The sequence below is a fragment of the Amycolatopsis sp. lyj-90 genome, assembly GCF_046549035.1.
GTDB lineage: Bacteria > Actinomycetota > Actinomycetes > Mycobacteriales > Pseudonocardiaceae > Amycolatopsis.
In genome coordinates, this window is the sequence record NZ_JAJPWP010000005.1 from 729,304 (window position 1) to 784,505 (window position 55,202).

Consider the following 55,202-nt stretch of genomic DNA (forward strand, 5'->3'; position numbering starts at 1 on the left):
TAGTTGGGGGCTACCTTCAGGTCATCGACTTCGGACTCCAGGAGGCAGAAATGACCGCCAACCCGCACAAGCTGGTCCTCGAACCGGCCGCCCAGGCCTTCGTCGAAGCCACCGCCACCCCGCCCTTCCTCTTCCAGCTGCCGCCCGCGGAAGGGCGCAAGGCCGTCGACGAGGTCCAGGGTGGCGAGGTCGAACTGCCCGCCGCGGACGTCGAGACCACGCACGTCGACGGCGTCGAGGTCCGCATCGTCCGCCCGCCGGGCGCCACCGGCCCGCTGCCGGTGATCGTCTACATCCACGGCGCCGGCTGGGTCTTCGGGAACTTCCACACCCACGAGCGTCTGGTCCGTGAACTCGCGGTCGGCACCGGCGCGGCCGTCGTCTTCCCCGAGTACGACCGCTCGCCGGAGGCGCGCTACCCGGTCGCCATCGAGCAGAACTACGCCGTGGCGAAGTGGGTCGCCGAGCACGGCGCCGAGAACGGGCTCGACAGCACGAAAATCGCCATCGCGGGTGACTCCGTCGGGGGGAACATGACCGCCGCCCTCACCCTGCTCGCGAAACAGCGCGGTGACGTCACCTTCCGCCAGCAGGTCCTCTTCTACCCGGTAACCGACGCGAACTTCGACACCGAGTCCTACCAGAAGTTCGCCGAGGGATACTTCCTCGCCCTCGACGGCATGAAGTGGTTCTGGGACCAGTACACGACCGACCCGGCACAGCGCGCGGAGATCACCGCGTCGCCGTTGCGGGCGAGCCTTGACGAGTTGTCGGGCCTGCCGCCCGCCCTGGTCATCACCGGGGAAGCCGACGTCCTGCGCGACGAAGGCGAGGCGTACGCCGCCAAGCTGCGTCAGGCCGGAGTGCCGGTGACGGCCGTGCGCTACCAGGGCATCGTCCACGACTTCGTCATGCTCAACACACTGCGTGAAACGCACGCCGCTGAGGCCGCGATCAAGCAGGCGATCGAGGTGTTGCGCACCGCTCTCGCGGGCTGAGTAGCCCAGGACACAGTTTGTCCAGGGTGACACGCGTCACCCTGGACAACACTTCCCGGTGGTCGCACGTCTCTTGATCCAGATGTGGGAAGTGCGGTGCGGGGGCGTGCCGCGGCCGGAGAGGGACACGATCGCCATGGGACTGGGACTGAGTGCCATCCGGCTCGATTCCACGCTGAACCTCGTCATCGTCGTGGTGCTGACGCTGCTCGCGATCATCGCCGTGCCGTTCCTCTGGGAACGCTGGCGCCGCAAGGTGCTCGGCCGCAGCACCACGATCCTCGTCGCGGTGGTGCTGATCGTGGTCAGCACCGGGATGGGCGGGAACATGATCGGCAAGTTCTTCCCGACGGTCGGCGCGCTGTTCGGCACCGGCGTCTACTCGGGGGAGAACACCGACGCCGTCGCCGGTGAGAACGGTTCGGACCTCGACAAGCTGCGCGACGCCGGGGCGATGCGGGCCAAGGAGGGCAAGGGCTCCGTCGTGCACATGACGGTGACCGGCAAGCGCACCGGGCTCACGCGCGACGTCTCGGTCTACTTCCCGCCCCAGTACTACGATCCCGCGTACCGGGCGCTCAAGTTCCCGGTCATCGAATGGATCCCGAACTACCCGTCCGGGCCGGAAGTGGTCACCGGGCCATACGAACTGCCCGCCAAGCTCGACGCGGCCATCGCGAAGCACGTGCTCCCGCCGACCCTCGTGGTCATCCCGGATCCGACCGGGAAGCCGAAGGTCGGCCACGACACCGAATGCATCGACCAGGTGAACGGGACCGCCAACGACACCTACCTGAGCGCCGACATCCGCGACTGGGCGATCGAGAAACTCGGCGCCAACCCGCAGCGGAAGGCCTGGACGATGGCGGGCTGGTCCTCGGGCGGATATTGCGCGATGAACCTGGTGACCCGGCACCCGCAGTGGTACGGCCAGGCGGCGAGCGTCAGCGGGTACTACAAGGCTTCGGTGGACGCGGAGACGGAGAACCTGTTCAAGGGCAGGCAGGACATCGTCGACGCGAACACGATCACGGTGAACATGCAGAAGCATCCGTCGCCGGTCGACATCCTCGCGATCGCCGGGGACAAGGAAAGCTTCGAGAGTTTCTCGATCGACCAGCTCCAGGCCGCCGTACGCGCGCCCGCGACGCTCTCGTCGTGGCGGATCCCGGACGCCGGGCACAACATGAACACCTTCAAGGCGCAGGTCCCCGACGTGCTGGCGTGGATCGGCGCGCGGACCGTGCCGCCGAGCGCGCCGCAGGACAAGAAGATCATCTCCAACGGTGGCGTCACCCCGTGGTCGCTGCCCAACACCGGTGCGAAGGGCGCGCTGGTCGACGTCGTCGAGTAGCTAGCCGCGCTTGGCGCGGTACGCCTTGGGGTACAAGCGAAGGCGGTCGGGAACCCGGTTCCCGGTCGCCCTGGTGACCGCTCCCAGCCTTTGGAGACGGCGCTCGTCTTCGTCTGTCCACTTGAGACTCAACCGGTCACGCAGGACCGGGGGCAGCAGGCCGGTCGCGCAGAGCGTCAGTACGTTCCCGCCCGCCGGCCGGACGGGGCGCCACAAGGCTTCCGGCAAGAACCACCACGGCGGCGCGGGAGTGTCGCGCATGGTGATCGAAGTGAGCAGTTCTCGCACCGTGTGGTTGTCTTCGAGCCGGTTCGCGACGACGTCGTCGAAGTACGCCTCGAAGCCTTCGAGGTCGGCGGGCATGTGGTGCTCGCGGAGGCCGAGCAGTAGGCCGAGGCACCGCCATTCCGCGTAGAGACGCTGTTTTTCCCTGCGGGACAAGGGACGCACGAAGACTTCCTGCATGCGGACGGTCGTCCAGAAGGTCGAGCCGTGCACCCACCAATAGGCCTCGGGGTTGAGCGCGTGATAGCGCTCGCCGTGGTGATCGACGCCTTTGATCGCCTTGTGCATCTCGCGGAGCCGCTCGGCCTCCGTGATCGCTTCCCGGCCGCCGAAAACCTGGCGCAGCAACGAATCGATGGTCCGGTCGAGGCGTCCCCACGGATCTTCGACGTAGTTCGAATGGTCGTGGACGCCCGCGCCGATCACCGGATGCGCGACCTGCAGCAGCAACGCCGTCCCCGCGCCGAGTAGCAGTCTCCGGTCACCGACCACTTGCCAGGCAACGGAATCCGGGCCGAGCGGGGTCACGGCGGGCAAGCGGGCTCCGGTGCTCATGACGACCTCCCGGGAGAGCGGCGTGCGGCCACTGTCCCACCTTGTTTACAGGTCGTCAATAGCGGGTAGGAGTGCCTTCACCACGTCGGTCACCCGTTTGCCGCCACTGGCATAGGTGGTCGACGTCGGTTGGGAGGTCAGCACGACGACGATGTAGCGGTCGTTTTTCCCGACCACGCCGGAACTGTGCAGGATCCGGGAGCCGCGGCAGCACGCCCAGCCCTGCTTGACGGACCAGGGAAGGGAGCCGACGGCGTCCGGAATGCCGAAGTACTGCCGAACCCCGTCGGAACCGCTCTCCGTCGCGCCGCTCAACGCCCGCATGATCGTCGTCCGTGTTCCCGCGCTCGCCCGCTCCAGGAGGTAGCGGTAGATCTTCGTGATGTCCGCCGCGGTGATCCGGGTGTCACCCCAGCGGCCCGGATCCTCGGGCGGATGGGTGTCGCCGAGACCGATCTCGGCCGCCCAGCGGGTGACGATGGCGGGGCCGCGGTGGGCGGTCCACAGTCGGCTCGCGATGTCGTCATCGCTGGACGAGAGCATCCGCTGCACGGTGCCCGGCGGTGTGCCCACACGAAGTGCTTCGAGCGCGATGAGGAGCTTCACGAGCGACGCCGAGGTGTAGGAACGTTCTGTCTTAAGGGAAACCGTGCTCTTCTTGGTGGTGCGGTCGTAGACGGCCACGCTCACCTGGCCACCGTCGACGAGTCCCGCGAGGGCCTTCGTGTCGATGTCGTCCACCGGCGGCGTGCCGGGCACGGACGGCTTCGGTGGCGCCGAGGATGGCTCCACTTCGGCTTCGACGGTCATCGCCGTGACCGGCGCCGCCGCGACCGCGACCGCCGACGGGCCGGAACGCGACGGGGGAACCAGCAGCATCGCGACGACGGCTCCCACGCACAGCCCCACCAAGAGGAAGACACCGCTCACCTTGCCCACACGACTTGTTGGCCGAATCACTCGTTCGTGTTCGCAACTAGGCCATTCGGGTGATTCGGATCTCGGCTGACCACGAGTTCTGTGACGTCGTGAACGCGGGGTGTTGCCGGGGAGCGTCTTTCCGGTTTGTCCGGGAGGCCGCCGGGGTATCAGACCCCCAGCGTGAATTTAGGTGGCCAACTCTGGAAGGCGGAGCAATGGCACGTGTACAACGCGCTCGTATCCGGACGGCGGGCATCCAGCCCGCGCAGGTCCTGGCCGGACTGGCGAGCCTGGCATTCCTGGTGTTCGGGATCGTGGGCTTCACCAGGACCGGGTTCGCCGATTTCATCGGCCGGAGCGACGAGACCGTTCTCGGGTTCTCAGTGAACCCGCTCTACAACCTCGGGTTCGTCCTGCTGGGCGCGATCGGTCTACTGCTGACCTTCGGTTCGGGCCGGTCCCGGGTCTTCGGTCTTCTGACGTTCGCGGCCTTCGGGGCGCTGTTCGTCTGGGGTCTGATGATCACGGGGACCGTTTCGACGAACCCGGTCTCACAGGCGGGCAACCCGTTCAACCTCAACGGGCCGGACAACTGGCTGCACCTCGGCCTCGCCGCGCTCGGGCTGGTGATCGCGTTCCTGCCCGCGCGGCACAAGGTGCTGCTGCCGGAGGACGAAGAGGAAACCGTGGTGACGGATCGGGCCGACAGTGCCACGGTCGTCGAACCCGTCGCGGACGGTTCGGGACGGCCGAAGCATGAGAAAAGCCCGGCCATCGCTCGCGAAGAGCGTCCGCCGGGCCTCGCCCACTAGGTCTACTGAAGCTCAGTAGCCGTACTCCGAACCACCGGACCCGGCGGGAGCGCCTTCCTCCTTCTTGGGGGCGGCGTTCCCGCTCTGGGCCGCCTTGTTCTTCACCGGCGCGGTGCTCTTGCACCCGGCGGGCTCGATGACGAACCAGGTTCCGCCGACGCCGTGCCCGTTCGCTTCACCGGCTTTGGCGTCCTTGGCGTAGCGGTAGACGGCCCAGCCGCCGACGGTGACCTGAGTGGTGCCGTCCGCGCGCTTCACCGTGCCGAGCAGCTTCGAGTCGATGCCTTCGAGCTGGACGTCGCCCTCGGCGAGCATCGGCGGCCAGGTCTTCGCGCAGTCACCGTTGCAGGTCGGCTGCTTGTTCTTCTTGTCCTTGGTGAACATGTAGAGGGTGAAGCCCTCCTGGTCCACAATGGCCGGTCCGATGCCGTCGACCTCGGTCGCGACCAGCTTCGTCGCGCCGTCCGCCTTCTCCGCGGCCGGAGCCTCCTTGGCTTCCTTGGCCGCCTGGCCCGCTTTGCCGCCCTTGGCGTTCGCGGCGTACCAAGTGCTGCCGACGCCCTGGCCCTTCACCTCGCCGGCTTTGGCGTCCTTGGCGTAGCGGTAGAGCGCCCACCCGCCGACGGTGACCTGCTTGCGGCCGTCGGCGCGGGTCAGTTCACCGACCAGGGCCTGGTCCACGCCCTCGATCTGCACTTCGCCGTCCGCGAGCACCGGCGGCCAGGCCTTCGCGCAGTCACCGTCGCAATTGGACTTCGGCGGCTTCGCGCTGTCCTTGTCGAAGCGGTACAAGGTGAACCCGTCCTTGTCGACGAGCACCTGACCGAGCTCCCCGGCTTCGGCCACGGCCACCTTGGTTTCACCCTTGGCCGCGGGGGCGTTCCCGCCCGCTCCGGCGACCGCCGCGGCGGGTGCGACGGCGGGTGCGGCGGCCTCGGTGCCACCGGAGCAGGCCGACAGCACCACCAGGCCCGCGGCCGCGGACGCCGCTGCGACGACGAAACGCTTGCGAAGCATGGGATTTCTCCTTGTTCGTAGGGGTTCCGCGGCTTGGCGCGGTGAGCTTGTACCCCCTACACGGGCCCTGTGCGGGACCGGTTCAAGGAGTTCCCGGATTTTCTTCCCGGGTCTCCAGCGCGGCGTCGGTGAGCACCCCGGCCGAGCCGGTGTAGTTCGCGGGATCCAGCAGGTCGGCGAGGGATTCGGCGGGGAGGACTCCGGTTACCTCTGGCAGGTCGGAAAGAACCTCCCCGAGAGCCCGGCCCTGCTCCAGAGCGAGTCCGGACGCGCGCCCGAGGATCTCCTTGGCCCGCGCCTTGCCCAGCAGCGGGGCGAGCACGGTCGAGAGCCGCTCGGAGACGATCTGGCCATGCGTGAGGCCGAGGTTCTCGCGCAGGCGCTCGTCGTTGACGACCAGGCCGCGCGCGAGCTCCGCAGCGGTGTGCGCGGCGCCGCCGGTCAGGCGCAGGCATTCGCGCAACAGCTGCCACTCGGCGTGCCACGCGCCCGCGGACCGCTCGTCCTCGGACATCAGGGCCTGGGTGACGCCCGTGGCCAGCACCGGGACCTGCAGGGCGGCGGAACGGATCAGCGTCGCCAGCACCGGATTGCGCTTGTGCGGCATCGCCGAAGAACCGCCACGACCCGCGCCCGCGGGTTCGGTGACCTCACCGACCTCGGTGCGCGTCAGGAACTGGACGTCGATCGCGATCTTGCCGAGTGCGGCGGCGGTGAACGCGAGGGCGGCCGAGAGGTCCGCCGTCGGGGTGCGGAGGGTGTGCCAGGGGAGCGTGGTCTCGGCGAGACCGGTCTCTTCGGCGAAAGCCGTCTGAAGCCGCTGTGGATACCCGTCGGGCAGCCCGGCGAGGCGCGCGTACTCGGCGTACGCGGCTCGCGTCCCGGCCGCGCCACCGAGCGAGACCGGCAGGACGACGCGATTCAGCCTGTCGAGCGCGTCGAGCGTCAGCTGACGCCAGCCCGCCGCCTTGAGCCCAAACGTCGTCGGGACTGCGTGGGCGGTGAGGGTGCGCCCGGCCATGGTCGTGTCGCGATGCGCGCAGGCGAGGCCCGCCAGCGCGTCCGCCGTCGCCTCGAGGTCGGCAGTGAGGAGGACCCTCGTCCGCGCGGCGACCAGCATCATCGCGGTGTCGAAGATGTCCTGGCTGGTGGAGCCGCGATGGACGTACTCCGTCCCGGCCGCCTCGGTCAGCTCCTTGATCAGCCCCACGACCGGGTTCGCCGTCTCACGCGCCGCCCTCGCCAGCGCGACCACGTCGATCTCGGCCGACGCGGCCGCCTCGGTGATCGCGTCGGCCGCCGCCCGCGGGATCAGCCCGGTACTGGCCTGCGCCCTGGCGAGCGCGGCCTCCGTGTCGAGCAAGGCCCGCAGCCAGGCGAGATCACCCGTCGCCGCCTCGGCGGGCGTGCCGGCGCGGACCGGGGAGAGGAGGCCGGAATCGGGATCGGCGTTCATCGGCCCAGCATCGCACTGTCTTGTGTCAGTGGCCGGTCCTCCCGTCGATGCGCTCGCGCAGCAGATCGGCGTGGCCATCGTGGCGCGCGTACTCGGCGATGTGGTGGGTCAGCAGCCACCGCAGCGAGAACGGCTCACCGCTGCCATGAGTCCTGCCCGTGTCGTCGAGCGTCGCCTTCGCGACGATCGCCCGCGAGCGCTCACACTCCTCATGCCACGCCGCCCAAGCCGCCTCGACGTCGCCGTCGGTGTCCTCGAAGTCCTGCTCCGGCCGCTCGTCGGAGTAATAGAGCATCGGGACGTCCTCGCCCGCGAACTGGATGCGGAACCACCAGCGCTCGACCCCCGTGAGGTGCCTGAGCAGCCCGTGCAGCGACATCGTCGACGGCTCCACCGGCCGCATGGCCATCTGCTCCGGCGTCAGACCCTGGCACTTCAGCTCGAAGGTGCGACGATGCCAATCGAGCGTGGACGTCAAGATCTCGCGCTCGTCCGCCAGCCGCGGCGCCTCCGGCCGGTCGCCGGACCACTTGGGGGAGTAGTTCTCCTCGGGGATCGTGTCCATGGCCCCGACCATGGCAGACACCCCCGACAATTCCGTGGCGCTCCGGCGGCGGCCCCGCCATCCTGGTGGTCGGCGGCGATCTACTAGACTCGTCGGCACGGGCCGTTAGCTCAATTGGTAGAGCTGCGGACTTTTAATCCGTAGGTTCTGGGTTCGAGCCCCAGGCGGCCCACCACCTCGACATCCCCGCTGATCAGCGGGGATGTTCTTGTCTGTGAACCATGCGGTCGACGACGTGGGTGTCCGGCCGAACGTGGGGTAAACCGATCGACTCCGCGGTACGGAACTCGCCAGGGCCAGGGCACCGGCTTGGTCTTCGTGAAAGGGGCTTTGATGCGGCAACCCTCCAAGGGACGTATGCAGGCATTGGCCGCTGTCGACCAGGGCCTCGTTGACCGACGAGAGCCGCGCTATCCATGTGCGGACACGCCAGGGGCTAGCGGACACGACCGGCTCTGACCCAGAACAACCTCTCCGCCAGCGGAGCGTCTTTTGATCATGGACCTGAAGCGCGTATCCCGCCGAGTCGTCGCCCTGTCGGCGGCGTTCAGTGCCGCACTGGTGGTCGTGGCCGCTCCGGCGTCCGCGGCCGACGAGCGGGTGGTGACCGTGGTGAGCGAGGCTGACCGGGCGGCCGCACTGGCTCATTGGACGCCCGAGCGGATGCGTCAGTGGGTGGGCGAGGAGTGGCTGCCGCCCGCCGAGAAGATCGGCCGCGTGTGGGAGGGGCCGGTGCCGCCGGGGGTCGGGCGGCTGTTCTTCACCGCCGAGCCCGGTGTCGACGGATCCTGCACGGCGACGGTGGTTCCCAGTTCCAGCAAGGATGTGGCGTTCACCGCCGGGCATTGCGTGAACGGCGGGCTGGACCGGTACGACAACCCGATCAAGATCGTCAACGTCGTGTTCGTGCCGGGTTACGACCGCGGCGCGGCGCCGCACGGGGTGTTCGCGGCCCGGGCGTTCGCCTGGTCGGGCACTTACCCGGGGCCGATGAGCGGGACGGACGACGACGCGGTGATCGCGCTGGATCCGGTCGGCGGTCACCACGTCGCCGATGTCGCGGGCACTCAGGACATCTCGTTCGGGGAGCTACCGTCCACTGTGGACACGACCATGCTCGGCTACCCCGTCTCCCAAGCCGCTGCCGGTGAGGCGTTGTTCTCCTGCGTGCGCCCCGCCGAGCGCGAGGTCGACTCGGTCAACACGACGTGGAACACGGATTGCGATCTGGCGGGCGGTTCCAGCGGCGGCCCGTGGCTGCGGAATTTCGATCCCGCCACCGGCAAGGGGACGATCTTCAGCGTCACCAGCCGGGGGACGATGATCGAGGACGGTACGACCACGGACTTGAGCGGTGCCGCGTTGACCGAGCCCGTGCGGAACTTGTACGAGCGGGCAGGCGAACTCTGAGTTCGAGGAAAACTGTTCGCGCGATCGTGTTACGCGAGGACCTCGCTTTATCCGTCTCGCGGTGGTCAATTCGGGTGTATCCGCATTATGCGTATTGACCGGGGAATCGCGCTGACCGGATTAGAATAACCGCAGGTCAGGGCTCGAAGACAGGAAGTTTGTTTCGTCGGGGACGCTTTTTTCGGCCAGGGTGCGAGCTGCCCGTCGAAGGGCGTGGTTATGGTCTGTTCACTTGATCACGGCACTGAATCGCAGATGCCGACCGTGACCCGGACTCGACGAGTAATCGGAGCAAATCGCTGTGACGGACGTGGGAAGCCAGACGATCGACGCCGTGCGCGCCGGTCGTTTCGTGACTCGCACGCTCGCCGTACTCGGCGGCGTCGTCGCGGCCTGGCTCGCCGGCGAGGCCACCGCGAGTGCCGATACCGCCGCCATCGATGTGCCGACGGAACTCCAGACGGCCGTCGGCGAAATCGACCAGGCGCGGTCATGGATCGAAGAGCAGGCTTCCCCCGTCACGCAGGAAACCACGGACAGCGTCAACGCCGTTGTCGACCGCGTCGCCGGTCCGTCGGACTATCTCGTCGAAACACTGAAGCCCGCGATGGGCGTCGTAACGGCGACAACCGAACAAGTGACGGGAACGCCGTTCGACATCGTCATCCTGCGGCAGCCGTCCGAGATCGTGCGGGGAAACGTCGCGGCTTCACCGCTCGACAGCGGTGTGCCCGTGTCGGTTCCCGCCTTCGCCGACACTCCTGAGCCGTCCGGCCCGCCGTGCCGGTACGAGACCGCCGTCGATCATCCGGCCCCGGTGACGTACCCGCCGCCTTCCGGACACGACGCGGCGACACCGAATCCGCTGTGGCCGACGATGTCGACGTGTGGAACGGCGACGAGTGTCGCCACCGCGTCCGGCAGCGACCACAAGGGTGGCGCCGTCCTATCCGGCCGCATAGCCCGGGATTTCCCGCTTTTGCCGGGGTACAGCGATTTCAGGCACCAGGCTGTCCGAGCCGTGTCGATCCGGCCCGCCGTCACACCTGGCTGACCGCGCCGTTTTTCGCTCACCGCTTTTTCGCCGCGTTCGCGGCATTCCCTCGCTGCACCCTTTTCCGTGGTGGATCCGCCTTCGCCGGATTCCGGCCACGAACCACTTTCTCTCATGCTCAAAGGAGTTTTTGTCATGCAGAACTGGGTCAAGTACATCCTTCAGGCCACCCTCGCCAGCGGCGGTCTGCTGATGCTGGGTACGAGCATTGCCTCGGCGGCCGAGAACGTCGACCCCGATCTGTCGGCCTCCCTGCTGGACCAGCACGCCACCGCTCCCGTGACGAGTGGGCTGGCCGAAGCCTTGCGGCAGCTGGAGGCGGCTTCGCAGGACTCGGTGCGGCCCGCCGTGGACACGATGGTCACCGACGTCCCGGCCGCGGTGCCTCCCACGACGACCCCGGCCGGACCGGTCTACCCGGTGCCCGCGGACCTGCTGGACCTCCTGCCGCCGAAGGTCACCGATGTCGCCGAGGACCTGCCGGAGCCGGACCTCTACAAGCCCCTCGGCGCCGAGCTGAGCGCGACCCAGCTGCCTGTGCTGCCGGTCCTTCCTCGCGTGGAGCACGTCGAGGACGCGCTCGCGGGGGACGAGCCGGCCATCCCCGTCCAAAGTGAACTGGCGGTTCCGCTCGTTCCGTTGAGCGGCACCGTCGCCTCGGACCCGCTCAACGCCGACTCCGGCACCCGGGTGACCGCCCTGCACGCCGAGGCGCCGGAGGTCGCGAACACGAACGAGGCTCCTCGCCCGACACCCATGCCCGCGATGTCCACCGTGCCGGGCCACCCTCAGCGAGCCGACCGGGCCGCCTCCGACCTTCCGCTGGTCGGCGGGCTCTTGGCGGGTGGCGGTTCGACACTCCCCATCGGCGGCGACCTGCCCGTGCTCGGCGCGCTGTCCCAAGGCGGCTTGACGCAGCAACTGACCGGCTCGGCGGAGGGTCTGCTTCGTAAGTAGCGCTCGCCAGGATCCGATGCGGACCGAAAGGCCCGGGTACACCCGTACCCGGGCCTTTCGCTGTCCACGTGCATTTGTGGGGATGTCGAGACGTCCGGAGTGGCTCCGACCCATGGATGAGAGCGCCGGACGGCGGCGCCACCGAAGCGAAGGAGGCCTTGCGATGAGCAAGGTGGTGCTGGACGTGTCGATGTCGCTGGACGGCTTCACCGCCGGGCCGAACGTCCGGGCCGAGGAGCCCATGGGCGACGGCGGCGAGCGGTTGCACGACTGGATGGAGACCGACGCCCGCGTCTTCGAAGAGGTGAACGCGAGGGTCGGGGCCACCGTCATCGGACGCCGCACCTTCGACCTCGGGCTGCGTCCGTGGGGCGGGACACCGTGGCCCGGTGTCCCGAGCTTCGTGGTCACGCACCGGACCCGGGAAGACCTCCTCGGCGACAACGGCGGCACGTTCGCCTTCGGCGGGCTGGAGGCAGCTGTCCGGCGTGCCAAGGCCGCCGCGGGTGACAAGGACGTCCTGGTGATGGGCGCGGACGTCGTAGGGCAGGTGCTCGCCGCGGGGCTGCTCGACGAAGTCCACCTCCACCTCGCTCCCGTGGTGCTGGGGCAGGGGACCGGCCTGTTCGGCGGACGCCTCGGCGAGCTGATCCCGCAGGGTGAACCCGTCGAGGGGGCCGCTACTCACCTGCGCTTTCGCGTCCGGCACGCAGCCGGGCGCGGTGAGTGAGCTCACCGACGACGCGCTGCCACGCCGGTGACGCTTCGGAGATCCGGGAGACGACCAACTCGAGGTAGCCCGGCCGCCCGCCGTCGCCCTCGTGATCGATCTCCCAGGCGTCCAGATCGTCGATCAGCCGGTCGAGACGCGGATCGCGCGGATCCCAGCCGATCGCCTGGTCGCAGGCGAGGTAGACGCGCAGCGTCTCGGGGTCGTCGAAGGCGGCGTTCTTCTCCCGTAGCCGCTCCGGCACGACGTGCGGGTCCAGCGCCCGCATCAGGATCCACGCGTCGCGTTCGAGCAGGACCCGCTGTTCGCTGACCCCCAGATCGCGCATCCGGTCCAGGAGGGCGACCACGCCGGGAGGCAGGACGAGCCGTTCGCCGACGGCCAGTTCGGCGATCCGGAGGCGGTTCTCGGTGAGCTGGTCGATCTTGCGCCGCAACTCGGCGTCGATGTCGGCGATGGCGGCGGCGAACTCGGCGGGCCGGGCGTGCAGCAGCGCGTCGATCCGGGCCAGCGGCACCCCGGCGTCGGCGAGGGTCCTGATCCGGATGAGGTCCACCGCCGCCTGCGCGCTGTACCGGCGGTAGCCGGAGGCGTCGCGTCCGGGCTCGGGAAGCAGACCGACGTGGTGGTAGTGGCGGACGGCACGCACGGTCACCCCGGCGGTCGCCGCGAGCTGGCCGATCGTGAGCACCCGTTCTCCCTGTCGCCGGTGACCGCCGCCGAGTCTAGGAGCGGTCGACGACATCGCGGATCGCCTGGACCACGGCATCGGGACGGTCGAAGCAGAGCCGGTGGTGCAGGGTGTCGGTGAGGACGCGCTGCTCGCCGTGGGAGACCTTGCTCACCAGGGCCGCGTCCATTTTCGTCTTGCCGGAGTGCAGCTCCCGGGACAACTGTTCCGGCTGGGCGGGGTCGGTGCCCACGACGGTGAGCGCGATCACCGGGACGTCGGGCAGGTCCGGCCCGGCACGGAGCTCGGCGGCGAGTTCGACCAGGCCGGTGCGTTCGGTGACGCCGGCGCGGAGCCAGTCGTCGCTCACCTTGGCCTCGACCAGGGCTTCTCGCACGTGTTCCGGATAGCCGGTGCGCAACTCGGCGTACGTCTCGCGGAGGACCGGGCGCAGCCGGCCGAGCCGGTCGAGATCAGGCGCCGTCCGCTCGGCCTCGGCCAGGCTCGCCGTGGGCGGCATGAAGTCGTCCCAGGCGGGATGGAGGGCGTCCAGCCAGACCAGGCCCGCCACCTCCCGCGGGCGAAGCTGCGCGAATCCGTGCGCGTAGAGGCCGCCGAGGGAGTGCGCCGCCAGGACGTACGGGCCGGGGATGTCCAGGGCGAGCAGCAGCTCGTGGAGCTCCGTGGCCACCTCGGCGGCGGTGCGCGGCAGCGGGAGGGGATCGCTGTAGCCCGTGCCGCCGCGGTCGTAGACCACGGCGGTGGTGAACCGCGCGACCTCCTGCTGGACCCCGAGGTAGTCCAGGCCGACCGCACTGGCGCCCGGAAGGAACACGACGGCCGGTCCGCCGTCACCCGATCGGTGCAAGAAGAGGCGGCGGCCGTCGAGCTCCTGGAAGCCCCCGATCGGCGGCGCGAACCGGGCCGGGGAAACGCTGTCGTTCGTCATGCGGGAAGCCTCTGACCCTGACGCTGGGTCAAGGTCAAGGCTTCGGTCGAGATCTTTGGCCTGACCTGCGGAAAGATGACCCGCCACCAAACTTTTCCGGGACACGACGTGTGCGGCTCGGGAAGACCTGCGAGAATGGCTACTGAGATCGGGGCATCGAATGGGCTCAGACTCGCTATGAAGAGCAGGTAAAAAGTATGGCTCAGGGCAGCGTTAAGTGGTTCAACGGCGAAAAGGGCTTCGGCTTCATCGCTCAGGACGACGGTGGACCGGACGTTTTCGTGCACTACTCGGAGATCCAGGGCAACGGCTTCAAGTCCCTGGACGAGGGGCAGCGCGTCGAATTCGAGATCGGCCAAGGTCAGAAGGGCCCCCAGGCCCAGCGCGTCGTCGCCATCTGACGTTTTTTCACACCGAAGGCCCCTACCCTCTCCGGGTGGGGGCCTTCGGGCGTTTCAGGTGGTCAACGGGCGCTCGCGGAAAAGTGTGTCCAGGGTCATCCGCGGGCCGGATGACGGTCTCTGGAGCTCGTGTTCCGGCTACCGATATCGTCAAGGGATGCTTGTGATCGTTCGTGAGCACGCGTGCGGCCGGACTCGGTGAGCCGCTCCGCCACGGAGCCGGAACAGGTCGGCCGGAAGGTGCGGTTGCGCGAGGTCGGCCTCCGTGACCGCCGGGTCCTGATGGGCTTCGACCGCGACATGGCCCGTGAGGCGACGCCGCTGATCGGTGGCGGGCACCGCCATTGGGCCTCGCACCGTTCGGGTTCGGCGGGTGACGACATTCACTTCGGCATCGAGACGGTGCGCGGGCGAATGCTGGTCGGCTCGGTCTGCACCATCGGCGCGGACCCGGTGACCGGCCTGTTCGGCTACGGCATCGGGATCGCCCCTCGCCACCAGCGCTGCGGCTACGCCACGGACGCCATCACCGTTCTCCTGGCGCACATGTTCGAGCAACGCGGCTTCCGTAAATGCGAGGTCAGCGTGTACGGCGGCAACCTGGCGTCCCTTTCGCTGCACGGCGGTCTGGGCTTCCGCGAGGAAGGCAGGCTGCGCGACACCGAAGTGGTGCGCGGCGAGATCAAGTACCTGGTGCGGATGGGGATCACGGCCGAGGAATTCGCCGCGCGCCCCTCCGAGGGCCCGGACGACCTCGGACGGCGCGGGCAGCACCGGCGGCCCCGCCGCGGCAAGCACTGGCGCGCGCCCGCCACGGTCAGCGGCTGATCATCCCGGACTCGTAGGCGAAGACGACCGCCTGGACGCGGTCGCGGAGGCCGAGTTTCGTGAGGATGCGGCCGACGTGGGTCTTCACCGTCCCCTGCGAGAGGTACAGCAGCCCGGCGATCTCGGCGTTGGACAGACCGCGGGCCAGCTGCTCCAGCACCTCGTGTTCGCGGCCGGTGAGCAGAGCGAGCCGGGCGTCCGGCGACGGCGCGGGCAGGCCGGTGACCACGCGGTCGAGCAGCCGCCGGGTGACGGTGGGCGCGAGCGTGGCTTCTCCGGCGGCGACGACGCGGACGCCGGAGATCAGGTCCGGTGCGAGCGCGTCCTTGAGCAGGAAACCGCTGGCCCCCGCCTGGAGCGCGGCGTAGACGTACTCGTCCAGGTCGAAGGTGGTCAGCACCAGGACGCGGGCACGGTGGGCCGCGGCGATCGCGGTGGTGGCCTCGACGCCGTCCATCTCGGGCATCCGGATGTCCATGAGCACGACGTCGGGATCGAGGTCCGCCACCATCCGGACGGCCTCCGCGCCGTCGCCCGCCTCGCCGACGACGTCGATGTCGTCGGCGTTGTCCAGGATCATCCGCAGGCCGGTGCGCACGAGCGTCTGGTCGTCGGCGATGACCACCCGGATCGTCATGACGGCAGGCTCGCGCGGACGGCGAAGCCGTGGTCCGGACGCGGTCCCGCGTCGAAGGTGCCGCCCAGTACGTTCACTCGTTCCCGCATTCCTTCGAGGCCGTGCCCGGTGCCGGACGGTGGTTCCGCCGCGACGCCGTCATCGGTCACCTCGATGTCCAGCGCGCCGGGTCCGTAGCGCATCACGATAGTCACCGACGCGTCCGGACCGGCGTGTTTCAGCACGTTCGTCAGTGCCTCCTGGGCGATCCGGTAGGCCGCCAGGTCCACAGTGGACGGAAGTGGCCGGGGTTCCCCTTCGACCAGGAACTCGACCGGCGTACCCGCGGCGCGGATGTCGGCGGCCAGCCGCGGCAGGCGTTCCGCGCCCGGCTGGGGCTCCCAGTCCGGCGTGTCCTCGCCGAGCGCGCCGAGCAGCCGCCGGATCTCGCTCAACGCGGTCCGCCCGGTGCCGACGATGGCGTCCAGTGCCTCCCGCGCTCGCTCGGGCCGCCGCTCCAGCTCCGCCTGGGCGCCTTGGGCCTGCAGCACCACCACCGAAAGCGCGTGCGCGACGACGTCGTGCAGTTCGCGGCTGATCCGCCCGCGTTCGGCGGCGACGGCCAGCGCGGCCTGGGTGTCGCGCTCGCGTTCGAGATCGGCGGCCCGCTGTTCCAGGACCGAGAGCCGGATCCGGCGCTGACGCGTGTTCAACCCGGCCAGCCAAGCCACCGCGAGCGAGAGGCCGATTCCTGCGAACCCGCCCCATTCCTGAACCTGGCGACGGTCGTCGTCGAGGTCGGTGGGCGGTGCCAGCCGATCGATGACGATGATCCGCGGCGGTTCCGGATCCGATGTCCGCGAGTTCGTTTCGGCGGCATGGAGCGACCACGCTCCGCCGACGAGCAGGCCCGCCGCCAGCAGGGCGAGGGAAAGGCGTCGCGACCCCCACGCCGCGACGGAGAAGAGGCCGATCAACGCCACGACGTCGACCGGGCGGAGATCGTTGCCCATGGCCAGATGCAGGAGGGAGACCGTCGCCCCGGCCGCGAACGTGATCGTGGGGCTGCGGTGCCGGATCAGCAAAGAAGCCAAGGACACCAAGGAGGTCAGCCACCACTCGAAGCCCTCGGGGTCATCGGCGGTGACCACAGTGGACAGTCCGATGAGTACGGTCAGCCCGAGGTCCACGGCCTTCGGGTGACTCCTGAGGATGGCCAGCACCAGCCGAGCGTAATCCCGGATCGGGCGTCGCGGATCCACCTCGCGGCAGACCCCGGCATACGACCTGCGACAGACGCGCGAATACGGCGCCGGGTCGCAGGCTGGCGGCGGAAGATCCTCGACAGAAACGGAATCCTCATGAGAAGGCTTCTCGTCGCACTGGTCGCCCTCGCCGCCATGGTGCCCTTGGCGAGCCCGGCTTCGGCGGCTGCGGCGCCCTTGACGTTGCCGCCACCGACCGGCTCGCATCCGGTCGGCTCCACCGACCTGCACCTGATCGACTCCGCGCGCCGGGACCCGTGGGTGCCGGCGGGGCCGCGCGAGCTGATGGTGTCGATGTTCTACCCGGCCCTGCTGCCGCTCGGCTCGAAACGGCCTTATCTCACTTTGGCCGAGGCCAAGGCGTTCCTGACCGAATCCGGCGTCCCCGACGTCGATCCCGCGCGGCTCTCCGCGATCCGGACCAGCGCGCGGGTCGACGCCCCGCCCCTGCCGGGAAAGCGCGCGCTGGTCGTCCTGTCGCCGGGATTCGGCAAACCGCGCACCACGCTCACCGGACTGGCGGAAGAGCTGGCGAGCAAGGGTTTCGTGGTCGCGCTGATTGGCCACAACTACGAATCCCACGGCACGGCCTTCCCTGACGGGCGCGTCACCGAATGCGCCGCGTGCGGATCCGAGTCCACGCTGATCCCGCCGATCCGAGCCGCGGACGTCTCGTTCGTCCTCGACACGCTGACCAGGCCTTCGTCGCCGTGGTCCCGGCTGGTCGACCGGACGCGGATCGGCATGGCCGGGCACTCCATCGGCGGCTACAGCACGCCTACGGCGATGGCCGCCGACCAGCGGATCCGCGCCGGCGCAGACATGGACGGCAGGCTGTGGTCCCCGGTGCCCGCGTCCGGGATCGACCGGCCGTTCCTGCTGCTCGGCCGCGAAAGCGAGTACACCCCGGCCGGTCCGGACATGACCTGGGCGGACAGCTGGCCGAACCTCACCGGCTGGAAGCGCTGGATCAGTGTCGCGACGGCCGGGCACGCGTCCTTCACCGACGTCGGCCCGCTCGGCGAGCAGCTGGGCCTCGCGCCGCCCGGCACCCTCGGCGGCGACCGCGGATTGGCGCTGACCAGGGCTTACGTCTCCGCCTTCTTCGACAAGAACCTGCGCGGCGGACGCCAGCCGTTGCTGGACGGTCCGGTGGCGGGCAACCCCGAGATCAAGTTCTGGAACCGACCCCGGTGAGGCCGGCGGAAACCTGCCAGAGCCGCGCGGCCTCACCGGGGTCGATCGCGAAGGGGCGCACTCCCACCCACTCGCCCTCTTCGGCGGCGATCTCGGCGACGTCGCAGTCCTCGCAGTAGAGCCCGCCCATGCCGGCCAAGCGCGGTGACGTCGCCGCCCAGACCTGGGTGGCGGCGCCCTGCTCCGGCGACTTGAAATCCGGGTCGGCCTGGTCCCCGTTCTCGTCGATCCAGCCGAACTCGACCATCTCCTCCTGCCGCAGATGACGCTGCAGGGGAGTGAGGATCGCGCCCGGATGCAGACTGAACGCGCGGATCCCGTGTTCGGCGCCGATCGCGTCCAGCTGCACCGAGAACAGCACGTTCGCGGTCTTGGCCTGGCCGTAGGCGAGCCAGCGGTCGTAGCCGCCCTCGAACTGGACGTCGTCCCAGCGCATCGGGGACGAGTGGTGACCGGCGGAGGACACCATGACGACCCGGGCGCCGCCGTCCGCCGTCAGCGCCGGCCAAAGCCGGTTCACCAGGGCGAAGTGGCCGAGGTGGTTGATCGCGAAATGCGACTCCCAGCCGGGGCCGACCCGCCGTTCCGGCGCGGCCATGATCCCGGCGTTCGCGATCAGCAGATCGACGGAACGTCCGGTGCCGAGGAACCGGCGGGCGAAGGTCTCGACACTCGTCAGGTCGGCGAGGTCGAGCTCGCCGACCTCGGTGCCGGAGATCCCGGCGAGGGCGGCCTCGGCGTCGGCAGGACGGCGGGCGGGGACGACAACGTGCGCTCCGGCGTTCGCCAGTGCGCGCGTGGTTTCCAAGCCCAGCCCCGAATATCCGCCGGTGACGATGGCCAGCCTGCCGGAGAGGTCGATTCCGCGCAGGACCTCTTCGGCGGTGCTGCGGGCGCCGAAGCCGGAGCCGATCTTGTGCTGTGAAGTGGTCATGCGGCGAACGCTAGGAGCTAGAGGGCTCTCTAGGTCAAACGCTATCGTCGGCTACGTGACGGAACTCGCGATCGGCAAGGTCACCGACCGGACGGGCCTCAGCGTGCACGCGCTTCGCTTCTACGAGAAGGAAGGGCTGCTCGCGGGCCCGGTGAAACGCGACGCGAACGGCCGCCGCGTGTACACCGAGCACGACGTCGAATGGATCCTGAACTGCACGAAGTTCCGGGCGTCCGGGATGCCGCTCGCCACGATCCGCGAGTTCGCCGAGCTCGTCCGGCAGGGGCCGGGTAACGAGGAAAAACGGCTGGACCTGCTGCGGGAGCATCAGAACACCGTCCGCGCCCGGATCGCCGAACTGGCCGACTGCTTGGAGCTGATCAGCAGGAAGGTCGAGGTTTACGAGGAGCATGTCGCGCGGGGGACCGCGGGCGACCTTTGGCGGTAAATCCGTCCACAATGGACGGACGATGCCACCCGATCGGTGCAACGTTTCGCCTGGCCATCGGGCGGGGCGGCCCCTAGGCTCTCCCGCTTGTGACCTGCGAGGTGAGACGATGAGGTCCTTCGGCGCGGTGGATCCGGTCAAGATGGCGCTCGCGGGACTCACCACGATGACGCTCGGAATGGCGGCGGCGCTCAACGCCGACGCCCTGCCGGTGATCGGCGGCGGCACCACTTATTCGGCCGAGTTCTCCGACGCGGGCGGACTGCACGAGGACAACGACGTCCGGGTCGCCGGGGTGAAGGTCGGCAAAGTGTCCGAGATCGACCTCGAAGGCGATCGTGTGCACGTCTCGTTCCGGGTGAAGGACGCGTGGCTCGGCGACGCCACGAGCGCGTCCATCCGGATCAAGAACGTCCTGGGGCAGAAGTACTTGGCGCTCGACCCGCGCGGTGAAGCGGTCCTCGATCCCGGTGACCCGATCCCGCTGCGGCGAACCACCGCGCCGTACGACGTCCTTGAAGCGTTTCGGGATTTGTCGAAAACCGTCGACGCCATCGACGTCGACCAGCTCGCCAAGAGTTTCGACGCCATCTCGGCCACTTTCGCCGATACGCCCGCCGACGTCCGCGCCGCACTCGACGGGATTTCGAAGCTGTCCGGCACCATCGCCTCCCGCGACCGGCAACTCCGGACGCTGGTGGCGAACACGCGGCAGGTCTCGCAGACCCTCGTCGACCGCGACACCGAAGCCCAACGGCTGATCCAGGACGGCAACACGCTGCTGCGCGCGATTTCCACCCGGCAGCAGGCGATCAAGGATCTGCTCGATGGATCGAAACGGCTCGCGACCGCCCTCGACGGCATCATCGCCGACAACGACGGGCAACTCGGGCCGGTTCTCGAGCAACTCGACCGGCTGACGTCGATGCTCCAGCGCAACCAGGACTCGCTGGCCAAGGGCATCGCCGCGTTCGCTCCGGCGATCCGCGTGCTCACCAACGTCGCGGGCAACGGGCACTGGATCGACGGCTACCTGTGCGGCCTCGTCCTGCCGTCGTTCGGTCCGATCAACGAGAAGGGCTGCTTCGAAAAGTGACCCACCTCGTGAGTAGTGCGGACTAGGTGGCGTGTTCGTGAGCGGACCTGTGACGCCGGACTGTGTGGATTTCGGGACGTTAGATGACCCAAAATCCACACGGCCTCACTTGACCGGTCCGGTCGCGACAGCCAGGCGGCCGGAGACGGATCGTGAGTGGCGAGTCGCGTGCTCTCGGTGGCTGGTGCCCCCAATGTGGCATTGGGGACGTTGAGTGTCTCCAATGCCACATTGGGGGCATCGATCGCGAGGCAGTCGCGTGAGGATCGGGGTGGTCCCGACAGCCGAGCGGAGCAGGTGACGAAGGAAGCTACGGCTTCGTCCGCCGCAGCCAGTACAGCCCGACCACCGGCAGCACCAGCGGGATGAACAGATAGCCCTGTCCGTACACCGACCACACGGTCGCGTGCGGGAAGGCCTCGCGGTCGAAAAGACTGAACGTACCGACGGTCAGCACGCCGAGCAGTTCGATCCCGCAGGCGACCAGCGCGATCCGCCACCATCCCGCGCCGCGGCGGGCCAGGGCGACAGTGGCCAGGAGATAGACGACGGCCGCGAAGGCGGACAGGGCGTAGGCCAGCGGGGCCTCGCCGAACTTGGTGCTGATCTGCACGGCGGCGCGTGACGTCGCCGCCAGCGCGAAGATCGCGTAGACGGCCACCAGGACGCGTCCCGGGCCGGAGGCCTTGTCCGTACGGGTGTCGGTAGCGGTGTCCACCGTGTTCTCCTCGGTTTCTTCAGGCACTCGCGCCCGCCCACACCTCGTGCAGCCGGAGCACCATCACCGGGATGGCGAGGCAGGCGATCCCGAGGATCGCGGTGCTCGACCGCGTGCGCTCGGCCAAAGCCCAGAACGTCCCGAGCGGGAGCACGACCAGGGAGCCGATCAGGTAGGCGAGATAGGTGGCCATGCCGCCGGGGCGGCCGCCGTCGATCAGCAGCACGACGCCGATGACGAGCTGGACCACCAGGAGGAGTTCGACGACGGCGAGGCCGGCGAGCAGCGGGTTGTCCGGCAGTTTCCTGCGCGCGGACTGCACGAAACTCCACACCGCGACCAACGTCGCGCAAATCGCGACGGTCACCGCGAAGCCTGTGATCACGCCCGCCTCCTTACCCGCTCCACCGGCGACAACGTACCTCCGGACGGGTCGCGCCCGACGGGCGACCGGTGGGGTGCGTGGCGGAGACCACGGAGCGACCAGTGGTCCAGACCTCGGGTGAATAGATCACGAAGCGCGTTTGATTGGCGTTCGGCCAATTCGGTCGCGCATTATTGTGATCGGTGCCGGGACCAGGGATTACGTCGCACGTACGTTCCTGTTACACACCGACCGGGTGGTTGAAATCCCTGTTGATCTCACGCTGGGTACCCCTACCATTCGGTAGGTTTCGAATTCACGTCCCTGAACAGCCCATCCGAACCCCCGGTATGGCGGATTGGCCGTTTGCGGTCCGGCGGGTGGAATATTCCCCATCGCGATGGTGCACATGGCCCATCCGATTGGTGCGAAGGAGGGGGCGCTCGATGGACGTCCGGTACGAAGCGTATTGCTTCGCCGATCCCCTGTTCTTCGATGAGCAGCGGGAAACCGGGGACGCCGCCGACGATTTCGCCTCCCTGTTGCCCGCTCCCGAGTCGGGCTGGCGGACCGGAGTGCGCGGAGTGTGGCGCATGATGCACCCTCTTGCTCGAAACCTTCCTTTGCAGGGCTGGAAAATCCACGTGTCCGCAGGTCTGGGCAACGCCGAGCGGGTGCTCGTGAAGGTGCACGAGCATTGTCTTGAGCACAATCTGTCGTACAAGCACCTTCGCTCGAGGAGCACTCTGCTCGCCCGAAATTCCAAATATGCCCCGCGTGACGGAAGCGGCAAGTTACTGACTCTTTATCCAGCTGACAACAACGAGCTCGAGCGCGTTCTCGTCGAGTTGTCCGCGAAGCTCGACGGTGAGCCGGGTGCGTACATTCTCAGTGATCTCCGGTATGGTGCCGGGCCGCTCTACGTCCGCTACGGCGGATTCGCCGAGCAATGGGTCGAACTCGACGGAAAACGTGTCCTGGCGGTGCGCAAACCGGACGGAACGCTGGTCCCGGACAAGCGCGAGCCGACCTTCTCCGTACCCGACTGGGTGACGATTCCGGAGTTCCTCGCGCCCCATCTCGCAGCTCGCAAGGGCGGCGGCGCAGATCGTTTCCCCTATCAGGTGAAAAGTTCACTGCACTTCTCGAACGGCGGCGGCGTGTACCTCGCCGACCGCAAGGACGACGGCGAAGAGGTGGTCCTCAAGGAGGCCAGGCCGTTCGCCGGCCTCGACCGCGACGAGATCGACGCCGTCGACCGCCTCCGCTGGGAGCACGAGGTGCTGGAGCGGCTCAAGGGCATCCAGGGCATCCCCGCGACCTACGACCGGTTCACCGTTTGGGAGCACCACTTCCTCGCCATGGAGTACATGCCGGGCGTTTCCCTCGGCAGCTGGCTCGCCCGCAACTACCCGCTCACCCGGCGGGACTGCACCGAGGACGACATCGTCGCCTACACCGAACGAGCCTTGGCGCTGGTCGACCGCGTGGCGCGGATGGTCGACGAGGTGCACGACCGCAGGATCGTCTTCGGCGATCTGCACTCGATGAACATCCTGGTCGACGGCGACGACGACAAGATCGGGCTGATCGACTTCGAGATGGCCACGGACGCCGACAGCGGCAAACGGCCGGCACTCGGCGCACCCGGGTTCCGCGCCCCGCGGGACCGGAACGGGTTCGAGATCGACGACTACGCGATCGCCGTGCTGAAGCTGTGGATCTTCCTGCCGCTCACCACGCTCCTCGAACTCGCTCCGGCGAAGCTGCGGGGGCTCGCGGACTTCGTCCAGCGGCGTTTCGACGTTCCGGAGGGCTACGCCGACTCGATCGTCGCTGAGCTCGCGCCGCGCGACCTTCCGCCGCTCAGCGCGTCGACCGAGCTCGACCAGGAAAAGCCCGATTGGGCACTGGTCCGCAAGCAGATCACCGAGGGGATCCTCGCCTCCGCGACCCCCGAGCGCACCGACCGGCTCTTCCCCGGCGACATCGAGCAGTTCCGCGTCGGCGGAGCCTGTTTCGGGTACGGCGCGGCCGGTGTCCTCCACGCCCTGAACGCCGTCGGCGGGGAGCGGTATCCCGATCACGAACGCTGGCTCCTGGACTCGATCCGCCGCGATCCGCCGGATCGCCCGGGGTTCTACGACGGCTCGTACGGAATCGCGTACGTCCTCGAAGAGCTCGGGTACCGCGACGAGGCGACCAAGTTGCTGGCAGCGTCGGCGACGCTGGTCGAGCAGACCACCGACCACAGCCTCGAAGGCGGCCTGTCCGGCATCGGGCTCACTCAGCTGCACTTCGCGGTGGCCCGCAAGGACAACGAGTTCGGCAGGCAGGCGCTCGCCACCGCGGTCCGCCTCGCCGAGGCGCTCGAGACCGCCGCCCCGCCCGGCAAATTCGCCAGGGCAGGCCTGCTCAACGGCTGGTCCGGGCCGGCGCTGCTGTTCGTCCGGCTGTTCGAGCGCACCCGCGAAGAGGGCTGGCTGTCCTTCGCCGACCAGGCGCTGGAGCGGGACATCGAGGAGTGCGCCGAGTCCGACGACGGCTCCTTGCAGGTCCGCGACGGTGAGTCCAGGACGTTGCCCTACGTGGGTGTCGGCGGCGCGGGGATCCTCATGGTCGCCGAGGAGCTGGCGAAGTACCGCCCGGACGCGAACTCGTTGAAGAGCCTGTCCGGCCTTCGCGAAGCTTGCCGTGGCGAGTTCGTCATCCACCCCGGTCTCTTCTTCGGCCGATGCGGGCTGATGACCGCGCTCTCGATGGGTGCCGAACCGGAACAGCGCGTCCTCGACACCATCGACCTGCATCTTTCCCGGCTGGCCTGGTACGCGATGCCGTACAAGGGCGGCCTGGCGTTCCCCGGCAACCAGCTGCTCCGGCTGTCGATGGACGTCGTCACCGGCGGCGCGGGCGTGCTCCTCGCCCTCGCCGCGACCCTCGACGGGAAGGCCGTGCTGCCTTTCCTGTCCCCCAGGACCACCGGCCACTGACGGCCGGCGGAAATAAGTAACCGATGAAAGGGAACACCATGGAACTGGTTCTCGACCTGCAGGCCCTGGAAGCCCCCGAGGTTCTCGAAGGCGGCCACGGCGGCGGCGGCGGGGGCAGCAACCTGAGCCTGCTCGCTTCCTGCAACAACAGCACCATCAGCCTGCTGACCTGCCACTGATCTCCGGCACATCGCTAGCTGATCACTGAAGGTGCGGGAGCGGCACAGGCCAAGTGCGCCGCTCCCGCGCTTTTCATTTTGCCTTCCGGTTCGTCTCGATGGGATCACGGATTGAGGAGTGGAATGGCGGGGTCCGCCGATCGGCTGCTGGTCACGGTGACCGCGCTCGATCGTCCCCGCCTGGTCGCGCTGATCTTCTGTGCGCTCGCCGGGACCGCGGCGGGACTGCTCCTGCCCGGCGCACTGGCCGCGGCGGTCGACGCCGTGGTGGCCGGACGCCCCAGCCTTCCCGAGGTCTCCTGGCTGATCGCCCTCGGCGTCACCGAGATCGCGGTCGGCCTGATCGGCGGGATCCTGACCGCGCGGATGACGGCCTACGCGACCGCGTGGCTGCGCCGCGAACTCACCGACCGCTATCTCGCGCTCGGCACCCGTTCGGCCTTCGCCGACGGCGACGCGATCAGCAGGCTCACCAGTGACTGCACCGGTGCCGGAATGGTCGCCTCGGTCGTCGTCCAGCTCGGGTCGACCACCCTGATCTCCGGCGGAGCCGTCGTCCTGCTCGCGCTGATGGACTGGCGGCTCGCGCTCGTCTTCCTCGCCAGCATCCCGTTCGGGCTGATGCTGGCGCGCACGCATCTGAAGAACACCGCCGACGACGTCCTGACCTATCAAGAGGTCTCCGGCGAGCTGGCGGCGAGGATGATCGACGCCGTCGCCGGGCTCCGCACGATCGCCGCGTCGGGCACCGCCGACCGCGAGGCCGAACGCGTGCTGCGGCCACTGCCGAAACTGAGTCTCGCCGGCCGGGGGATGTGGCGGACGCAGGCCAGGATGGTGTGGCGCTCGGGCCTGCTGCTGCCTGCGGCGGAACTGGCGGTGCTGGCCGCCGCCGGTTTCGGCGTGATGGACGGCAGGCTGTCCGTCGGACAGGTTCTCGCGGCGCTCGGCTACGTCGCGCTCGGCATGGGCCTGATCACCCAGATTCCTTTGCTCACCACACTTTCCCGTGCGCGGTCGTGCGCGGAGCGGATCAACGCGGTACGCGAATCGCCGGTCCCCGAACCGGGTGACCTGGGCGTCGTCCCCGGACGGGGCACGCTCGAACTGCGCGGCGTCACCGTCGAAGGCGCGCTGCGGGACATCGATCTGCTCGTGCGGGGTGGCCGGTTCACCGCGGTCGTCGGGCGCTCCGGCGCCGGGAAGTCCGTGCTGGTCAACGTCCTCGGCGGGCTGGTGACCCCGGACGAGGGGATGGCGGTGCTCGACGGCCGTCCGCTGGAGAAGCTGCGGCCGTACGAGCTCCGCGCGGTCGTCGGGTTCGCCTTCGAACGTCCCGCGCTGCTCGGCGCGACCATCGGCGACGCCGTCGGGTACGGCTCGTGGGCCGGTGAGGCCGCCGTGCGCGGTGCCTGTCAGTCCGCGCAGGTCGACGACCTGATCGTCCGGCTGCCGAACGGATACCGGACGCCGCTTTCGGAGACGCCGCTGTCCGGCGGGGAGGCGCAGCGGATCGGGCTGGCGCGCGCGATCGCGCACGCGCCGCGGGTGCTCATCCTCGACGACGCCACCGCCAGCCTCGACACGGTCACCGAGGCCGCCGTCGAGGAAGCGATCGAACGCACGCTGCCCGGCCGGACGCGGGTGGTGGTGACGCATCGCGCGGCCACCGCCTCGCGGGCGGACGCGGTGGTGTGGCTGGAAGACGGCCGGGTCCGCGCGGTCGGCACGCACGCCGAGCTGCGGCGGGATCCGGCTTACCAGGCAGTTTTCACCGAGGGCGCGCAGTGAGCGTCTGGGGTCTCTACCGTTCGGCGCTGGCCGGGCAGTGGAGAGGCGGGCTGGTCCTGCTGGCCTGCTCCGTACTGGAGAGCGCACCCGCGTTCTTGTCCGGTCGCCTGGTCGAACTCGCGGTTGACGAGGGGTTTGCCGCGGATCGGCCAGGCACCGGACTGCGTTGGCTCGCGATCTTCGGCCTGGTCGCGGTGATCGGCGCCCTCGGTTCACGGCTGGTGTGGCATCAGCTCGGCAAGGTCGTCGAGCCGCTGCGGGACGGGCTGGTGACCGCCGTCGTCCGCGGGGTCCTGCGCGATCCGGCGCCACCGCGGAACCAGCCGGACGCCAGCGGCGTCGCCCGCATCACCCAGCACGTCGAAGTGGTCCGCGACGCCACGGCCGGACTCCTGGTGCAGGCGCGCGGGATGATCGTGACGACGGTGGCGGCGCTGGCCGGGTTGTTCACCGTCGCCGGTTCGCTCGCGCTGATCGTCGCGATCCCGGTGGTGGTCGCGGTCCTCGTGTTCGCCTGCCTGCTGCCGTCACTGGCCCGCCGTCAGCGCGCGCTCGCGCTGGCCGACGAGCGGACCGCCGAGGTCGCCGGCGCGTCGCTGTCCGGTATGCGCGACGTCGTCGCCTGCGGCGCGGAACCCCTTGCCGCGCTTGAGCTCTACGACGCCGTCGACACACAGGCGAAGGCGGCCGTGCGGGTGGCGCGGTCCGGGGCGGCCCGGTCGGTGGTGATCGCGATCGGCGCGTTCGTGCCGCTGCTGCTGGCGTTGCTGGTGGCGCCGGGCATGGTCAAGGACGGCTCGCTCACGGCCGGGGCCGCGCTCGGCGCGCTCGTCTACCTGGCGACGACGATGCAGCCGGCGCTGCAGGGCCTTGCCGCGACCGCGAGCACCGTGGTGCTGCGGCTGATCGTCGCGCTGCGGCGGCTGGCGGAGACCGCGGAGGCCGAGCCGGAGGCCGACGGCACGGCCGAACCGGACGGGACCGCGATCTACGTGCGCGACCTGACCTTCAGCTGGGGCGCGGCGGCGGAGCCGGTGGTGCGCGGTCTCGACCTGCATCTGCGGCCCGGCGAGCGGCTCGCGGTGGTGGGACCGAGCGGAATCGGCAAGTCGACATTGGCCGGGCTCCTGACCGGGATGCTCGAACCGCGGGCGGGCCGGGTGCTGCTCGGCGGGGTCCCGGTCCGGGAGATCCCGGCGGCGCTGCGGCACCGGATGGTCGCGCTGATCCCGCAGGAGGCCTATGTCTTCGCGGGATCCGTGCGGGAGAACGTCGGCCTGTTCGCGCAGGCCGCGATGGACGGCGAACTGCGGGCGGCGGTGGCGGCCGTCGGCGCGGAACCGCTGGTGAAGCGGCTGGGCGGGCTCGACGGCGAGATCGGGCACGGGACGCTGTCCGCCGGTGAGGCGCAGCTGATCGCGCTCGCGCGGGTGTACGCGAGCGACGCGGGCATCGTCGTCCTCGACGAGGCGACGTCGCACCTCGACCCGCCCGCCGAAGCCCGCGCTGAACGGGCGTTCGCCGAGCGGGGCGGGGTGCTGGTGGTGATCGCGCACCGGCTGACGTCGGCGCTGCGCGCGGACCGGGTCCTGGTGATGGACGGCAAGGAAACCGCTCTCGGCACCCATCTCGAACTCATGGACCGGTCCACGCGCTACGCCCAGCTCATGCACGCGTGGTCGCCGCGGTTACCCCAGCCCAGTGCGCAGTTCTTCCAGCGCGCTCCTGAGTAGGCCGTCGACGGCGACCGGGCGCCGGGACTCGCGATCGACGAAGACGTGCACGAAATGCCCCTCCGCGATCACCGTCTCCTTCGAGTACATCCCGACCTCGTAGCGGACACTCGACCGGCCGAGATGCCCCACCCGCAGGCCGACCTCGAGTTCTCCCGGGAACGACACCGAAGCGTGGTACTTGCACTGAGATTCCACGCACAGCCCGATGACCCCGCCGGTTTCGATGTCGAGCCCGCCGCGTTCGATCAGCCACGTGTTGACCACGGTGTCCATCACCGAATAGTGGACGACGTTGTTGACGTGCCCGTAGACATCGTTGTCCTTCCACCGCAACGGAACCGTCTGCCAGTGCGGGTACTCGGCGTTCACCACAGCGTCACCGAATCCCGCAGGATCCCGGCGAGGTCCTCTTCGGACGCCTCGCGCGGCGCCGTCGCCAGCAGTCGTTGTTGTTTCACCGTGCCGGAAACCAGGGAGTCCACATCGGACTCGGAGTAGCCGACTTCGCCGATCCCGTTGGGGATCCCGATCTCCTGCATGATCTGCCGCAGCACGGCGGGCAGGTGATCCTGCAGATCGCCCGGCCATTCGTAGTCCGGCGCGAGCAGCCGGGCCACCCGAAGGTGCCGGTCCGGCGCGGCGTCGAAGGTGAAGCGGAACGCCGCGGGTGCGGTCAAAGACACCGCCATCCCGTGCGGCACCATCGGCTCGTCACCCGGATAGCCGCCGGGATGGAATTCCCGGACCTGCCCGGCGATCGGATACGCGTTGGCGTGCGGGATGTGCACGCCCGCGTTGCCGAACCCGAGCCCGGCGAAGGTCGCCGCGAGTGCCATCGCCTCGCGCGCCTTCATGTCCGAGCCGTCCCGCACGGCCGCGGGCAGCGCCCACGACAGCAGCCGCAACGACTGCTCGGCGAACATGTCGGCCAGTGGATTCGCGCCACAGTAAGGAACCCGGTCCTCCGGGCGTTTGCGGTCGAACTCGGTGTAGGGCTTGGCCGTGTAGCTTTCCGCGGCGTGGCAAAGGATGTCCATCCCGCTCGCGGCGGTGACCTCCGGCGGCTGGGAAACCGTCAACCTCGGGTCGACGACGGCGAGACTCGGCCGCAGCCGGAGATGGCTGATGCCGCTCTTCACCCGCAGTGACAACACGTCCAGCACGCAGACGGTGGTGCTCTCCGAACCGGTCCCGGTGGTGGTCGGCACCGCGACCAGCGGTTTCAGCGGCGCGCTCGGCGCACGGCCGCCGCCGACCGGCGCGTTGACGTAGTCCAGCAGGTCACCGTCGTTGCTGGTCAACAGGTTCACCGCCTTCGCGGTGTCGATGGCCGATCCGCCGCCGACGGCGACGAAGGCGTCCCACTGGCCCTGTCCTCTGGCGAAGTCGACGGCCTTCCGCATGCTGACGTCGGTCGGCTCGACGTGCACGCCGTCGAAGACGACCGCTTCGATGCCGTAGGTCTCGATGCCTTCGGCGATCCGTTGTGGCCAGCCCGTCGCGGCGACACCCGCGTCGGTCAGTACGAGCACCCGCCGGGCGCCGTACTGGGTGAGGTCGTAGCCGATCTCATCGCTCGACCCGGCACCGTATTTCAAGGCCGGTGCGCCGTAAGTGAAAACTGTTTCACGTCCAGCGGTGGCTGAGGTCACGTTTTCGTGCTCCCTTGCTCGAACACGCTCCGATATCGGACATTCTGCCGCCCCGGGGTTGCCGGAATCGAAAGATCGCTTGACGGCACCGATCACCGCCCGCCTAAGCTCGTACTCATTAGATACCAACCGGGAGCGTCCGTCGCCCAGACGGCCGTGCGGATCCTGACCGAGGCGCAGATCCACCGCGTGTACGCGGTGGCCGGTGAGTCCTTCCTGGATCTGCTCGACGCGCTGCAACGCGAGCGGTCGATCACCTTCGTTTCGGCGAGGCACGATTCCGGCGCGGCCTTCATGGCCGAGGCCGAAGGCAAGCTCACCGAGCACCCGGCCGTCCTGCTCGCCGGCCGCGGCCCGAGCGCGGCGAACCTCGCGATCGGCGTCTCCACGGCGTACCAGGACGAGAGCCCGATGGTCGTCCTGCTGGAGAACCCGCCGTCCAGCCCCGGCCCGACCAGCGAACTGCCCACCGCGGATCTGACGGCGATGTTCGAGCCCCTCGTCAAGTGGCTTGGCCGCGCGGCGTCCCCGGACGAGGTCCCCGGCCTGCTGGTCGAGGCGCTGACCCGCTGCCGCGAAGGGCGGCCCGGGCCCACCGTCGTCGCCGTCCCCGCCGACTTCTGGGGCGTCCCCTTCGACTCGGCCAAGCCGGTCGCCGCGGTGAAGCCGCCCGCCACCGGCGCGCTCGGCCGGACCGCCGAGGCGGTCGCGCAGCTGGTCGACGAGGCCCGGTATCCGGTGGTCATCGTCGGTGGCCGGGCCCGAGCCGGGCGGGAAGAGCTCATCGCCGTCGCCGACGAACTCGCGCTCCCGGTGTACAACGCGTTCCGCCGCCAGGACGCCTTCCCCGAGAACCACGCGCGCTACGCCGGCCACCTCGGCATCGGCATCCCCGCGCGGCAGCTCGACGCGCTGGAGCGCGCCGACCTCGTGCTCGCGCTCGGCACGCAGCTCGACGAGGTCACCACGCAGTCCTTCCGCTACCCGACGCCGTCGCAGACGCTGGTACTGGTCGGCACCGGGATCGAGCCCGCCCGGCGCGGTGGCCTGACCTTCCGGGTCGACTCCGAGGTCGAGCCGTTCCTGCGGGAACTGCGCACCGTCGCCTCGCCGCGGACACGCCGCGCGTCGGCCGCGAACGCCGCCGTGCACACCTTCATGACGCCGCCCGACACCAGCGGCGCCACCCGCGTCCATCCCGCCGACGTCATCCGTGCGGTGCGCAAACTCGCGCCCGAAGACGCGATCGTGACCAGCGACGCGGGCAACTTCGCCCAGTTCATGCACCGCTACTGGTGCTTCACCGCGCCGCGCAGCCAGCTCGGCCCGAGCAACGCGGCCATGGGCTACGCGGTCCCCGCGGCGGTCGCGGCGAAACTCGCCGAGCCGCGCCGGACGGTGATCGCGATGGCGGGCGACGGCGGCGCGCTGATGACCGGGCAGGAGATCGAGACGGCCGTCCGTTACCGGGTGCCGGTGACCGTCCTGGTGTTCCAGAACGGCCTGCACGGCCCGCTCGCCGTGCACCAGGCGCGCAAGCACGGACGGCTCTCGGGGGTTACAGTTCCCATCACCGACTTCGCGTCGTGGGCACGAGGACTCGGCGCCGCCGGGTACACCGTGGACGACCGCGAGGAACTGGAACCGATCATCGCGAGCGCGCTGGTGCGGCAACGGCCGTGTGTGATCGACATCAGGACGGATCCGGACGTGGTGACCCCGGACATCCGGCTGACGAGCCTGCTGGGTGCCGCGAGGCCGCAGCAGGGCGGCCAGTAGGGCGATTACCGGGCGGTACTTTTTCTCAGGGGATACACAGAAACCCTTGTGGTGCCGCCTTCACCTGCTCCAAAGGGTGGGAATGTGGTGACGACTCGGCCGAGTTTCGGTCGCGGAGGCCGGATTTTGTCGGTCGGCCGTGGCACAATCGCCGCAACACCGAGAGTCCGATATGGACCGGAGCGGCCATCGGGTCCGCGACCGTTCGCCGGTGAGTTGTTGGCACGCAGTGTCTTGCGCAGTACTACGAGCGTTGTGTTGACACAGGGGAGAAAACATGGCTGACGAGACGAAGCCACAGGACAAGTCCGTTTCCGGCGTGGTGCCGGTGCAGTTCAGCGCGGACGCGGAGACCCACGATGTGGCCGTCATGGCCACGAACCGGGAGGTGTTGCGCCGTTCGCCGTTCGGCGCCGACGTACCACTGCGCGCGGCGAGCGGCGAATAGCCCCCCTGAAAAGGGCACCGTGCGGCCGCGCACACCCGGGTGATCACGCTTGTCGGCCTGCGTGAGGTGTGCTTTACTGCTCCAGGTCTCGATTTTTGTGTTCGTGTTGGTTCACGCTCGCAGAACTCAGCGGGCGTAGTGTCTCCTCGTGTTTCCGGGGAAGCAAACCGTCTGGTCATGACCCGGGCTGCCGACGTGGCTTCCTGTTTGTTTGTGTTGCATATGGAGATTTTATGACTCAGGGCACTGTGAAGTGGTTCAACTCCGAGAAGGGGTTCGGCTTCATCACTCCCGACAACGGCGGCGGCGACGTCTTCGTGCACTACAGCGAGATCAAGGGCAACGGCTTCCGTACCCTCGAGGAGAACGCCCGCGTGGAGTTCGAAATCGGGCAGGGCGCGAAGGGTCCGCAGGCCACCTCGGTCAACGTGATCTGATCCAGGTTTTCCAAGCTGGGCCGTCATCCCCTCGGGGAGGCGGCCCTGCTGCTTTTTCAGGGGTAGTACAGCCAGGGGTTATTCGTCTCAGCCGGACCGACGAGTCCAGTCTCGTAGGCCAGCACGATCGCCTGCGCCCGGTCACGGAGCGAGAGCTTCGCGAGGATCCGGCCCACGTATGTCTTAACGGTCTGCGCCGAAAGCACCAAGTCCGCCGCGATCTCCGGATTGGACCGTCCTTTCGCGATCAGCCGCAGCACCTCTCGTTCGCGTTCGGTGAGCACGTCGAACCGCGACGGCGAAGGCCTCGGAACAGGCGCGGCGGCGACGAAACTCGCGATCAACCGCTTCGTGACTGCGGGTGAGAGCAGCGCGTCTCCGGCGGCGACCACGTCGATGGCGTTGACCAGTTCGGCCGACGGCGCGTCCTTCAACAGGAACCCGCTCGCGCCCGCCCGTAGCGCTTCGTAGACGTACTCGTCCAAATGGAAGGTGGTCAAGACGATCACCTTCGGCTTCTCGCCGTCGCCTTCGAGCAGTCGCCGGGTCGCTTCGAGACCGTCCATCACCGGCATCCGGATGTCCATCAGGACGACGTCCGGTGGCCTGGTCAGGGCGGAGATGCCCGCCAGCGCGGCCAGCCCGTCACCTGCCTGGCCCACGACGTCGAGCCCGGGCTGCGCGTCCAGCAGGCTCGCGAAGCTCTCCCGCACCATGGCCTGGTCGTCGACGATGAACAGCGTCGTCACGCTTCCCCCGTGAGTTCCAGTGTGACGGCCACCCGGAACCCGCCGCCGGGCCGCGGCCCGGTCTCGCAAGTGCCCCCGATCAGCGTAACGCGTTCGGCTATCCCGGCCAGGCCCGTGCCGTCGTCGGCCGAGGGTGCCGGAACCCGCGTGGCGGGCCCGTTCTCGACGAGGATCACGAGCACGTCCCGCTCCCGCCGGACGTCGACGTCCACAATGGACCCAGGACTGTGCCGGGCCGCGTTGCTCAGCGCCTCCTGCAAGATCCGGTACGCGGCAAGGGCGATCATGGCCGGGACGTCGTCGCCGCCGGTGATCCGGGAGCGGACGTCGATCCCGGAAGCGCGGCAGCCGTCGAGCAATCCGGGGACCTCGGAGAGCCCCGGCTGCGGTTCGTGTTCCGGTTCGGTGTCATCGTCCCGCAGCACGCCGACCAGCCTCCGGGCCTCGTCCAGCGCCTCGCGGGCCGCGACGCCGAGCGCGCGGAACTCCTCCGCGGTGGCCTCGTTGACGTCCGGGAGGCGGTAGCGCGCGCTGTCGGTGCGCAGGGCGATCAGCGACAGGTGGTGTCCGATGATGTCGTGCAGTTCCCTGGCGATCAGCGCGCGTTCCTGCAGCGCCGTGCGTTTCGTCCGCTCCTCGACCGCCGTCCGCTCGGCCGTGTCGGCCTGCGTCAGCGCCCGCCGCCGCTGCTGCATGCCGTACCCGGCGACGATGGTCACGGTCACCACGATCAGTGACGACACCAGTGTCTTCGTCCCCCCGCGCGGGAGCTGGGCGAGGCCGATCGCGGTGGTGAGCACCACCGCGATGATCGAGATCCCCGTGCCCTGCCCGGGTTTCGTCCTGGCGAGGGTCAGCGCCAGCACCGGGAGGTACGGGAGGACGTGGGTCTGCAGCGGCCAGTCGGACAGCGTCGTGCCGAACGGCGGATGGCGCGTGGGGAAGAGGGTGGCGATGGTGGCGGCCGCCATGCCCACCGCCGCCACCCGGACGGCGGTCAGCGGGAACCGTACGACCAGCAGCGGTGGCACGAGCTGCAGGAGCAGCAGGAAGAAGACCAGCGGCAAGCTCTCCGAGCCGAGGTAGCGCGCCCAGGAGCCGTAGGTCAGGACCATCAGCACGGTGAGTGCCGAGGCGGTGAGGACGCCCTTGATCCAGGCCGGGCCGCGCCACCAGGCCGAAGGCGGTTCGAGATCGGCGTCGCGCCCGATGAAGAGCGCCCACCCCAGCGAGTCCATGAGTCGACGCTAGCGAGGCCACGACCAGCGCACATCCCGCCCTGGGGGACAGCCGGAGTCCGCCACGGGGTGACCAAAACGGCCGCATCGGCACAGGAAACGGCGATGCAACCTCGTGCAACTCTTTCTTTCCCGGCCCCGGCGTCGTTTCCTAGTAGGACTTGGCGCGGCAGCGGAGGACATGTGGGCGAAGCGGTTGCGGGGATCGTGGCGAACCCCGCTTCGGAGCGTGACATCCAGAGCCTGCGTTCGGCACTCCGCGTGGCGGGAGTCGGACGGGTGATGGTGTGGACGGAGGCCGGGAAGATCATCGGCACCGTCCGGCGGATGGTGGACGCGGGCGCGAGCGTGCTCATCTGCCTGGGTGACGACGGCATGATGCGGGCCGCCGCGGCCGCCTGCGGCGACGTCCCGCTGCTCATGCTGCCGTCGGGGAGCACCGACGCCCTTCCCGAGCCCACCGTCGCCGGGCTCGCCGCCGGGCTGCTGGCCACCCATCAGGTGGACGCGGACCTGGTCACGAACCGCGCGACCATCCTCGAGGTCGTCACCAAGGCCCGCCGGGAGATCGCGCTGAACGACGTCAGCGTGTGTTCCGAGAGCCGGTGGGACCCCGCGTCGCTGACCGAGCTGTACTGCACGTTCGCCGTACCGGACGGAATCGGCCTGTCGAGCATCCCCGGCAGGCTGTGCCCCAGCCCGAAGTCCACTGTGGACGGTGTCGCGGTCTCGCTCGGGCCGGTCGACGAGACGCCCTACGTGGTGCAGGCGCCGATCGCGCCCGGCGAGGTCCGGGCGGTGGGCGTCCGGGGCTGGAGTGTGCTGGACGCCGGGGTGCGGGTCGACCTCGCGGCCGCCGGTGGCTCCATCGCGCTCGACGGCCAACCGCACTTCGTGCTCAAGCCGGGAGAGAGCGCTTTCGTCGAGTTGAAGCCCGACGGCCCGTGGTGCGTCGACGTCCGCGCCGTGATGGCCGAGGCCACCAGGACCGGCCTGCTGCTCGGGCGGAAGCCGAAGGGGGCCTTTCCCGCGTCCCACCTGGTGGATGCGCCCTTCACCGCGTAACCCCGCCCAGGTCACAGAGACCTTCCGAACGCCGGGATCCCCGGGCACACTGGCCGAAACGGACCAGAGGAGTGGGCCAGGTGCAGCTGGAGGCGGCGTTGCCGGTCGGCGCGGATCCGCGGCGGCACGCGCGCGCTCTCGCCAAGGTGCACGAAGCCGCCCTCGCGGGCAACGCGCTCCCCGGCCACCCGCGCGCGGTCATCGGAGCGTCCTGGCAGCGCATGCGCCGTCTCGGCCTGGACCCCGACCGCGGCGCGCCCGTGCCCGTACTCGGCCCGGAGCAGCTGGAAGCCCGTCGTCGCGGGAGCGGTCTCGCCGCCGTCCTGCCCGCCCTGCGGGGCGGCCTGATCAGCCTCGCCGAGCAGGCCGCGCACATCATGGCCGTCGTCGACGCCGACGGCCGCGTCCTCTGGCGCGACGGCAGCACCGCCGTCCGCCGCCGGGCCGACGACCTCGGGTTCGTCGAAGGGGTCGACTGGCACGAGAACTCGGCCGGCACCAACGCCATCGGCACGGCGCTGGTCACCCGGCATCCGGTCCAGGTCTACTCCGCCGAGCACTACGTCCGTAACCAGCACGACTGGACCTGTGCCGCCGCGCCGCTGCACGATCCGCGGGACGGCAGACTGCTCGGCGTCGTCGACCTCTCCGGCCCGGCCTCGACCGTGCACCCGACGACCCTCGCCCTGGTCGACGCGGTCGCGAAGCTCGCCGAAGCGCATCTGCGCACGGCCCACCTCTCGGAACTCGAGCGGCTGCGAGGGCTCGCTTCGCCCCTGCTCACCAAGGTGAAGGGACGGGCGGTGATCACCGATCCGCACGGCTGGATCGCGGCGTCGGCCGGTCTCGTCCCGGTCGGCCGGATCGCCTTGCCGGACGACGCTGCCCCGGGCCGGAACCGGCTGCCCACCTACGGGAACTGCCTGCTGGAGCCGCTGTCCGGCGGCTGGCTCGTCCGGCTCACCGAGGAGGAGGACACGCCGCCGACCCGCGTCGTGCTCGATCTGAGGTCGTCACGGGAGAGCACGCTGCGCGCCTCGGGCCCGGCGGGGACCTGGACGCACCGGCTGAGCCCGCGGCACGCGGAGATGCTGTACGTCCTCGCGCTGCACCGGGAGGGAAGGTCGGCCTCGGAACTGTCGCTCGACCTGTTCGGGGTCCCCGGCCGCACCGTCACCGTCCGCGCGGAGATGTCCAGGATGCGGCGTCATTTCGGCGGGATCCTGCTGGGCAGGCCGTACCGGTTCGCCGACGACGTCGAGGTCGTCGTCGAACGGCCCGCCGACGGCGGTGACGTCCTCCCGTACTCCGTCGCTCCCGCCGTCCGCGGCTGAACCTCCACCCCCGGCTCCACCCGGCGACGGTCCCGCTCCACCCGTCGGCGTGCCTAACGTCCGTGTCATGGGAAAAATGAACGTGAAAGGCCTGTTGGGGCTGGTAGTGATAGGTGTCGTCGTCCTGCTCGGGTTCCTGGCCTACCGGCTGATCCTGGTGGAGATGATCACGCGGCTGAGCGATCACTGAGGGGAGAAATGGGGAAACGGGAAAGGCCGCTCCTGCCGGACACGATCGCGCCGAGCTGGCTGGTCGTCCAGCTGCTCGGCACGGCCGCGGTCGTGGTGGTGCTGCTGACCGCGCGCGAGTCCAGTGCCTGGATCTGGACGGCGTACGGCGTTTGCGGGGCCTGCTGGCTGGGCTTCGTGGCGGCCTCCCCGCGGTTCCCCCGGGTGGCGACCGTCCTGCTCGCGGTGTCGAGCGTCGCGCCGTCGATCGCGCTCGGCTGGGCGGAGGACTCCTCCGCCATCGTGCTCGCGGTGGTCACGGTCAGCCGGTTCGCCACCCTGACCGAGCCGTCGGTGGCCGCCATCTTGGGGGTGGTGGGGCTCGACGCGAGCCTCGCGGCGGTCACCGGCCTGGTCGCGGGCGCTTCCGCGCCGCTGGTGTTCGGCAACGTCGGAGTGCTGCTCGTGCTGATGCTGCTGGGGCTGAACCGGCGGCAATACGAGGTGCAGGCGGCGCAGGCGGCCGCGCTGCTGGAGCAGACCAAGCTGGCGCAGAGCGAACACGCGCGGGCCGCCGCACTCGACGAGCGCACCCGGATCGCCAGGGAGATCCACGACGTCCTCGCGCATTCGCTGGGGGCGCTGGGGATCCACCTGGAGGTCGCCGAGGCGCTGCTGGCCGAGAAGTCCGATGTGGACGGTGCACTCGGCAGAGTGCGGCTTTCACGGCGGCTGGCCGCGGACGGGCTCGCCGAGGCCCGCGACGCTGTCGCCGCCCTGCGCAGCGACGTCCCGTCGCTTGCCGAAGCCTTGCGGCTGCTGGCGGACGCGCATCACGACGGGGTGTCCTTCGAGGCCTCGGGCGAGGAGCGGCCACTGCCGTCCGCCGCGGTGGTCTCGTTGGTCGGAGTCGCGCGGGAGGCGCTGACCAACGCGGCCAAGCACGCCCCCGGGCGGCCGGTGTCGCTCCTGCTGCGCTTCACTCCATCGGAGGTCCGCTTGCGGGTGTGGAACGACCTCGGCGACACCGTCCGTTCGGAGGACACCGGCGGGTTCGGTCTCACCGGGATGAGGGAGCGGCTCGCGCTCGCCGGTGGCACGCTGACCGCGGGCCCGGACGGCGGGCGCTGGACGGTGGAGGCGGTGGTGAGGACGTGATCCGGGTGGTCGTCGTCGATGACCAGCAGGTCATGCGCGAAGGGCTCGTCGCGTTGCTCGGGCTGATCGACGGCGTCGAGGTCGCGGGCTCCGCGGGCGACGGGCGGCAGGCGCTCGACCTGCTCGGCACCACCGCGGCCGACGTCGTGCTGATGGATCTGCGGATGCCCGTCCTGGACGGGGTGGCCGCGACCAGGCTGCTCAAGCGGGATCACCCGGACGTCGCGGTCGTGGTCCTGACGACGTACGCGGACGACGCTTCGATCGCCGACGCGGTGCGCGCCGGGGCACGCGGTTACCTGACCAAGGACGCAGGCCGCGCCGAGATCGGGGCGGCCGTCCGCTCCGCCGCCAACGGGCAGGCCATCTTCGCCGCCGAAGTCTCCGACAGGCTCGCCGCCGCGCTCGACGCGAGAACGGTCACCCGGGCCAAGACCGAACTCCCGGACGGGCTCACCACACGCGAGGCCGAAGTGCTCGGCCTCATCGCGCGCGGGTTGTCGAATCCGGAAATCGCCGCCGAGTTGTTCATCGGCGACGCCACCGTGAAAAGCCATATCAACCACGCTTTCGCGAAGATCGGTGTGCGCAATCGTGCGGAGGCCGTGCGCTACGGCCTGGAAAAAGGCCTCTGACGCTGCCGGGAGATCACGTGCCGATGACACACGCCGGTGTCACTGGCTGCGCTGATCCCGACTCGGATACCTTCTTTGCGGGTAGAGCCAATGGGGAGGAACGGCGATGACGAGCACTGTGACCCGGCCGGGGCCGCCGGGGGGTCCTGCCGCACCCGTGCCGCCCCCGGCGCCCGGAGGCCGAGGCGGGATCGCCGGAGTGCTCGAACTGCCGGGGAACGGGATCCGCGCGATCGTCCGGTCCGCGGCGACCACGCCGGGCAGACTGTCGGTGATCGCGATCGGGCTCGTCCTGCTGTCGCTGGTCGCGGGCCTGTTCGGCACGCTGGCCGCGCAGGACAAGAAGGACACGATCAACGGCCTGATCGACCACCGCGAACCCCTCGCCGCCGCCGCGCAACAGGTCTACCGCGCGCTTTCGGACGCGGACGCGACAGCGGCGAGTTCGTTCCTCTCGATCGGCACCGAGCCGCTCCCAATGCGCCAGCGCTACGAACGCGACGTCGCGGAGGCCGGTGCCGCGCTGGCGAAGGCGGCGTCGGACTCTTCCGGTGTCGACGACGCGGCCGAACAGATCAACATCCTCGGCCGCGAGATCCCTGTCTACACAGGACTGATCGAGACTGCGCGCACCTACAACCGGCAGGGTTATCCCGTCGGTGCCTCGTATCTGCGTGAAGCGTCCGAGCTGATGCGGACGAAAATCCTTCCCGCCGCACAGGATTTGTACCGCATCGACACCGACAGGCTCACCGCCGAACAGGACGACGCAACCGGATTCCCTTGGCTCGCAACGGCTTTGCTGCTCGCCCTGCTCGCGGCGCTGATCGTCACGCAGGTGCACCTGACGCGGAAGACCAACCGGCTGCTGAACGTCGGGCTCGTCGTCGCGTCCGCTTCGGTGGTGGTCGCCCTGCTGTGGGGTGCGGTCGCGCTGATCGTGCAGAGCAGCCTCGTCGGCGGCGGCGAGGAGGACGGCTCGCACCAGGTGGACGTCCTCGTGCGCGCCCGGATCGCGGCGCTGCAGGCACGAGCCGACGAAACGCTGACCCTCGTCGCGCGCGGCGACGGTGCGGCCTATGAACAGGACTTCCGTAACCTCGCCGGGCAACTCGGCGGGACGGACGGCCAAGGCGGCCTGCTGGGCGAGGCCAAGGGCCTCGCGGCGGGCGGCGCGGCCGCGGGGAAGGTGGACGAGGCGATCCAAGCGGCGTCGGCGTGGTTCAAGGCGCACGGTGAGGTGCGGCGCCTCGACGACGACGGCTTCTACCAGGACGCCGTCGACACGGCGATCCGTGACGACAAGAAGGACGGCGCGGCGGGGGCGTTCCTGCGCCTCGACGAGAACCTGGTGGCCGCGATCAACGTGGGACGGCAGGAATTCCTCGACGACACCCGTGGTGCCGAGCGCGCGCTGACGCTGCTCGCGCCGGGGATCGCGGTACTGGCGCTGATCGCGGCGGCGGGGTCCGCGTTGGGAATCCGTGAACGGCTGAGGGAGTACCGGTGATGCGGAACGGTCTGCGGGCGGCCGTGCTCGGCGCCGTCTTGGTGCTGGCGACGGCTTGTGGCAGCGCGGGGGCGCCGGTCGATCCGGCCCCGGTCGGCGAGGTCGCGCCGCCGTTGCCCGCGAACGTCGGCGGCGCCGACAACGCCGGCGGCGGCGGGACGGCCGACACGAGCTGCAACCCGCTCGCGAGTCTGCGGCCGACCAACGGCACGTCGATCACCAGTGGATCGACGATGGCGAAGATCAAGGAGAACGGCAAACTGATCGCCGGCGTCGACCAGACGACGTTCCTGTTCGGTTTCCGCAATCCGACGTCGGGCCAGCTCGAAGGTTTCGACATCGACATGGTCAACGAAGTCGCGAAGGCGATCTTCGGCAGCGCGGAAGGCCGCGTGCAGTTCCGGGCGATCCCGTCGAAACTGCGGGAAGAGGTACTCCAGAAGAAGCAGGTCGACATCGTGGTGCGGACCTACAGCATCACCTGCAGCCGGCTTCAGAAGGTCGGCTTCTCGACGGCGTACTACAAGGCGGGGCAACGGATCCTGGTCGAAGCGGGCTCGAAGGTCGCCCAGCTCTCGGACCTCGCCGGACGCCGGGTCTGCGCGACCAAGACGTCGACCTCGCTGCTGAAGATCGCGGCGGATCCCTCGAAGCCGGTGCCGGTCTCCGTGGACAACTGGTCGGACTGCCTGGTGATGCTGCAGCAGAAGCAGGTCGAGGCCGTTTCGACGGACGACGTCATCCTCGCCGGGATGCTCGCGCAGGACCCGACGCTGAAGATCGTGGGGGACCGGTTCACCGAGGAGAACTACGGCATCGGTGTCCCGAAGGAGAACGAGGACATGGTGCGGTACGTGAACGCCGTGCTGGAGAACGTGCGCGGTGGCGCGTGGCAGACGAGCTACGCGAAGTGGATCGGCAACAAACTCGACGGCGGGACGCCGCCCTCGGCGCAGTACAAGTGAGAACGGGCCGTTCGGGATCGCTCCCGAACGGCCCGCTTCGTCTCAGGGGGACTTCTCGCCGATCACCGGCGGCACCGGCTTCATGTCGCCGTCGTAGCCGCCGAACAAGACGTCGGCGTCCTCTTCCTGCAGGTAGTCCGGGGCCTTCTTTTCCTTGTCCTCTTCCTTCTGCCCCTTGCCGCCGGGAGCACCGGCGCCCATCGGCCCCTGGCCGCCGCTCTTGCCCGCCGCGGCCGCGCCACCCCGCGTCACCCGCTCCTCGGGCAGCTTGCCCGCCCCGGACCCGCCGCCCTTGCCCGCCAGCTTCTCGGCCTCACCGGCCGACACCTTGCCGCCCGCGAGCCGCTCGGCGACGTTGCCCGACCCGCCGTTGCGCCCGAAGCCGCCACCGCTACCGCCGCCGGTCAACCGGCTCGCCGCGCTGCCACCAGGCCCGCCCGTCGTCCGGCCGGGCTTGCCGCGGTACTGCTCGCTGCCCAGCCGTCCGAGGCCGCTGGGACCAGGACCGTTCATGGCCGCCAGCCCCGGCGTCGGCCCCGGCCGGAACGACCCGGGCGGCCCGCTGAGCGACTGCCCAGGCCCCGGAACCCCGGTGTGCCCGCCGCCCGTCGTGATCCCCGGTCCTGGCCCCGATGTCGGCCCTGGCCCGCCCGAGTAGCCCGGCCCGGGCCCCCCGGGACCGGTTCCAGGTCCGGATCCGGGTCCTCCGCTGAAGCCCTTGACCTCGGTGCCGCCGGAAAACCCGGACGCCGTCGTCGAATCGCCCATTTCCGGCGGCGGGGCGAAGGTGGGCTGCTTGGAATTGACGTCGAAGAGCGACTGGTCGTAGGTGTGCATCACCTGCGCGGCCTGCTGATGCGCCTGGAACGACTGCTCCTGCTTGGCCGAGATGTTGCCGACCGTCTCCACCGCACCCGCGAAGTTCCCGGTCGAGAGCTGCTGCATCGCGTTCTTGTACTCGGTGTTGCGATCGAAGGGGACCTCTTCGGGCATGGAGTTCTTCGCGGTGGTGGCCGCGGCGGCCGACTGGGAGAAGCGGTTGGAGGCGAGGTAAGCGCCGTCGCCCGCGGTGTCGGCCCACTTGCCCAGGTTCTTGAAGAACCCGTGTGCGGCCTCCGCGGAGGGCCCCTGCCAGTGAGCGCCCTCCTTGTTGGCGGCGGAGGAGAGGGCACTGCTGAAGGTGTTCAGCGCGTTGCCCTGGTTGTTCCAGATCTCGCCCTTTTGATCGATCTTCTCGGCGGAGAGATTGTCGGTGACCATGCCGATCAGGTCGCCGTGCGAGTTGCCCTCGTACCGCTGACCCGACGGCCCGAGCCCGGCCCGGAACTCCTGCCCCTGGGTGAGAGCCGCGGCCTGCTCGCCCGAATACTGGCCGGCCTTCTGCTCCGCCGTCAGCCGCGCGGTGAGGTCGTTGCCGCCGGGCCCCCGGTTGGTCTCTTCGTAGGTCTCCGCGTAGCGCTTGCCCTCGTACGTGCGGTGGGCCTTGCCGTCGGCGCTCAGCACTGACTCGAAGTTGTCCTGACCGGTGTTCTCCGCCATGGTCCCCTCCCCGATCCGTTCAGTTCCCTCTGGGCAGCTTGGGTGCGATCTGCTCGGCCATCGGCCTCACTGCGGCGCAGGCATCGTCGTCGGTTCCACTGTTCGCCATCGCTATGGACACAGTCATCCTGGAAGTCGGGGTTGCTGAGATTCCGATCATGCAGCTTCCTTTGCCCGCGTTGCCTTTGATCTCAACCGCTTCGCGGCCATCGATCGTTATCGGGCTCTTCGTGCCACCGTTGAGCTTGAGGTCCGCGATCCCCGCATTGGGGACCAGGTAGGCCGAAAGACTTCCATAGCGAGATTTGCTCGTGCCGCAACCATTTTCGCTTTGGTAGGTTTCGACCTGGACAGGGTCGAATCCCTGCGCCGAAGTGATCGGCTCAATGAGATCGCATGCCTTCAAATCGGCAAAAACGTCCTTCGACGGCTCGGAGCTCGGACGATTCTCACTCGACGGTGCTTGCGATGACGGCGTGGGGGAGCCTCGATTTTCCGTTGTGCATCCCGCAACGAACGAGGGTGTGGCCACTAGAGCCAGCAGGGCGACAAGCTTCAGGGATTTCGTCCGACTGTGGCACATCTAGTGGATTTCCTTGCCGATCTTGGACAGGTCCATGCTGGCCGCATGGTCGGTGGACTTGTACTTGCTGATCGCGGTGTCGATGCCCGAAACCGCGCGTTCTACTACGGCTTGCAGGGCCTCGAGTTGTGTTTTTGCGGAGTGCCCGTCGCCTTCTGCGATCAGGGACATGTGCTGGCCGACCTGTCCTGCGTAGGGACTTCCTCCCAGTTCCGGGGATTGTCCGAGGTTATCGAAATGGTTCCGGTTCCTGCCCCAGTCCTCCAGATAGTCCTGCAACGCCGTCTTGTACGCCTCGCCCATCTCCGGGCTGACCGCGAACCGCCCCTCGTTCGCCGCCTTCACCATCGCGTCGGCCTGCGCCGAGAAATCGCCCAGCATCTGCGAGAAGTTGCCCGGCGGTCCGCCGGTGCCGTCAGTCATGGTCTCTCCCCTGTACCAAGTCCCGGTTACTCGTAGCGCTCGTCAGGTCACGATATCAGCGGAAGAGGACCGAAAGGCCGCCTTCCGGCGAGGATCACGCGCTGCCGACGCGGGCAGCTTCGACCAGGTCGTGGATCCATCGTGCCAGGTGAGAGCCGCTCGTCGGGGTGAACGTGCGGCGGACTTCGCCGTCGGGGAAGCGGTCGGTGGTGAGCATGAAGCGGCCCTGGACGCTGTCGAACCACTGGACGCTCTTCTGCTGCGGCTTACCCCGATCGTCGCGCAGGGTGACGCCGATCGTGCCGAGCCTCGCGAGCGGGAATTCGAAGAACCGGCCTGCCGCGCCCAACCGGAGATTGCCGGGGTCCTCGTCGAACGGATCGTCCGGTCGTTTGGACGGGGGAAGGGTGCTGGACGTCGTCACCCGTCCGGGGAACGGCTGCAGTGACGGCAAGTTGCCGAGCAGGGCAGTGGTGACCTGTTCGGGGTAAACCGTCTCGAAGAGGATGTCGAATCCGCGCTGCTGGCTCACGACGCCCAAACGACGGTCCCAGCAACCCCGATAGAGGTATTCGGCGTCCTGCTCGACTTCGTGCGCCTCCAGGGTGACGACGAAGTCCCCCGTGGCCCAGAGCCGGAGCGCCTGCTCGTAGTCGCGCAGGAGTTCGCGGCCGCGCGCGAAGCCTCGGCCGGCCAGGTCGGCCCAGACTTCCTCGCAGTGCCGCTCGCGTTCGGTGACGGTGGTACCGACGGTCGGGATTTCGAACGGCAGCACGAATCTGCCGAGCCCGAGTTCTTCGAGTACGACGTCGAGCTGGGCCATCGACATCGAAAATGACGCAGGCACTCGGCCTCCCCCTCATCACCTGCTGAATCGGTTCTCTCTCGCACCGTAGCGGGTTCGACCCGGTGCGGACACGACCTGCCTGGTCACCCCTAGACTGAGTCCGACGTGGTCGCGGGGATTTCGGGAGGTACCTGTGTCGGAAGAGCCGCGCCGTCCTCGGCACGCAGCGCCGGACGACACCAAGCCGGACCAAGAGGCCGAGTCCGCGTCCTGGACGCCGCCGGCACCGGTCCGCTGGGAGACGCCTGAACCGTCTATTTCCGGCAGGCTCGATTTCTCCGAGCCGTCAAAGCGGAAGGCCCCGCCGGAGACGGACGCCGAGCGCACGATCTTCCACGCGCCGGTCCAGCGTCCGCAGACCCCACCGCGCGGTCAGCAGCGGCCGATTCCCGGCGCCGAGGACCCGACGCGCCCGCCGGGGGAGATGGCCCCGGTGACCCCGCAGACCCAGGTCGTCCGACCCGCGTGGCAGGCGCCCGCGGACGCGCCGCAGCCGACCAGCGTGCTTTCGTCGCCCACCCCGGAGACGCAGAGCATCATGCCGCCGGCGCCGCGCGTCGACCCTGGCCCCGGGCAGCTGCCGGACCCGGGCACGGAAAGCGTCCTCCCCGAACGTTCCAGCGAGAGCCACGGAACCGGGACCGGCACGGGCACCGGATCGGGTAGCCGGGGGACCGGCACCGGAACGGGTTCGTTCCCCGGCACCGCACGCCGGACCTCGTCGCGCACGTCTCGCCGCGGCCGTCTGGGCGCGGGGCTCGTCGACGTCCCGCAGGTGCCGTACCGCGACCCGGCGTCCGCCGTCCTCGACAACCCGATGGTGTCGGAGGAGAAGCGCTTCTGCGGCAACTGCAGCGCCAAGGTCGGCCGCGGCAAGGACGGCCAGCCCGGTTCGCCCGAGGGCAACTGCGAGAAGTGCGGGAACCCGTTCTCGTTCGTCCCGAAGCTGCGCCCGAACGAGATCGTCGGCGGCCAGTACGAGGTGCTCGGCGCGCTCGCGTACGGCGGGCTCGGCTGGATCTACCTCGCGCAGGACCACAACGTCAGCGACCGCTGGGTGGTGCTCAAGGGCCTGATCGACACCGGTGACGCCACCGCGATGGCCGCCGCCGCCAACGAGCAGCGGTTCCTCGCCGAGGTCGAGCACCCGAACATCGTCAAGATCCACAACTTCGTGCAGCATCCGGACGGCGACACCGGCAACTCCGTCGGTTACATCGTCATGGAGTACGTCGGCGGCCAGTCGTTGCGCCAGCTCGCCCTCGCGCACCACCGCGAGACGAAGCGCCCGGAGCCGCTGCCGATCGGGCAGGTGATCGCCTACGGGCTCGAGATCCTGCCCGCCATGGGCTACCTGCACAGCCAGAACCTGCTCTACTGCGACCTCAAGCCCGACAACGTCATCCAGACGCACGAACAGCTCAAGCTGATCGACCTCGGCGCGGTCCGCCGCATCGACGACTACGAGAGCCCGCTGTTCTTCACCACCGGCTACAGTGCGCCCGAACTGGCGACCCACGGCGCTTCGGTGGCATCGGATCTGTACACGGTCGGCCGCACGCTCGCCGTCCTCAGCTTCGAATTCTCCGGGTACACCAGCAAGTACAAGGCGACCCTGCCCGGCCCGGACGTCGTCCCGCTGTTCGCGCTCTTCGGTTCGTACTACCGCTTCCTGAGGCGCGCGACGCACACCGACCCGGACCGCCGGTTCATCGCGGCCGAGGAGATGGGTGACCAGCTGACCGGCGTGCTCCGCGAGATCATGGCGCTGGGCACCGGGAAGCCGCGCCCCGGCGCGTCGACCGTCTTCGGCCCGGAGACCCGCACGTTCGGCGTCGACCTGGTCGTCCCCGAGCACGGCGGGAGCGTGCCGCTGCCGGATCCCGGCGAGGTGGTCTCGGGCCTGCCGATCCCGCAGGTCGACACGGACGACCCGGCGGCGGGCATGCTCGCGTCGACGGTCGCGCTCGATCCCACGGGCGCGATCGACTCACTGGCCGGGGCGCCGCGCGAGTCGATCGAGGTCCGGTTGCGCATCGTCCGCGCCCGGATCGAGCTCGGTGAGCTGGTCGAGGCGCAGCGGCAGTTGCAGGCCGGGCAGTACCTCGCGATCAAGGCCGGTTTCCCGCACGACTGGCGGATCGACTGGTACCGCGGCCTGATCGAGCTCGCGGGCGGCCGCTCCCGCGTCGCGCACGTCGCGTTCGAGGCGGTGTACGACGACCTTCCCGGCGAGATCGCGCCGAAGCTGGCCTTGGCCGTCAGCGCGGAGGGCGTCGGGGACTACTTCGGCGCCGCGCGCTACTACGAGCTGGTGTGGCGAACGGACCGGTCGTACGTCAGTGCGGCCTTCGGGCTCGCTCGCGTGTATCTCGCGCAGGGCGCCCGCGCCAGCGCGATCGAGGTGCTGGAGGCCGTCCCGGCGTCGTCCACGCACTACGTCGCCGCGCAGGTGGCCGCGATCAAGATCAAGACCAGGATCAACGGCGGCGGCAAGGATCCGGTGCAGGTGTCCGAGCGGGATCTCGTCGACGCCTCGACGCGGCTCGAGCGCTTGCAACTCGACGCCGAACGCCGCACGCGGTTGTCTGCGGAGGTTCTCGAGGCGGCGCACGGCTGGCTCAACTCGCAGAACCGGCCGACGCCGGGTGCGAAGGTGCTGGGCTGTGCCCTGGACGAGCGAGATTTGCGGTTCGGGCTCGAGCGCTGTTACCGGACCCTCGCCCGCCTGGCCGGGACTGTCGACCAGCGCGTCGAACTCGTCGACAAGGCCAACGCGATCCGCCCCAGGACGCTCACCTAGCCACGCTCAGGGGTTGATGTCCCACTCGCGTTCGCGTTCGGCCTTCTCGTGCGCGGCGGCGAGCTTTTGCAGTGCCTCGGGGTCCCCGTGCTTGCTGAAGTGCTCGAACTCGACCCGCACGAACAACGCCCGCGCGCGCAGCGCGACCGGGCCGTCTTCGGCGTCGAGCCGTCCGTCGGCGCTCACGTAGATCTTCCGGCCGGCGATGCCGTCCAGTTTCGCGGCGATGTAAAGGGTCGAGCCGACCGGGACCGGCCGCAGGAAGTCCGTCTCCAGCTTCCCGGTGACGGCGGGACGACGCAGCAGGTTGCCGACGGTCGCGCCGAGAGCCTCGTCGAAGGCGCAAGCCAGCAGGCCGCCATGGGCGAGGCCGGGCGCACCCTGGTGGGCGGAGGTGACGGTGAACTTGGAGTACACCGTCGTTCCTTCGCCCACCGTCGAGTGCAGGTGGAGCCCGGCCTCGATCTCGTCGCCGCACCCGAAACACTCACCGAAGTGGATGCCCAGGTGACTGCCCGGCTGCGGGGCTTCCGGGTGGACGGTCGCCGGTTCGACTTCGACCGGCGGCCACGGCTGCGAGATACGGCTCATGGACAGACGTTAACTCGCCGGTAGCTCCGAGGCGCCGCCGGGACTGACCGACTCCGGCTTCCGGCGCCGCGCGATCCGCGAATTCACGATGCCGCGCAGCGACACCCCGGCGGTTTCCGGCAGCAGCAGGATCGGGACGGCCGCGATAGCCGCCGCGCCCATCAGGTAGTACGCGGGCCACAGGTTGTCGCCGGTCTTGTCCACCAGGCTGCCGATGACGTACGACGCCGTGCCACCGAACGCCGCGGTGGAGACGCTGTATCCGATGGAGAAGCCGCCGTAGCGCTCCTGCGTCGGGAACATCGCCGGCAGCGTCGCCGCCAGTACCGCGAGGATCAGCACCAGCGGCACCGCGATCATCACCAGGCCGAGCATGAGCTGCCAGGCGTTCTGATCGTCCGCGGCCGCGCCCATCAGCGAGAACGCCGGGATCGGCAGCACCAGGAAACTCGCGCAACTCGCGATCAGGATGGGTTTTCGCCCGATCCGGTCGGACAGCATGCCGACCGGCACGATCAGGATCAGCATCAGCGCGATGGTCGCCAGGATGATCAGCAACGGCGTATGCCCGCTGAACCCGACCACGTCCTTGAGATAGGTCTCGAGGTAGGTGATCACGATGTAGTCGGCGACGTTCAGCATCACCACGATGCCGATCAGGTGCAGGATCGACGTCCAGTGTTTCTTGAGCAGCGCCTTCAGCGGCGACTTCTCGACCTGCTGCTTCTTCTCGATCTCCTGGAACAGCGGAGTGTCCTCCAGCTTGTTCCGCAGGTAGAGACCCACGATGCCGAGCGGTCCGGCGATCAGGAACGGCAGGCGCCAGCCCCATTCGCGCATGGCGTCGTCGCCGAGGACCACGGTGAAGATCGTGACGAAGCCGGCACCCATCGCGAACCCGACGAGCGTGCCGAACTCCAGCCAGCTGCCCCAGAAACCCCGGCGCCGGGCGGGGGCGTATTCGGCGATGAACGTCGCCGCCCCGCCGTACTCGCCACCCGCCGAGAAGCCCTGGATCATGCGCAACAGGATCAGCGCGACCGCCGCGGCGGGTCCGATCGTGGCGTAGGACGGCAGCAGGCCGATGACGAACGTCGAGCCGGACATCAGGATGATCGTCAGCGCGAGAACCTTCTGGCGCCCGATCTTGTCCCCCAGCGGACCGAACACGAAGCTGCCGAACGGCCGCACGATGAAGGTGATAGCCAGCACCGCGAAGGTCGCCAGCGCGCCTTCGGAAGTGCTGGAAGCGTTGAAGAAGACCTGCCCCAGAATGGCGGGCATGAAGCCGAAAACACCGAAGTCGTACCACTCGATGCAGTTACCCATCGCCGCTCCGGCGACGGCCTTTCTGATCTGCTCAGGTGGGGCCTCCGCGGGTTCCCCTTGTTCCTGATGTGACGCGCTCAGCGCCTCTTCGGCCATGGGTTTGACCTCCCGACCCACCCGTTTACTTACCCATCGACGAGGGTTTGTTCCCTCGACCGTAGGTGTTCAAACGTGCGGACCCGGCGATTCGGGCCGATCGCGGGGGCATCGTTCCCCCAAACCGGTGACGAACCACCAGGTGAGGCCGATGCCAGGGAATTTCCGACTACTTTGGGTAATCGATCGGGAATCCGGACGTTCCGGGCAGGACTCAGTGAGCCGTACCCGCCGTCGGAGGCTCGCTCGGCTCCTTCGTCGCGCTGGTCGTGGTGGGCACGCGAGGCGGCGCCGCCGCCGTCCGGCCCGGCTGCGGGGGCTTGGGCGTCGAGCGTGCCTGGCTGGGCTTCGAGGCACCAGGCTGCTGAGTGGTGACTTCCGGCCCGGGGGTCGCCTCGGAAGGCGCCGTCGAGACCGGGGCAGGGGCCGGGATCGGGGTCGGGGTCGGAGAGATGGTCGACAGGCCCGGCCCGGCGGGCTGGACCGGCGCGGACCCCTCGCCGCCACGACCGCCGACGGCGATCGCGCCGAGCACGATCACCGCGACCGTCGCCACCGAACTCCCCGCGACGGCCAGCCGCTTGCGTCGTCGCCGGATCCGGCCACCCTGCTCGATGATGTCCGCCGCGCGGATACCCAGCGGGGGACCGCTCACCCCGTGCGAAAGCACGCCTTTGATGTCCTCGTCCATCTCCTCACCTCCCATCGTCGTGCGCTCCGCTCAAGGCCAGTTCGCTGAAATGCGGTCCGAGCCGCTTGCGCAGGGTCGCCAGACCTCGCGCGCTCTGACTCTTCACGTTCCCGGTGCTGCAGCCCAGCGCCGAGGCAGTCTCCTCGACGCTGAGATCTTCGAAGTAGCGCAGCACCAGTACCGCGCGCTGCTTCGGGGCGACACCGGACAGGGCATGCCTGACCAGCATCTCCTGTTCCGTACCGCCCTCTTCGCTCGGGACTTCGGGAAGGGCGTCCGTGAGCTTCTCCCGTTTGCGCCAGACGCGCCGATGCTCGGAGAGGAACGTCCGCAGCACGATCTTGCGCGCGTAGCCGTCGAGCGCGTCGTGCCGGGAGAGCTTCGGCCAAGCCAGATACAGCTTCAGCAGCGCGGCCTGGGTGATGTCCTCGGCCTGGTGCCAGTCCCCGCACAGGAGGTACGCGGTGGCGCGCAGGCTGTGCGCGCGCTCGCCGAAGTACCGGGCGAACTCGCCGTCCCACGGCGAGCCCGTCCCGGTCTTCGACGAGCGGCTCAACGACACCTAGTTACCGGCTCCTTCGACGACGGCGGGGAGGTTCAGGTCCCCGGTCGGCCCGGCCGGGACGGCCTTGGGCACGCGGTGCTCGCCCGGAGCGGCGACGGACGGGGTCTTCTGGGCGGGCCGCGGGGCGGTGGTGACCCGGGGCGGCTCGCCCGGCTTCGTGGTGGTGGGAGCCGGGGCAGGGGCCTCGGTCGGCGCCTGGGTGACCGTGGGCGACGGGGCGCTCTGGTCGGCCGACGCCAGCGACGTGGTCGCGAAGGCGGCGCCGCCCGCGAGCAGCAGCGCGCCGAGGGAAAGAGCGATACGAGTGCGCAAGGGTGTCTCCTCGATCCGGGCGCCGCTCATTGGCCGCGGCGCCTTACGTCGTTAGACATGCGTCCTGGTCGCCTTCGGGTTGCATCGAGTTTTTCCCGGATTTCAAAGCACGAACGGCCGGAGACCACGGAGGTCTCCGGCCGCCCGGTTTCGCGGAAGTACTTCAGCTCCCGAGAGCGGACAGCTTCGTCCACTCGTCCCAGGAGTAGGTCCAGTCGCTGTAGTCACGCGCCCGGTTGATCTTGACCGTGCTGCCCTCGATCTCGACGGGGTCCCCGACGAGCGCGCCCGCCATGTACTCCTTGGCGTTCACCGGAGCGAGGTTCACGCAGCCGTGCGAGATGTTCTTCTTGCCCTGGGCCCAGATCGAGGGCCCGTAGCCGTGGATGAACTCGCCGTTGGTCGAGAACCGCACCGCGGACGGCACGACGATGTTCTCGTAGTTGTAGCGCTCGTTGGTCATCGAGTACGTGTCGTGCTTGGACATCACCACGTGCGTGCCGCTCGGGGTGACCCGGCCCTGATCGGCGTCGAGGCCGTAGCTGGCCGCGTAGTCCGCGATCTGCTGACCGTCACGGATCACCAGGAGCCGGTGGGTCTGGGTGTTGCCCTTGACGACCTGCGAACGCCCGATCGTGAAGCTCGCCGACCGGTCTTCCTTGCCGTACACGCCATCGCCGATCTTGACGCCGTAGATCTTGGCGTTGAACTTCACCGTGGTGCCGGGCTGCCAGTAGGCCTTCGGCCGCCAGTGCACCGAGGTGTCGTCGTGGACCCAGGCCCAGGAGCCCTCGGTCTTCGGCGTGGTCTCGACCGACAGCGCCTTCTCGACCGAGGCCTTGTCGGTGACCTTGCTCGGGAAGGTCAGCGTGATCGGCATGGCGATGCCGTAGGTCTGCCCGTCGAAGACGTTGATGTTCGCGCCCACCTGCTTGCGCGGTTTGACCGTGGTGAAGGCCCCGCCGACCTCGACGGGCTTGCCGTCGGTGCCGGTGGCCTTGCCGGACCACGTGTAGGCCTTGCCGTAGCCGAGCTGTTCGGTGGTGGACCAGCTCTTCTTGTCTTCGGACGGCTGGCCCGCGACCTGCTTGCCCTCCGGATTGGTCAGGACGACCTGGTCGAGCGTGCCGTCGGCGACGCTGACCCTGATCGGCTGGCCGGGCGCGACGTCCTGCGCGCCCGCGGCCGGCTCGTACGTCAGCTTGGCGGGCGCGGCGGCCTTCCCGCCGGTCTCGCTGCTGATCGGGCCGCCGCCGTCCGGCCCGCTGGCCGACACGGTCGGCTCGCTGCTGCACGCCCCCAGCGTCAGAACCGCCACCAGCCCCAGTGCCGCGATCGCCGAGCGGCGGCGTGCGGTTTCAGTGAACCTCAAAGCTTCCCCTTTGCTCCCCTGTACACCGACCATGACGTCCGGACCGCCCCTGAAGTTGATCCCACCGGGAGTGATGCGAGTCACAATCGGGTGGATCATAGTTCACGATCGGGGCATGGCCGACTTCGGTCCGTGTCCGGCGATGAGCTGAGGTCGGCGTGCGGCGACAGGGTAGCGAGAGGGTCCGACAGAAGCCGGAGCGGTATACGACGTTCCGGTGACCTTGGTACTTGGGGGTGCCCAGAGTCCGATCACGGGCTTCAAATATGGCCAGATCCCGGTACTCTGCCATCAGGCCGTCGTTTTGCGTGTTCGTGGCTTCACACTCGCGGAACTTCTGACGCGAGCCATGAGCCGGTGACGCGCTCTTCGCTCGACTCGTTGGAACCGCCCGGGACGGTCTGGGTGTCGCTTCGGAGGCACTCGAAGCGGATGTGCAACGAGGAGTACAGCGGTGGCGCAAGGCACTGTGAAGTGGTTCAACGCGGAGAAGGGCTTCGGCTTCATCGCGCAGGATGGCGGCGAGGGCGACGTCTTCGTTCACTACTCGGAAATCGAGGGGCGCGGTTTCCGCACTCTCGAGGAGAATCAGCGAGTGGAGTTCGAAGTCGGTCAGGGTCAGAAGGGCCCGCAGGCCCAAAAGGTCCGCGCGATCTGAGTCCGCCCATTCGGCGTTGCTCAGACTGATCAGAAAAGGCCCCCGGCGGGAACGCCGGGGGCCTTTTCTCTGGCTTTGAAAGCTTCTTCTGGTGTGCTGTTCCGTTCCGCGGTCGACGGGGTCAGCGGGGGACGGGCTGCTCCCACGCGTCGGCGTCGAAGCGGAACTCGTCCGTGTGGGCTTCCTCGTGGCGGCGCTGCTGGGCCGAGTTGGCCTGCGACTCCCACGAGAGGCGCTCGAGGATCCACTCCTGCGCCAGCGCCTGCGGCGAGAGGTTGCGTTCCTGGGCGGCGTCTTTCAGTTGCTCCATGGCGATGAGGTTCATCCGCAGCTGGAACACCTGCGCTTCGCCGAAGCGCTTGCCGGTGCCGGTGCTTTCCGGGTCGTTGTCCGGGGCGAGGGCACGAAGGTAGCTGGTGAGCTCCGTGTCTTCGACCACCGCTTCGGCCTCCTTGGTGGAGGAGTTGCGGTGACGACCGGGGTTGACCGGCTTCAAGTTCGTGCGGCTGCCGCTACGACGGCTCAAGGAAGGAAGGGGCACCGGGCCACGATAACGGTTCGGTCTCGGCAAACCAACCACAGTGAGCCACGACACACCCACGAATTTGTCTCGAATGGCCCAACGATGCCTACTCGGACATGGACCGGTGATCACCAAACGCAATCAGTGACCTGAACGAGAACCATTCACGACACTTGAGATGGCGCACTCAACCGGACAGAGTCCGGGCTGCCAACCGCCACAGAACGGACCCTGGGGGTTTGGGGGGGGTGGCCCCCCAAAACACGGAGCGACCCCCGCGCCAGGGGGAGGAACGCGGGGGTCGGAGGGGATCTCCACAGGCGCTGACCGGGGGTGTGTCAGCAAATCGATTGTTGCACGGTTTGCTGAGAAGGGCGAGTGGGCGCGGGCAGAATTCCCGGTCGCGGCGCCACCTCTGGTTCGTCTGTGGTTCATGTGGTGCCGGTGTGCGCGTGATTGCTCTGCGTTGTGCGGAGCGTGGCGACAGGTTCACTCTCCGGGGGGCTGTGTGTCGCGGCCGGCTCTGGCTAGCCTCGCGGCCAAGCTGTTCGTTGGCCGTCTGGAGGAACCATGGGTGGGTCTGTGGAAGTGCGACAGTTCCTCCTTCGGTACGAAGGTGCCGATGGGGGAAGCTCGACGACGTTGGCCGGTGGTCTGCCGGCGCAGCGCACGGGTCAGGGGGACACCCAGCGGGTGTCCGACGACCAAGTGCGGCGTGCCCGGCTGGCGGTGGCCAACGGGGCGTTGGGCGTCGATGACTGTGTCCAGTTGCTGGACATGCTGGGGTTGACGCTGGATGAGGACGGGCAGGCGCCCGTCCAGCGCTGAGTTCGTCCGCAAGGCCCGGTCGCGCGGTGTGTTCGCCGCGGGGCCGGGCTTTCGTTTGCGCTTGACGAGGGATCCGCCAGTTGTGTAACACTGTTATTATTCAACTGGCGGGAAGGCGTGAGCGGTATGGGTGACGAGGTGGCGCGGGAAATCCGGGGCATCGTGCAGGTGTTGGGCGGGAAGTTCATGACCTCCCCGGAGCTCGCCGAGGTCGAAGCCGAGGTGGGCTTGCCGCCGCGGACGCTCTACCTGCGAGGGCGTTCGGCGGTGCTGGGCGACCCGCCGCCGAAGGTCGTCGCGGAGCTGTTCGGGATCTTCCCGCGGTGGCTCTTCGAGTTCGCCTTGCCGTCCGCGATGGCGGCTCTCGACGCGGCTTCCGCGGTCCGCGCCTACTCGCGGTCATCGGCGAAGTGGGCACACGTCAGCCTTTCGGACGCCGACGACCCCGGCCGTACGGCGGATCTGCTCTTTCGTCTCGTGGACGCGGCCGACGCGAGCGGTCTCGCGTTGTTCGCCGGATGGCAACTCGCCGAACGCCCGGAAGACACCGTCGAGCGCCTGGCGTTCGCGCTCATGGTCTTCCGCGAATTCCGCGGCGGCGTCCATTT

The 55,202-nt window shown here is 69.1% G+C and carries 57 protein-coding genes and 1 tRNA gene (1 of these 58 running past the window's edge); 31 read left to right on the top strand and 27 right to left on the bottom strand.

The window, feature by feature from the left end; all coding sequences use genetic code 11:
• Window positions 1-50 precede the first annotated feature (50 nt).
• Both ACLJPX_RS22810 and ACLJPX_RS22815 read left to right on the top strand, forming a co-directional pair.
• Window positions 51-998: an alpha/beta hydrolase gene (locus ACLJPX_RS22810; protein ID WP_410601839.1), complete on the top strand. Its 948-nt coding sequence runs from the start codon at window positions 51-53 to the stop codon at window positions 996-998.
• Window positions 999-1,134: 136 nt separating this feature from the next.
• Window positions 1,135-2,352, top strand: a complete 1,218-nt coding sequence (locus ACLJPX_RS22815; RefSeq protein WP_410601840.1) for an alpha/beta hydrolase — start codon at window positions 1,135-1,137, stop codon at window positions 2,350-2,352.
• Here the strand turns inward: ACLJPX_RS22815 and ACLJPX_RS22820 are convergent, their stop codons facing one another.
• Both ACLJPX_RS22820 and ACLJPX_RS22825 read right to left on the bottom strand, forming a co-directional pair.
• Complete coding sequence (locus tag ACLJPX_RS22820) at window positions 2,353-3,192, bottom strand: oxygenase MpaB family protein (RefSeq protein ID WP_410601841.1); 840 nt, start codon at window positions 3,190-3,192, stop codon at window positions 2,353-2,355.
• A gap of 45 nt (window positions 3,193-3,237) precedes the next feature.
• On the bottom strand, window positions 3,238-4,131 hold the full coding sequence (locus tag ACLJPX_RS22825) for a serine hydrolase (RefSeq protein WP_410601842.1): 894 nt from the start codon (window positions 4,129-4,131) through the stop codon (window positions 3,238-3,240).
• Between the two features lie 197 nt (window positions 4,132-4,328).
• Here ACLJPX_RS22825 and ACLJPX_RS22830 point away from each other — a divergent pair, with 197 nt between their 5' ends.
• Window positions 4,329-4,925 carry a DUF4383 domain-containing protein gene (locus ACLJPX_RS22830; protein WP_410601843.1) on the top strand — a complete coding sequence of 199 codons (597 nt, stop codon included), beginning with the start codon at window positions 4,329-4,331 and terminating at the stop codon, window positions 4,923-4,925.
• Window positions 4,926-4,937: 12 nt separating this feature from the next.
• Here ACLJPX_RS22830 and ACLJPX_RS22835 read toward each other — a convergent pair whose 3' ends face one another.
• The 3 genes from ACLJPX_RS22835 to ACLJPX_RS22845 form a co-directional block, all read right to left on the bottom strand.
• Complete coding sequence (locus tag ACLJPX_RS22835; protein ID WP_410601844.1) at window positions 4,938-5,942, bottom strand: SCO0930 family lipoprotein; 1,005 nt, start codon at window positions 5,940-5,942, stop codon at window positions 4,938-4,940.
• A gap of 82 nt (window positions 5,943-6,024) precedes the next feature.
• On the bottom strand, window positions 6,025-7,398 hold the full coding sequence (locus ACLJPX_RS22840; protein ID WP_410601845.1) for an adenylosuccinate lyase family protein: 1,374 nt from the start codon (window positions 7,396-7,398) through the stop codon (window positions 6,025-6,027).
• 25 nt (window positions 7,399-7,423) lie between these two features.
• Entirely contained in the window at window positions 7,424-7,963 is a 540-nt protein-coding gene (locus ACLJPX_RS22845; protein ID WP_410601846.1) for a DinB family protein, read from the bottom strand.
• A 99-nt stretch (window positions 7,964-8,062) separates the two neighbouring features.
• On the opposite strand from ACLJPX_RS22845, the gene ACLJPX_RS22850 reads away from it, so the two are divergent.
• The 5 genes from ACLJPX_RS22850 (at window position 8,063) to ACLJPX_RS22870 (ending at window position 12,114) form a co-directional block, all read left to right on the top strand.
• Window positions 8,063-8,138, top strand: a tRNA-Lys gene (locus ACLJPX_RS22850).
• Window positions 8,139-8,461: 323 nt separating this feature from the next.
• Complete coding sequence (locus ACLJPX_RS22855) at window positions 8,462-9,373, top strand: trypsin-like serine peptidase (RefSeq protein ID WP_410601847.1); 912 nt, start codon at window positions 8,462-8,464, stop codon at window positions 9,371-9,373.
• 301 nt (window positions 9,374-9,674) lie between these two features.
• Entirely contained in the window at window positions 9,675-10,427 is a 753-nt protein-coding gene (locus ACLJPX_RS22860; protein WP_410601848.1) for a hypothetical protein, read from the top strand.
• A 135-nt stretch (window positions 10,428-10,562) separates the two neighbouring features.
• Complete coding sequence (locus ACLJPX_RS22865; protein WP_410601849.1) at window positions 10,563-11,384, top strand: hypothetical protein; 822 nt, start codon at window positions 10,563-10,565, stop codon at window positions 11,382-11,384.
• 163 nt (window positions 11,385-11,547) lie between these two features.
• A complete protein-coding gene (locus ACLJPX_RS22870) occupies window positions 11,548-12,114 on the top strand; it encodes a dihydrofolate reductase family protein (RefSeq protein ID WP_410601850.1) in 567 nt (188 codons plus the stop codon).
• Here ACLJPX_RS22870 and ACLJPX_RS22875 read toward each other — a convergent pair.
• The gene (locus ACLJPX_RS22875; RefSeq protein WP_410601851.1) at window positions 12,065-12,805 is read right to left on the bottom strand and encodes a MerR family transcriptional regulator; all 741 of its coding nucleotides are present in this window, start codon (window positions 12,803-12,805) and stop codon (window positions 12,065-12,067) included. The two genes, ACLJPX_RS22870 and ACLJPX_RS22875, sit on opposite strands and share 50 nt — an antisense overlap.
• A gap of 34 nt (window positions 12,806-12,839) precedes the next feature.
• The gene (locus ACLJPX_RS22880) at window positions 12,840-13,733 is read right to left on the bottom strand and encodes an alpha/beta fold hydrolase (RefSeq protein WP_410601852.1); all 894 of its coding nucleotides are present in this window, start codon (window positions 13,731-13,733) and stop codon (window positions 12,840-12,842) included.
• A 197-nt stretch (window positions 13,734-13,930) separates the two neighbouring features.
• On the opposite strand from ACLJPX_RS22880, the gene ACLJPX_RS22885 reads away from it, so the two are divergent.
• Window positions 13,931-14,134, top strand: a complete 204-nt coding sequence (locus ACLJPX_RS22885; RefSeq protein ID WP_037319102.1) for a cold-shock protein — start codon at window positions 13,931-13,933, stop codon at window positions 14,132-14,134.
• 183 nt (window positions 14,135-14,317) lie between these two features.
• On the top strand, window positions 14,318-14,962 hold the full coding sequence (locus ACLJPX_RS22890; RefSeq protein WP_410601853.1) for a GNAT family N-acetyltransferase: 645 nt from the start codon (window positions 14,318-14,320) through the stop codon (window positions 14,960-14,962).
• Here ACLJPX_RS22890 and ACLJPX_RS22895 read toward each other — a convergent pair.
• Together ACLJPX_RS22895 and ACLJPX_RS22900 are read right to left on the bottom strand one after the other, a co-directional pair.
• The gene (locus tag ACLJPX_RS22895) at window positions 14,952-15,599 is read right to left on the bottom strand and encodes a response regulator (protein ID WP_410601854.1); all 648 of its coding nucleotides are present in this window, start codon (window positions 15,597-15,599) and stop codon (window positions 14,952-14,954) included. The genes ACLJPX_RS22890 and ACLJPX_RS22895 overlap by 11 nt on opposite strands.
• Complete coding sequence (locus ACLJPX_RS22900; protein WP_410601855.1) at window positions 15,596-16,801, bottom strand: sensor histidine kinase; 1,206 nt, start codon at window positions 16,799-16,801, stop codon at window positions 15,596-15,598. The genes ACLJPX_RS22895 and ACLJPX_RS22900 overlap by 4 nt, the downstream gene beginning before the upstream one ends.
• 138 nt (window positions 16,802-16,939) lie before the next feature.
• Here ACLJPX_RS22900 and ACLJPX_RS22905 point away from each other — a divergent pair, with 138 nt between their 5' ends.
• Window positions 16,940-18,040 (top strand): alpha/beta hydrolase family protein, encoded by a 1,101-nt coding sequence (locus ACLJPX_RS22905; RefSeq protein ID WP_410601856.1) that lies wholly within the window; start codon window positions 16,940-16,942, stop codon window positions 18,038-18,040.
• Here the strand turns inward: ACLJPX_RS22905 and ACLJPX_RS22910 are convergent.
• Window positions 18,015-18,974 (bottom strand): SDR family NAD(P)-dependent oxidoreductase, encoded by a 960-nt coding sequence (locus ACLJPX_RS22910; RefSeq protein WP_410601857.1) that lies wholly within the window; start codon window positions 18,972-18,974, stop codon window positions 18,015-18,017. The two genes, ACLJPX_RS22905 and ACLJPX_RS22910, sit on opposite strands and share 26 nt — an antisense overlap.
• A 55-nt stretch (window positions 18,975-19,029) precedes the next feature.
• On the opposite strand from ACLJPX_RS22910, the gene ACLJPX_RS22915 reads away from it, so the two are divergent.
• Both ACLJPX_RS22915 and ACLJPX_RS22920 read left to right on the top strand, forming a co-directional pair.
• Window positions 19,030-19,422 (top strand): MerR family transcriptional regulator, encoded by a 393-nt coding sequence (locus ACLJPX_RS22915; RefSeq protein WP_410601858.1) that lies wholly within the window; start codon window positions 19,030-19,032, stop codon window positions 19,420-19,422.
• Between the two features lie 109 nt (window positions 19,423-19,531).
• Window positions 19,532-20,518, top strand: coding sequence for an MCE family protein (locus ACLJPX_RS22920; protein WP_410601859.1), 987 nt, complete (start codon window positions 19,532-19,534; stop codon window positions 20,516-20,518).
• A gap of 310 nt (window positions 20,519-20,828) precedes the next feature.
• On the opposite strand, the gene ACLJPX_RS22925 is transcribed toward ACLJPX_RS22920, so the two are convergent.
• Together ACLJPX_RS22925 and ACLJPX_RS22930 are read right to left on the bottom strand one after the other, a co-directional pair.
• Window positions 20,829-21,263, bottom strand: coding sequence for a hypothetical protein (locus tag ACLJPX_RS22925; protein WP_410601860.1), 435 nt, complete (start codon window positions 21,261-21,263; stop codon window positions 20,829-20,831).
• Complete coding sequence (locus ACLJPX_RS22930; protein WP_410601862.1) at window positions 21,256-21,621, bottom strand: hypothetical protein; 366 nt, start codon at window positions 21,619-21,621, stop codon at window positions 21,256-21,258. The genes ACLJPX_RS22925 and ACLJPX_RS22930 overlap by 8 nt, the downstream gene beginning before the upstream one ends.
• Before the next feature lie 425 nt (window positions 21,622-22,046).
• Here ACLJPX_RS22930 and lanKC point away from each other — a divergent pair, with 425 nt between their 5' ends.
• From lanKC to ACLJPX_RS22950, 4 genes are all read left to right on the top strand, one after another.
• Window positions 22,047-24,590, top strand: a complete 2,544-nt coding sequence (gene lanKC, locus ACLJPX_RS22935; protein ID WP_410601863.1) for a class III lanthionine synthetase LanKC — start codon at window positions 22,047-22,049, stop codon at window positions 24,588-24,590.
• 38 nt (window positions 24,591-24,628) lie between these two features.
• Window positions 24,629-24,769, top strand: coding sequence for a SapB/AmfS family lanthipeptide (locus tag ACLJPX_RS22940; protein ID WP_101613675.1), 141 nt, complete (start codon window positions 24,629-24,631; stop codon window positions 24,767-24,769).
• Window positions 24,770-24,892: 123 nt separating this feature from the next.
• Window positions 24,893-26,560: an ABC transporter ATP-binding protein gene (locus ACLJPX_RS22945; RefSeq protein WP_410601865.1), complete on the top strand. Its 1,668-nt coding sequence runs from the start codon at window positions 24,893-24,895 to the stop codon at window positions 26,558-26,560.
• Window positions 26,557-28,293, top strand: coding sequence for an ABC transporter ATP-binding protein (locus ACLJPX_RS22950; protein WP_410601867.1), 1,737 nt, complete (start codon window positions 26,557-26,559; stop codon window positions 28,291-28,293). The genes ACLJPX_RS22945 and ACLJPX_RS22950 overlap by 4 nt, the downstream gene beginning before the upstream one ends.
• On the opposite strand, the gene ACLJPX_RS22955 is transcribed toward ACLJPX_RS22950, so the two are convergent.
• Together ACLJPX_RS22955 and ACLJPX_RS22960 are read right to left on the bottom strand one after the other, a co-directional pair.
• The gene (locus tag ACLJPX_RS22955; protein ID WP_410601869.1) at window positions 28,249-28,668 is read right to left on the bottom strand and encodes an acyl-CoA thioesterase; all 420 of its coding nucleotides are present in this window, start codon (window positions 28,666-28,668) and stop codon (window positions 28,249-28,251) included. The two genes, ACLJPX_RS22950 and ACLJPX_RS22955, sit on opposite strands and share 45 nt — an antisense overlap.
• Window positions 28,662-29,948 carry a hydroxyacid-oxoacid transhydrogenase gene (locus ACLJPX_RS22960; RefSeq protein ID WP_410601870.1) on the bottom strand — a complete coding sequence of 429 codons (1,287 nt, stop codon included), beginning with the start codon at window positions 29,946-29,948 and terminating at the stop codon, window positions 28,662-28,664. The genes ACLJPX_RS22955 and ACLJPX_RS22960 overlap by 7 nt, the downstream gene beginning before the upstream one ends.
• Before the next feature lie 117 nt (window positions 29,949-30,065).
• Here ACLJPX_RS22960 and ACLJPX_RS22965 point away from each other — a divergent pair, with 117 nt between their 5' ends.
• The 3 genes from ACLJPX_RS22965 to ACLJPX_RS22975 all read left to right on the top strand — a co-directional run bounded on the left by ACLJPX_RS22965 (window position 30,066) and on the right by ACLJPX_RS22975 (window position 32,612).
• Window positions 30,066-31,727, top strand: coding sequence for a thiamine pyrophosphate-binding protein (locus tag ACLJPX_RS22965; protein ID WP_410601930.1), 1,662 nt, complete (start codon window positions 30,066-30,068; stop codon window positions 31,725-31,727).
• 277 nt (window positions 31,728-32,004) lie between these two features.
• Window positions 32,005-32,175 (top strand): hypothetical protein, encoded by a 171-nt coding sequence (locus ACLJPX_RS22970; protein WP_168214470.1) that lies wholly within the window; start codon window positions 32,005-32,007, stop codon window positions 32,173-32,175.
• Window positions 32,176-32,408: 233 nt separating this feature from the next.
• Entirely contained in the window at window positions 32,409-32,612 is a 204-nt protein-coding gene (locus ACLJPX_RS22975) for a cold-shock protein (protein ID WP_037319152.1), read from the top strand.
• A 56-nt stretch (window positions 32,613-32,668) separates the two neighbouring features.
• Here the strand turns inward: ACLJPX_RS22975 and ACLJPX_RS22980 are convergent, their stop codons facing one another.
• Together ACLJPX_RS22980 and ACLJPX_RS22985 are read right to left on the bottom strand one after the other, a co-directional pair.
• Entirely contained in the window at window positions 32,669-33,361 is a 693-nt protein-coding gene (locus tag ACLJPX_RS22980; RefSeq protein WP_410601871.1) for a response regulator, read from the bottom strand.
• Window positions 33,358-34,599, bottom strand: a complete 1,242-nt coding sequence (locus ACLJPX_RS22985; protein ID WP_410601872.1) for a sensor histidine kinase — start codon at window positions 34,597-34,599, stop codon at window positions 33,358-33,360. The genes ACLJPX_RS22980 and ACLJPX_RS22985 overlap by 4 nt, the downstream gene beginning before the upstream one ends.
• Before the next feature lie 183 nt (window positions 34,600-34,782).
• Here ACLJPX_RS22985 and ACLJPX_RS22990 point away from each other — a divergent pair, with 183 nt between their 5' ends.
• The 7 genes from ACLJPX_RS22990 (at window position 34,783) to ACLJPX_RS23020 (ending at window position 41,434) form a co-directional block, all read left to right on the top strand.
• Complete coding sequence (locus ACLJPX_RS22990; protein ID WP_410601874.1) at window positions 34,783-35,664, top strand: NAD(+)/NADH kinase; 882 nt, start codon at window positions 34,783-34,785, stop codon at window positions 35,662-35,664.
• Between the two features lie 71 nt (window positions 35,665-35,735).
• A complete protein-coding gene (locus tag ACLJPX_RS22995) occupies window positions 35,736-36,998 on the top strand; it encodes a GAF domain-containing protein (RefSeq protein ID WP_410601875.1) in 1,263 nt (420 codons plus the stop codon).
• 67 nt (window positions 36,999-37,065) lie between these two features.
• The gene (locus tag ACLJPX_RS23000; protein WP_279629241.1) at window positions 37,066-37,188 is read left to right on the top strand and encodes a hypothetical protein; all 123 of its coding nucleotides are present in this window, start codon (window positions 37,066-37,068) and stop codon (window positions 37,186-37,188) included.
• Window positions 37,189-37,196: 8 nt separating this feature from the next.
• Window positions 37,197-38,324 (top strand): sensor histidine kinase, encoded by a 1,128-nt coding sequence (locus ACLJPX_RS23005; protein ID WP_410601876.1) that lies wholly within the window; start codon window positions 37,197-37,199, stop codon window positions 38,322-38,324.
• Window positions 38,321-38,959 carry a response regulator gene (locus ACLJPX_RS23010; protein WP_410601877.1) on the top strand — a complete coding sequence of 213 codons (639 nt, stop codon included), beginning with the start codon at window positions 38,321-38,323 and terminating at the stop codon, window positions 38,957-38,959. The genes ACLJPX_RS23005 and ACLJPX_RS23010 overlap by 4 nt, the downstream gene beginning before the upstream one ends.
• Before the next feature lie 106 nt (window positions 38,960-39,065).
• A complete protein-coding gene (locus tag ACLJPX_RS23015) occupies window positions 39,066-40,469 on the top strand; it encodes a hypothetical protein (protein ID WP_410601878.1) in 1,404 nt (467 codons plus the stop codon).
• On the top strand, window positions 40,469-41,434 hold the full coding sequence (locus ACLJPX_RS23020) for a glutamate ABC transporter substrate-binding protein (RefSeq protein ID WP_101611930.1): 966 nt from the start codon (window positions 40,469-40,471) through the stop codon (window positions 41,432-41,434). Before ACLJPX_RS23015 ends, ACLJPX_RS23020 begins: the two co-directional genes overlap by 1 nt.
• A gap of 42 nt (window positions 41,435-41,476) precedes the next feature.
• Here ACLJPX_RS23020 and ACLJPX_RS23025 read toward each other — a convergent pair whose 3' ends face one another.
• The 4 genes from ACLJPX_RS23025 to ACLJPX_RS23040 form a co-directional block, all read right to left on the bottom strand.
• Window positions 41,477-42,973, bottom strand: a complete 1,497-nt coding sequence (locus ACLJPX_RS23025) for a hypothetical protein (RefSeq protein WP_410601879.1) — start codon at window positions 42,971-42,973, stop codon at window positions 41,477-41,479.
• 19 nt (window positions 42,974-42,992) lie between these two features.
• The gene (locus tag ACLJPX_RS23030; protein ID WP_410601880.1) at window positions 42,993-43,556 is read right to left on the bottom strand and encodes a DUF3558 family protein; all 564 of its coding nucleotides are present in this window, start codon (window positions 43,554-43,556) and stop codon (window positions 42,993-42,995) included.
• Window positions 43,557-43,979, bottom strand: coding sequence for a hypothetical protein (locus tag ACLJPX_RS23035; RefSeq protein ID WP_410601881.1), 423 nt, complete (start codon window positions 43,977-43,979; stop codon window positions 43,557-43,559). It lies immediately after the preceding gene.
• Window positions 43,980-44,073: 94 nt separating this feature from the next.
• The gene (locus tag ACLJPX_RS23040; protein WP_410601882.1) at window positions 44,074-44,826 is read right to left on the bottom strand and encodes an ESX secretion-associated protein EspG; all 753 of its coding nucleotides are present in this window, start codon (window positions 44,824-44,826) and stop codon (window positions 44,074-44,076) included.
• A 133-nt stretch (window positions 44,827-44,959) separates the two neighbouring features.
• Between ACLJPX_RS23040 and ACLJPX_RS23045 the strand changes: the two genes are divergently transcribed.
• Window positions 44,960-47,629 (top strand): tetratricopeptide repeat protein, encoded by a 2,670-nt coding sequence (locus ACLJPX_RS23045; protein WP_410601883.1) that lies wholly within the window; start codon window positions 44,960-44,962, stop codon window positions 47,627-47,629.
• Window positions 47,630-47,635: 6 nt separating this feature from the next.
• On the opposite strand, the gene ACLJPX_RS23050 is transcribed toward ACLJPX_RS23045, so the two are convergent.
• The 6 genes from ACLJPX_RS23050 to ACLJPX_RS23075 form a co-directional block, all read right to left on the bottom strand.
• Window positions 47,636-48,220, bottom strand: a complete 585-nt coding sequence (locus ACLJPX_RS23050) for a PaaI family thioesterase (RefSeq protein WP_410601884.1) — start codon at window positions 48,218-48,220, stop codon at window positions 47,636-47,638.
• A gap of 9 nt (window positions 48,221-48,229) precedes the next feature.
• Entirely contained in the window at window positions 48,230-49,645 is a 1,416-nt protein-coding gene (locus ACLJPX_RS23055) for an MFS transporter (protein ID WP_410601885.1), read from the bottom strand.
• A gap of 214 nt (window positions 49,646-49,859) precedes the next feature.
• Window positions 49,860-50,336: a hypothetical protein gene (locus tag ACLJPX_RS23060; protein WP_410601886.1), complete on the bottom strand. Its 477-nt coding sequence runs from the start codon at window positions 50,334-50,336 to the stop codon at window positions 49,860-49,862.
• A 4-nt stretch (window positions 50,337-50,340) separates the two neighbouring features.
• Window positions 50,341-50,898, bottom strand: coding sequence for a SigE family RNA polymerase sigma factor (locus tag ACLJPX_RS23065; RefSeq protein ID WP_410601887.1), 558 nt, complete (start codon window positions 50,896-50,898; stop codon window positions 50,341-50,343).
• Entirely contained in the window at window positions 50,899-51,243 is a 345-nt protein-coding gene (locus ACLJPX_RS23070; protein ID WP_101611940.1) for a hypothetical protein, read from the bottom strand. It abuts the gene before it with no gap.
• 133 nt (window positions 51,244-51,376) lie between these two features.
• Window positions 51,377-52,618, bottom strand: coding sequence for an Ig-like domain-containing protein (locus ACLJPX_RS23075; RefSeq protein WP_410601888.1), 1,242 nt, complete (start codon window positions 52,616-52,618; stop codon window positions 51,377-51,379).
• 421 nt (window positions 52,619-53,039) lie between these two features.
• On the opposite strand from ACLJPX_RS23075, the gene ACLJPX_RS23080 reads away from it, so the two are divergent.
• Entirely contained in the window at window positions 53,040-53,243 is a 204-nt protein-coding gene (locus ACLJPX_RS23080) for a cold-shock protein (protein WP_003097368.1), read from the top strand.
• A gap of 121 nt (window positions 53,244-53,364) precedes the next feature.
• Here the strand turns inward: ACLJPX_RS23080 and ACLJPX_RS23085 are convergent, their stop codons facing one another.
• On the bottom strand, window positions 53,365-53,784 hold the full coding sequence (locus ACLJPX_RS23085; RefSeq protein ID WP_410601889.1) for a hypothetical protein: 420 nt from the start codon (window positions 53,782-53,784) through the stop codon (window positions 53,365-53,367).
• Between the two features lie 552 nt (window positions 53,785-54,336).
• Here ACLJPX_RS23085 and ACLJPX_RS23090 point away from each other — a divergent pair.
• Window positions 54,337-54,594 carry a hypothetical protein gene (locus ACLJPX_RS23090; RefSeq protein WP_076164182.1) on the top strand — a complete coding sequence of 86 codons (258 nt, stop codon included), beginning with the start codon at window positions 54,337-54,339 and terminating at the stop codon, window positions 54,592-54,594.
• Between the two features lie 126 nt (window positions 54,595-54,720).
• Window positions 54,721-55,202, top strand: the 5' portion of a protein-coding gene (locus tag ACLJPX_RS23095; protein ID WP_410601890.1) for an SCO6745 family protein. It continues 286 nt past the right edge of the window; the window shows 482 of its 768 coding nt (coding positions 1-482); the start codon lies at window positions 54,721-54,723; the stop codon falls past the right edge of the window.

Bases quoted from the DNA above. Each gene is read 5' to 3' on its own strand.
- ACLJPX_RS22810 (WP_410601839.1), top strand. From the start codon at position 51: ATGACCGCCAACCCGCACAAGCTGGTCCTCGAACCGGCCGCCCAGGCC.
- ACLJPX_RS22815 (WP_410601840.1), top strand. From the start codon at position 1,135: ATGGGACTGGGACTGAGTGCCATCCGGCTCGATTCCACGCTGAACCTC.
- ACLJPX_RS22820 (WP_410601841.1), bottom strand. From the start codon at position 3,192: ATGAGCACCGGAGCCCGCTTGCCCGCCGTGACCCCGCTCGGCCCGGAT.
- ACLJPX_RS22830 (WP_410601843.1), top strand. From the start codon at position 4,329: ATGGCACGTGTACAACGCGCTCGTATCCGGACGGCGGGCATCCAGCCC.
- ACLJPX_RS22835 (WP_410601844.1), bottom strand. From the start codon at position 5,942: ATGCTTCGCAAGCGTTTCGTCGTCGCAGCGGCGTCCGCGGCCGCGGGC.
- ACLJPX_RS22840 (WP_410601845.1), bottom strand. From the start codon at position 7,398: ATGAACGCCGATCCCGATTCCGGCCTCCTCTCCCCGGTCCGCGCCGGC.
- ACLJPX_RS22845 (WP_410601846.1), bottom strand. From the start codon at position 7,963: ATGGACACGATCCCCGAGGAGAACTACTCCCCCAAGTGGTCCGGCGAC.
- ACLJPX_RS22855 (WP_410601847.1), top strand. From the start codon at position 8,462: ATGGACCTGAAGCGCGTATCCCGCCGAGTCGTCGCCCTGTCGGCGGCG.
- ACLJPX_RS22865 (WP_410601849.1), top strand. From the start codon at position 10,563: ATGCAGAACTGGGTCAAGTACATCCTTCAGGCCACCCTCGCCAGCGGC.
- ACLJPX_RS22870 (WP_410601850.1), top strand. From the start codon at position 11,548: ATGAGCAAGGTGGTGCTGGACGTGTCGATGTCGCTGGACGGCTTCACC.
- ACLJPX_RS22880 (WP_410601852.1), bottom strand. From the start codon at position 13,733: ATGACGAACGACAGCGTTTCCCCGGCCCGGTTCGCGCCGCCGATCGGG.
- ACLJPX_RS22885 (WP_037319102.1), top strand. From the start codon at position 13,931: ATGGCTCAGGGCAGCGTTAAGTGGTTCAACGGCGAAAAGGGCTTCGGC.
- ACLJPX_RS22895 (WP_410601854.1), bottom strand. From the start codon at position 15,599: ATGACGATCCGGGTGGTCATCGCCGACGACCAGACGCTCGTGCGCACC.
- ACLJPX_RS22905 (WP_410601856.1), top strand. From the start codon at position 16,940: ATGAGAAGGCTTCTCGTCGCACTGGTCGCCCTCGCCGCCATGGTGCCC.
- ACLJPX_RS22910 (WP_410601857.1), bottom strand. From the start codon at position 18,974: ATGACCACTTCACAGCACAAGATCGGCTCCGGCTTCGGCGCCCGCAGC.
- ACLJPX_RS22920 (WP_410601859.1), top strand. From the start codon at position 19,532: ATGAGGTCCTTCGGCGCGGTGGATCCGGTCAAGATGGCGCTCGCGGGA.
- lanKC (WP_410601863.1), top strand. From the start codon at position 22,047: ATGGACGTCCGGTACGAAGCGTATTGCTTCGCCGATCCCCTGTTCTTC.
- ACLJPX_RS22940 (WP_101613675.1), top strand. From the start codon at position 24,629: ATGGAACTGGTTCTCGACCTGCAGGCCCTGGAAGCCCCCGAGGTTCTC.
- ACLJPX_RS22945 (WP_410601865.1), top strand. From the start codon at position 24,893: ATGGCGGGGTCCGCCGATCGGCTGCTGGTCACGGTGACCGCGCTCGAT.
- ACLJPX_RS22970 (WP_168214470.1), top strand. From the start codon at position 32,005: ATGGCTGACGAGACGAAGCCACAGGACAAGTCCGTTTCCGGCGTGGTG.
- ACLJPX_RS22975 (WP_037319152.1), top strand. From the start codon at position 32,409: ATGACTCAGGGCACTGTGAAGTGGTTCAACTCCGAGAAGGGGTTCGGC.
- ACLJPX_RS22985 (WP_410601872.1), bottom strand. From the start codon at position 34,599: ATGGACTCGCTGGGGTGGGCGCTCTTCATCGGGCGCGACGCCGATCTC.
- ACLJPX_RS23000 (WP_279629241.1), top strand. From the start codon at position 37,066: ATGGGAAAAATGAACGTGAAAGGCCTGTTGGGGCTGGTAGTGATAGGT.
- ACLJPX_RS23005 (WP_410601876.1), top strand. From the start codon at position 37,197: ATGGGGAAACGGGAAAGGCCGCTCCTGCCGGACACGATCGCGCCGAGC.
- ACLJPX_RS23015 (WP_410601878.1), top strand. From the start codon at position 39,066: ATGACGAGCACTGTGACCCGGCCGGGGCCGCCGGGGGGTCCTGCCGCA.
- ACLJPX_RS23020 (WP_101611930.1), top strand. From the start codon at position 40,469: ATGCGGAACGGTCTGCGGGCGGCCGTGCTCGGCGCCGTCTTGGTGCTG.
- ACLJPX_RS23025 (WP_410601879.1), bottom strand. From the start codon at position 42,973: ATGGCGGAGAACACCGGTCAGGACAACTTCGAGTCAGTGCTGAGCGCC.
- ACLJPX_RS23030 (WP_410601880.1), bottom strand. From the start codon at position 43,556: ATGTGCCACAGTCGGACGAAATCCCTGAAGCTTGTCGCCCTGCTGGCT.
- ACLJPX_RS23035 (WP_410601881.1), bottom strand. From the start codon at position 43,979: ATGACTGACGGCACCGGCGGACCGCCGGGCAACTTCTCGCAGATGCTG.
- ACLJPX_RS23050 (WP_410601884.1), bottom strand. From the start codon at position 48,220: ATGAGCCGTATCTCGCAGCCGTGGCCGCCGGTCGAAGTCGAACCGGCG.
- ACLJPX_RS23055 (WP_410601885.1), bottom strand. From the start codon at position 49,645: ATGGCCGAAGAGGCGCTGAGCGCGTCACATCAGGAACAAGGGGAACCC.
- ACLJPX_RS23060 (WP_410601886.1), bottom strand. From the start codon at position 50,336: ATGGACGAGGACATCAAAGGCGTGCTTTCGCACGGGGTGAGCGGTCCC.
- ACLJPX_RS23070 (WP_101611940.1), bottom strand. From the start codon at position 51,243: ATGAGCGGCGCCCGGATCGAGGAGACACCCTTGCGCACTCGTATCGCT.
- ACLJPX_RS23075 (WP_410601888.1), bottom strand. From the start codon at position 52,618: ATGGTCGGTGTACAGGGGAGCAAAGGGGAAGCTTTGAGGTTCACTGAA.
- ACLJPX_RS23090 (WP_076164182.1), top strand. From the start codon at position 54,337: ATGGGTGGGTCTGTGGAAGTGCGACAGTTCCTCCTTCGGTACGAAGGT.